The sequence below is a fragment of the Microbulbifer sp. YPW16 genome (assembly GCF_021290385.1).
Taxonomy (GTDB): Bacteria; Pseudomonadota; Gammaproteobacteria; order Pseudomonadales; family Cellvibrionaceae; genus Microbulbifer; species Microbulbifer zhoushanensis.
Genome location: NZ_CP089928.1, coordinates 806486 through 847500 on the forward strand (window position 1 = coordinate 806486; position 41015 = coordinate 847500).

The 41015-nt window shown below is 59.9% G+C and carries 35 protein-coding genes, 1 tRNA gene, 2 rRNA genes and 1 pseudogene (2 of these 39 running past the window's edge); 19 read left to right on the forward strand and 20 right to left on the reverse strand.

Annotated elements, in window-relative coordinates; genetic code table 11:
- On the forward strand, positions 1-641 hold the 3' portion of the coding sequence (locus LVE68_RS03575; RefSeq protein WP_233005666.1) for a hypothetical protein. It extends 46 nt beyond the left edge of the window; only the last 641 of its 687 coding nucleotides appear in the window; its start codon lies off the left edge, out of view; its stop codon occupies positions 639-641.
- Between the two features lie 32 nt (positions 642-673).
- Here the strand turns inward: LVE68_RS03575 and tusA are convergent, their stop codons facing one another.
- A complete protein-coding gene (gene tusA / locus LVE68_RS03580; RefSeq protein WP_233005667.1) occupies positions 674-907 on the reverse strand; it encodes a sulfurtransferase TusA in 234 nt (77 codons plus the stop codon).
- Between the two features lie 147 nt (positions 908-1054).
- Between tusA and LVE68_RS03585 the strand changes: the two genes are divergently transcribed.
- Positions 1055-1342: an antibiotic biosynthesis monooxygenase family protein gene (locus tag LVE68_RS03585; RefSeq protein WP_233005668.1), complete on the forward strand. Its 288-nt coding sequence runs from the start codon at positions 1055-1057 to the stop codon at positions 1340-1342.
- 72 nt (positions 1343-1414) lie between these two features.
- On the opposite strand, the gene LVE68_RS03590 is transcribed toward LVE68_RS03585, so the two are convergent.
- The 4 genes from LVE68_RS03590 to LVE68_RS03605 all read right to left on the reverse strand — a co-directional run bounded on the left by LVE68_RS03590 (position 1415) and on the right by LVE68_RS03605 (position 3712).
- Positions 1415-2068 carry an alpha/beta fold hydrolase gene (locus LVE68_RS03590; RefSeq protein ID WP_233005669.1) on the reverse strand — a complete coding sequence of 218 codons (654 nt, stop codon included), beginning with the start codon at positions 2066-2068 and terminating at the stop codon, positions 1415-1417.
- Positions 2061-2285 (reverse strand): YheU family protein, encoded by a 225-nt coding sequence (locus tag LVE68_RS03595; protein ID WP_233005670.1) that lies wholly within the window; start codon positions 2283-2285, stop codon positions 2061-2063. The genes LVE68_RS03590 and LVE68_RS03595 overlap by 8 nt, the downstream gene beginning before the upstream one ends.
- Positions 2286-2370: 85 nt before the next feature.
- Positions 2371-3312, reverse strand: coding sequence for a class I SAM-dependent methyltransferase (locus LVE68_RS03600; RefSeq protein WP_233005671.1), 942 nt, complete (start codon positions 3310-3312; stop codon positions 2371-2373).
- A gap of 88 nt (positions 3313-3400) precedes the next feature.
- The gene (locus tag LVE68_RS03605) at positions 3401-3712 is read right to left on the reverse strand and encodes an MTH1187 family thiamine-binding protein (protein ID WP_233005672.1); all 312 of its coding nucleotides are present in this window, start codon (positions 3710-3712) and stop codon (positions 3401-3403) included.
- A gap of 203 nt (positions 3713-3915) precedes the next feature.
- Here LVE68_RS03605 and LVE68_RS03610 point away from each other — a divergent pair, with 203 nt between their 5' ends.
- From LVE68_RS03610 to mnmC, 4 genes are all read left to right on the forward strand, one after another.
- Positions 3916-4446, forward strand: coding sequence for a glycine cleavage system protein R (locus tag LVE68_RS03610; RefSeq protein WP_233005673.1), 531 nt, complete (start codon positions 3916-3918; stop codon positions 4444-4446).
- Between the two features lie 91 nt (positions 4447-4537).
- Entirely contained in the window at positions 4538-5002 is a 465-nt protein-coding gene (trmL, locus tag LVE68_RS03615) for a tRNA (uridine(34)/cytosine(34)/5-carboxymethylaminomethyluridine(34)-2'-O)-methyltransferase TrmL (RefSeq protein ID WP_233005674.1), read from the forward strand.
- 19 nt (positions 5003-5021) lie between these two features.
- Complete coding sequence (gene fldB / locus LVE68_RS03620; RefSeq protein ID WP_233005675.1) at positions 5022-5546, forward strand: flavodoxin FldB; 525 nt, start codon at positions 5022-5024, stop codon at positions 5544-5546.
- Positions 5543-7552 carry a bifunctional tRNA (5-methylaminomethyl-2-thiouridine)(34)-methyltransferase MnmD/FAD-dependent 5-carboxymethylaminomethyl-2-thiouridine(34) oxidoreductase MnmC gene (gene mnmC / locus LVE68_RS03625; protein WP_233005676.1) on the forward strand — a complete coding sequence of 670 codons (2010 nt, stop codon included), beginning with the start codon at positions 5543-5545 and terminating at the stop codon, positions 7550-7552. The genes fldB and mnmC overlap by 4 nt, the downstream gene beginning before the upstream one ends.
- Positions 7553-7561: 9 nt before the next feature.
- Here the strand turns inward: mnmC and LVE68_RS03630 are convergent, their stop codons facing one another.
- Positions 7562-8218 (reverse strand): DUF502 domain-containing protein, encoded by a 657-nt coding sequence (locus LVE68_RS03630; protein WP_233005677.1) that lies wholly within the window; start codon positions 8216-8218, stop codon positions 7562-7564.
- Between the two features lie 33 nt (positions 8219-8251).
- Between LVE68_RS03630 and LVE68_RS03635 the strand changes: the two genes are divergently transcribed.
- Positions 8252-9067 carry a glutaminyl-peptide cyclotransferase gene (locus LVE68_RS03635; protein ID WP_233005678.1) on the forward strand — a complete coding sequence of 272 codons (816 nt, stop codon included), beginning with the start codon at positions 8252-8254 and terminating at the stop codon, positions 9065-9067.
- Here LVE68_RS03635 and LVE68_RS03640 read toward each other — a convergent pair.
- Positions 9055-9477, reverse strand: coding sequence for a hypothetical protein (locus LVE68_RS03640; RefSeq protein ID WP_233005679.1), 423 nt, complete (start codon positions 9475-9477; stop codon positions 9055-9057). The genes LVE68_RS03635 and LVE68_RS03640 overlap by 13 nt on opposite strands.
- Before the next feature lie 185 nt (positions 9478-9662).
- Between LVE68_RS03640 and recQ the strand changes: the two genes are divergently transcribed.
- Positions 9663-11495 carry a DNA helicase RecQ gene (gene recQ, locus LVE68_RS03645; protein ID WP_233005680.1) on the forward strand — a complete coding sequence of 611 codons (1833 nt, stop codon included), beginning with the start codon at positions 9663-9665 and terminating at the stop codon, positions 11493-11495.
- Between the two features lie 226 nt (positions 11496-11721).
- Positions 11722-13218 carry a CoA-acylating methylmalonate-semialdehyde dehydrogenase gene (locus tag LVE68_RS03650; RefSeq protein ID WP_233005681.1) on the forward strand — a complete coding sequence of 499 codons (1497 nt, stop codon included), beginning with the start codon at positions 11722-11724 and terminating at the stop codon, positions 13216-13218.
- Positions 13219-13298: 80 nt separating this feature from the next.
- On the opposite strand, the gene LVE68_RS03655 is transcribed toward LVE68_RS03650, so the two are convergent.
- The 3 genes from LVE68_RS03655 to djlA form a co-directional block, all read right to left on the reverse strand.
- Positions 13299-14117 carry an OmpW/AlkL family protein gene (locus LVE68_RS03655; RefSeq protein ID WP_233005682.1) on the reverse strand — a complete coding sequence of 273 codons (819 nt, stop codon included), beginning with the start codon at positions 14115-14117 and terminating at the stop codon, positions 13299-13301.
- Between the two features lie 359 nt (positions 14118-14476).
- Positions 14477-14782, reverse strand: a complete 306-nt coding sequence (locus LVE68_RS03660; RefSeq protein WP_233005683.1) for a BolA family protein — start codon at positions 14780-14782, stop codon at positions 14477-14479.
- Positions 14783-14805: 23 nt separating this feature from the next.
- Positions 14806-15579 carry a co-chaperone DjlA gene (gene djlA, locus LVE68_RS03665; RefSeq protein ID WP_233005684.1) on the reverse strand — a complete coding sequence of 258 codons (774 nt, stop codon included), beginning with the start codon at positions 15577-15579 and terminating at the stop codon, positions 14806-14808.
- 235 nt (positions 15580-15814) lie between these two features.
- Between djlA and LVE68_RS03670 the strand changes: the two genes are divergently transcribed.
- From LVE68_RS03670 to LVE68_RS03685, 4 genes are all read left to right on the forward strand, one after another.
- The gene (locus LVE68_RS03670) at positions 15815-16462 is read left to right on the forward strand and encodes a hypothetical protein (RefSeq protein WP_233005685.1); all 648 of its coding nucleotides are present in this window, start codon (positions 15815-15817) and stop codon (positions 16460-16462) included.
- Positions 16459-16923, forward strand: a complete 465-nt coding sequence (locus LVE68_RS03675; RefSeq protein ID WP_233005686.1) for a (2Fe-2S)-binding protein — start codon at positions 16459-16461, stop codon at positions 16921-16923. The genes LVE68_RS03670 and LVE68_RS03675 overlap by 4 nt, the downstream gene beginning before the upstream one ends.
- Positions 16920-19094: a xanthine dehydrogenase family protein molybdopterin-binding subunit gene (locus tag LVE68_RS03680; RefSeq protein WP_233005687.1), complete on the forward strand. Its 2175-nt coding sequence runs from the start codon at positions 16920-16922 to the stop codon at positions 19092-19094. Before LVE68_RS03675 ends, LVE68_RS03680 begins: the two co-directional genes overlap by 4 nt.
- 138 nt (positions 19095-19232) lie before the next feature.
- Positions 19233-21401, forward strand: a complete 2169-nt coding sequence (locus LVE68_RS03685) for a hypothetical protein (RefSeq protein ID WP_233005688.1) — start codon at positions 19233-19235, stop codon at positions 21399-21401.
- Positions 21402-21469: 68 nt separating this feature from the next.
- Here LVE68_RS03685 and LVE68_RS18160 read toward each other — a convergent pair.
- From LVE68_RS18160 to LVE68_RS03715, 7 genes and pseudogenes are all read right to left on the reverse strand, one after another.
- Positions 21470-21568, reverse strand: a pseudogene (locus tag LVE68_RS18160) (sodium ion-translocating decarboxylase subunit beta); the annotation flags it as partial.
- A gap of 110 nt (positions 21569-21678) precedes the next feature.
- Positions 21679-23475: a hypothetical protein gene (locus LVE68_RS03690; RefSeq protein ID WP_233005689.1), complete on the reverse strand. Its 1797-nt coding sequence runs from the start codon at positions 23473-23475 to the stop codon at positions 21679-21681.
- Between the two features lie 67 nt (positions 23476-23542).
- Positions 23543-23947 carry a GtrA family protein gene (locus LVE68_RS03695; RefSeq protein ID WP_233005690.1) on the reverse strand — a complete coding sequence of 135 codons (405 nt, stop codon included), beginning with the start codon at positions 23945-23947 and terminating at the stop codon, positions 23543-23545.
- Between the two features lie 4 nt (positions 23948-23951).
- Positions 23952-24902 carry a glycosyltransferase family 2 protein gene (locus LVE68_RS03700; RefSeq protein WP_233005691.1) on the reverse strand — a complete coding sequence of 317 codons (951 nt, stop codon included), beginning with the start codon at positions 24900-24902 and terminating at the stop codon, positions 23952-23954.
- Positions 24903-25155: 253 nt separating this feature from the next.
- A complete protein-coding gene (locus tag LVE68_RS03705; RefSeq protein ID WP_233005692.1) occupies positions 25156-26469 on the reverse strand; it encodes a sodium ion-translocating decarboxylase subunit beta in 1314 nt (437 codons plus the stop codon).
- A gap of 12 nt (positions 26470-26481) precedes the next feature.
- Positions 26482-28272, reverse strand: a complete 1791-nt coding sequence (oadA, locus tag LVE68_RS03710; protein WP_233005693.1) for a sodium-extruding oxaloacetate decarboxylase subunit alpha — start codon at positions 28270-28272, stop codon at positions 26482-26484.
- A 57-nt stretch (positions 28273-28329) separates the two neighbouring features.
- Positions 28330-28653, reverse strand: a complete 324-nt coding sequence (locus LVE68_RS03715) for an OadG family protein (protein WP_233005694.1) — start codon at positions 28651-28653, stop codon at positions 28330-28332.
- Positions 28654-28817: 164 nt separating this feature from the next.
- Here LVE68_RS03715 and LVE68_RS03720 point away from each other — a divergent pair, with 164 nt between their 5' ends.
- From LVE68_RS03720 to LVE68_RS03735, 4 genes are all read left to right on the forward strand, one after another.
- Positions 28818-29822 (forward strand): tRNA dihydrouridine synthase, encoded by a 1005-nt coding sequence (locus tag LVE68_RS03720; RefSeq protein ID WP_233005695.1) that lies wholly within the window; start codon positions 28818-28820, stop codon positions 29820-29822.
- A gap of 218 nt (positions 29823-30040) precedes the next feature.
- Complete coding sequence (gene ligA, locus LVE68_RS03725) at positions 30041-32092, forward strand: NAD-dependent DNA ligase LigA (RefSeq protein WP_233005696.1); 2052 nt, start codon at positions 30041-30043, stop codon at positions 32090-32092.
- Positions 32093-32230: 138 nt separating this feature from the next.
- Positions 32231-33949 (forward strand): DNA polymerase/3'-5' exonuclease PolX, encoded by a 1719-nt coding sequence (gene polX, locus LVE68_RS03730; protein WP_233005697.1) that lies wholly within the window; start codon positions 32231-32233, stop codon positions 33947-33949.
- 51 nt (positions 33950-34000) lie between these two features.
- Positions 34001-34786 (forward strand): Fpg/Nei family DNA glycosylase, encoded by a 786-nt coding sequence (locus LVE68_RS03735; protein WP_233005698.1) that lies wholly within the window; start codon positions 34001-34003, stop codon positions 34784-34786.
- A 24-nt stretch (positions 34787-34810) separates the two neighbouring features.
- Here LVE68_RS03735 and ftsH read toward each other — a convergent pair whose 3' ends face one another.
- Positions 34811-36712, reverse strand: a complete 1902-nt coding sequence (gene ftsH, locus LVE68_RS03740) for an ATP-dependent zinc metalloprotease FtsH (RefSeq protein ID WP_233005699.1) — start codon at positions 36710-36712, stop codon at positions 34811-34813.
- Positions 36713-37039: 327 nt separating this feature from the next.
- Here ftsH and LVE68_RS03745 point away from each other — a divergent pair.
- Both LVE68_RS03745 and LVE68_RS03750 read left to right on the forward strand, forming a co-directional pair.
- Positions 37040-37116 (forward strand) — tRNA-Arg (locus LVE68_RS03745).
- A gap of 786 nt (positions 37117-37902) precedes the next feature.
- The gene (locus LVE68_RS03750; RefSeq protein ID WP_233005700.1) at positions 37903-38619 is read left to right on the forward strand and encodes a hypothetical protein; all 717 of its coding nucleotides are present in this window, start codon (positions 37903-37905) and stop codon (positions 38617-38619) included.
- A gap of 400 nt (positions 38620-39019) precedes the next feature.
- On the opposite strand, the gene rrf is transcribed toward LVE68_RS03750, so the two are convergent.
- Positions 39020-39135, reverse strand: a 5S ribosomal RNA gene (rrf, locus tag LVE68_RS03755).
- Between the two features lie 200 nt (positions 39136-39335).
- Positions 39336-41015, reverse strand: a 23S ribosomal RNA gene (locus tag LVE68_RS03760) (it continues 1201 nt past the right edge of the window).

Consider the following 41015-nt stretch of genomic DNA (forward strand, 5'->3'; position numbering starts at 1 on the left):
AGCCGATCGAAACTTCAGCGAGCAGGCGCTTTATCCGCCTTTCGCCGGAGCTCGATGGCTTGGAAATGCTCTACTCCAACAGCTCCAGCGGCTCTGACCTCTACAGCCTGAAAATCCTGTGCTGGGGCCTCAAGGCGAATGGCGAGATTGTAGGTCTCGTCCCCTGGTTAAACTCCATTGTCCCGTGCCCCGAGATCAAGGACCCTCTGGACGGACGCTTTGAAGGCTATTACGACCCGGGAATCGAGGAGATATTCCACGAGCCCCCCATTCACAAGATCGTCGAGCTGGAGACTGCGGCGGAGTATTTCGAGTACGAGAGCAACAAGGCCGACGAGGTGATGCAGGAAATACCCGATACCATCGGCACCCACGCGGTATTCATGGATGAGCCGCGCGAGAACCTGACCCTTACCGAAGTGGTCAGCTGGCGCCTCCACGCCAGTGGTGAGATCCACGGCATGCTGATCGACCACGACAGCGTGGTGACCACACCGGTACTGCCCGGGGACCTGTGCCTGTACCCGGCACAGGAAGCGACGGATTTCCGTTACTTCTTCCAGCACCACATCGCCAACAAGATCAAGTCCGAGGACCCCGAAGCCCTCGCGGCCATCGCGGCATTGGTCACCAACCCTTAACACGGCAGGCGGGCGGTCCCGGACCGCCCGCCTCAGTCCCCCGCCTTCCTTATCCAGTAATAGAACTCATCGTTCTCTTCCCGGTGCTCCACCAGCTCATACCCCAGGAACTGGCAGAACTTGGGTATATCCCGCTGAGTGGAGGGATCGGTGGCGATAACCTGCAGCACCTCGCCGGGCGCGACCTTGCGTACCGCGGAGTGCAACATCATGACAGGCTCGGGGCACAGCAGGCCGCGGGCATCGAGGGTATGATCTGAATTCATGGTGCTATTGTCGGAAATTTCCGCCGGGTCGTCACCTGCAAATTTGCCCGCTTCCGCGGCCAATATGCCCGGCCGACTGGTCCGTGACCGCGATAGAATCCACACTACCCTGCCCCTGCCGGCTAACCGGGCAACCTGAGAGAGAAGATGATCTACGTATTGATCGAGCGACACATCGCCGAGGATATGCGCAGCACTTATGAAGAGGCGGCGCGCAAACTGCTGACCCACGCATATCGCACCGTGGGCTTTATCGAAGGCCACACCTACCAGTCGAAGGAGGATCCGCTGCGGCGTTTCACCCTGTCCAAGTGGCAGTCAGAGATTCACTGGCAGCACTGGTACACCAGCGAGGACCGCCGCGCGCAGATGTCACTGCTCGGCCCGCTGCTGTCCGAGCCCGAGCGCATCACCATTCTCGAGGGCGCCGAGTAAATCGAGGGGTAAGCCGCGGAGTAAGACACGGCACCGAGCCCGGGGTAACGCACGGGGCAATGCAGCCCCGTATCAATCCCGGGAAACCCAACCCAGGATGAAATCGGCAGCCGCATCCGCCGCCGCCTGCCAGTGTCCCTCCCGGGTAAAACCGCTGGCGCGGCGCGGCCGGAAATCATGGTCACCATCCTCAAGCCAGCCCACCTGGATCTGCCGCGCCAGCCCATACCCTTCCACCTCCTGCCGGCTTCCCAGCGGATCGCGACTCCCCTGCACCACCAGTGCCGGGCAGGCCATCTCCAGCAGGTGCCCGGTGCGCAGCTTTTCCGGCTTGCCGCGGGGGTGGAACGGATAGCCGAAGCACACCAGCCCGGCAATGTTACCCGCCGCGTATGATTCATCGGCAAGCAGGCTCGCGACGCGCCCCCCCATTGACTTGCCGCCGATAAACAGCGGCAGCCGCGGGTCGCGTGCGCTCACTTCCGAGAGCACCTCGCGAAAATCCTCCTGCAACTGCGCGACCGGGTTGGGCGGCCGGCGCGTGCCCCCATGGCGCCGCTGGGCCATATAGGGGAACTCGAAGCGCAGCACTTCAATACCCCGCCCCGCCAGCGCCGCACTGATCGCCACCATGAAATCACTGTCCATGGGCGCGCCGGCACCGTGGGCAAACAGGTAGCGGGCCACTGGTGTGCCGGTCGGGGAGTCAACCAGGTATTCACTCATCGGCCGGCAGGTCCTGTGCCAGTACCAGGTTGACCGACTCATCGCCGGGCTCGAACCAGATCACCACATCGCCCGACACCAGCTGCCGGCGCAGGCTCGCCACCTTGTCTTCGAGGCTCACTTCACGCTCACCATAATCGGTGCCGTCGCGGGTCGCGTATTCCTCGAGCAGGTTCTGCAGGGTGCCGGGATCCAGTTGCTGGTGGGGAATAATCATGGGGAGTGGTAAATACTGCTGGTAAAAACTACTTGAAGAACAATACCGGCACCGGGGATTCCCGGTGCCGGCTGCGGGGCCGGGTTTACTCGGCCGGCTTGCGGAAGCGCAGGGTCATGCGGTCGCTTTCGCCGATCGCCAGGTACTTGTCCCGGTCCTCGTCACCGAGGCGCAGGGACGGTGGCAGGGTCCAGACACCTTTCGGGTGGTCCGCAGTGTCTTTCGGGTTGGCGTTGACTTCACTCGCCTCTTCCAGCACAAAGCCGGCCCCTTCCGCCAGTTCCACGACGTAGTCCTGGGTGACATAGCCGCTTTTCTTCATATCTTCCTTGCTGGTTCCTGGCTTCGCGCGATGCTCCACCACTCCCAGTACGCCGCCGGGCTTCAGCACGGCGAAAAAGTTATTGAAGGCTTGCTGCTCTTTGCCGCCGCCCATCCAGTTATGCACGTTGCGGAAGGTCACCACGGCATCGGCACTGCCCTCGGGCACATTTTCCAGCGAACCATCGGCCGGGTCGAATTCGGCCATCTTGATGGCACCATAGGCGTCGCTGTTGCCCTTCACCTTTTCCTCGAAACCCTTGAGGGATTTCTTGAAGTAGCCGACCTCGCTGTCCGCCGGGAAATGTGCCGCGTAAAGGGTCCCGGAATCTTTCAGGTATGGAGCCAGGATTTCGGTGTACCAGCCGCCGCCCGGGCTGATTTCCACCACGGTCATGGTGGGCTCGATACCCATGAATTTCAGGGTCTCGGCCGGATGGCGGAACTGGTCGCGCTCGGCATTCTTGGGTGTGCGCTGGTCGCCGGCGATCACCGCGTCGAGATTCCCGCCACCCATCGCATCGCTGCCGGAGTCCGCCGGCTGCTCCATCGAACCATTTTCGGTGGCGCTCTCCATGCCACCATTATCGGTGGCCTGCATGCTCTCCATCTCCTGGCCATCCACACTCTCTTTCTCAGTGCAGCCAACGGCGCCCAGTAGCAGCGCAGCACATGCCAACCCGGCTGACAAATCTTTTATCTTCATATAACCCCCTCCTGTGAGTTGTTTTCCAAGAATTCTCCAGGCAACCCCGTTGCCACAAGTACGGTCACGGGATTGATGCAGAATCTAGTTAGTGGCCCGAGCTGTCCAGCCTCGATTCCACACTGTCGAGTTTATCCTGTAAAGACTGTGCACGATCGGTACGGGTTCCCAACTTGAGACTGGTACTGATACGCGGCGCTCCCATCCTGTGGATGCGTTCATGGCAAAGTTTTACCGCCGCCATCACCCGGTCCCAGTCTCCCTCGATATTGGTGCCGTAGGCATGCATGCGATGCTCAAGCCCCGCCTCTTCCAGTACCCGCTGGCACTCCGCAATATACTCACCGACAGACACGCCGACGCCAATGGGTATTACACACAGGTCCGCATGGACTTTCATCTTCCGGTCCTCCTGGTCAATCCCGGTTGCGGTCACGGACCGGCGCGGCGCCTGCCAGGCACGGGCAGTTATCAGGCGCGCCGCCAGTCGCTACAATAGGTTGAGTGTAACCCGGCCGGCTGGCCCATACTAATGGCCGCTGGCATGCCGATGGCCTGACAGATCGGGCGCCAGCTTACGGAATTAACCTGAAGGACCCTGCCATGCAACAGCATCTCGTGATATCCCTCATCAGTGACGACAAGCCCGGTGTCGTGGAGAAACTCTCTGCGGTTATCGCGGATAAGGGCGGTAACTGGGAGGACAGCCGCATGGCGCACTTCGCCGGCAAGTTTGCCGGCATATTGCGGGTCAGCGTGCCCAGCGACTCCTGCCAGCCACTGAAGGATGCCCTGGTAGCGCTGTCCGTCGAGGGCTACAAGCTCCAGATCGAGGAAGCGTCAGCGGTGGCTGCCGGCGACCGGCAGACACTGACCCTCAAGCTGGTGGGCAACGATCGCCCGGGCATCGTGCGGGAGATCTCCCGCGCCCTTGCGGCCCGGCATATCAACATGGAACAGCTCGATACCGGCTATGACAGCACGCCCTGGAGCGGTGAGCCACTGTTTACCGCCGAGTGCGTGATCCAGGTAGCGGGCGATATGGACCTGGACGGCCTGCAGGACGAGCTGGACAGCATAGCGGACGAACTCGGGGTCGAAATCGACTGCGAGGAGATCGCCTCCCCCCAGTAACTGTGAAATAATCCGCGCCTCGAAGGGGCCGGCCCTTCCCGGGGCCGGAGTCCCGTGCCGGTCGCAATGACGCCGCCGACAAGCAGACGCAATGTTCAAGATCGTCCTGTACCAGCCAGAAATAGCCCCCAATACCGGCAACATCATCCGCCTTTGCGCCAATACCGGCGCAGAGCTGCACCTGATCGAGCCGCTGGGCTTTACCATGGACGACAAACGCCTGCGGCGCGCGGGCCTCGACTACGGCGAATACAGCCGCGTCGTCAGACACCGCGACTGGCAGGCTTTTCTGGACACTGAGCGGCCGCCCAGGGTTCTGGCGCTCTCCACCCGGGGCCAGCGCCCCCACACTGAAATCCAGTACCGCGAAGGCGATGCCATCGTGTTCGGCCCGGAGACACGGGGCCTGCCGGCGGATTTTCTCACCGCCGCCGGCCCGGAAAACACTTTGCGAATCCCCATGCGCCCACAAAACCGCAGTATCAACCTGTCGAACGCCGCGGCCATCGTAATTTACGAGGCCTGGCGCCAGCTGGGTTTTACCGGCGCCCAATGACACAGAATTGAATCGGAACATGCTTGCACCTATCGGACTGTTTTACGGCTCCAGCACCTGTTACACCGAAATGGCCGCGGAGAAAATCCGTGACCGCATCGGCGCCGAGTGGATCGACCTCCACAATGTGGCCGAAGACGATATCCGCCTCGCCGAACAGTACGACTTCCTGATCTTCGGCATTCCCACCTGGGATTACGGCGAGCTCCAGGAAGACTGGGAGGCAGCCTGGGAGGACCTGGCCGGGCTGGACCTGCAGGGCAAGACCGTCGCGCTGTTCGGCCTGGGGGACCAGGAGGGCTACCCGCAATGGTTTCAGGATGCCCTGGGCTACCTGCACGCCCAGCTGGTGGCACAGGGCGCGCGGGCAGTGGGCTACTGGCCCGCCGAAGGCTATGAATTCGAGGAGTCCAAGGGACTGACAGCCGATGGGACCCACTTTGTCGGCCTGGCCCTGGACGAGGAAAACGAATTCGACCTGTCGGAAGACCGCATTGCCCGCTGGTGCGAACAGGTCATGCGCGAGTTCGGGCTGCAGCAGTGACGGACCGGCGCGGCAGCGGGCACGCGGAGATCGCCTGGCGCGAAGACGGCCAGCCACTCTCGCGCGCGTTTGACGACGTCTACTTTTCCAGTGCCTCGGGCCTGGAAGAGAGCCGCTATGTATTCCTGCAGCAGAACGGGCTCGGGGAACGCTGGCGGGAAATGCCGCCATCCGCGACCTTCACCATCGGCGAGACCGGCTTCGGTACCGGGCTCAATTTCCTCGCCGCCCGCGCACTGTGGGAAGAAACAGCCCCGGCGGATGCGCACCTGCATTTCATTTCCGTGGAGAAATACCCGCTCCATCCCCGCGACCTGTCCCGGGCCCTGGCGCTATGGCCACAACTGGCGACCTATGCCGACCAGTTGGTGGAGGCCTATCCGCCCCTGCTGGCTACCGGTGTACACCGCCTGCTGTTCGACCGGGTGAGCCTCACCCTGGTAATCGGCGAGGCCAGCGAAGCCTTTCGCACCCTGCGACTGGAGGACCCGGCACGGGACCGGCAGGTAGACGCCTGGTTCCTGGACGGCTTTGCCCCGTCCAAGAATCCCGCCATGTGGAGCGAATCCCTGTTTCGCGAGATCAGCGCCCTCAGCCATCCGGAGGCCACCTTCGCCACCTTTACCTGCGCCGGGCTGGTCAAGCGCGGCCTGAAGGATGTCGGCTTCGGGATCGAGAAGGTACCCGGCTTCGGCCGCAAGCGCGAAATGCTGCGCGGCCGCCTCACCAGTGCTGCAGGGGCCGCACCAGGGTTTTCGGCAACCCCGTGGCATCTGCCACCAGTGGGGAAATCCCCCCGCGATAGGGCCGCTGCCGTGGCAGTGATCGGTGGCGGTATCTCCGGCGCCGCGGTGGCCCGGAACCTGGCGGAACAGGGTCGGCGGGTGCTGGTGTTCGAGCAGGGCGACCACGCCGGGGCGGGTGCGTCCGGCAATGACCAGGGCATCCTGTACGCCAAGCTTTCACCCAAACCGGGACCCAACGGTGACTTCAACCTGCATGCGCTGATGTTCGCACTGCGTTACTACCGGCGTTACTGCCCAGGTGTGTTCCACCCCTGCGGTATGCTGCAACTGGCGCAGACAGAAAAAGAAGCCGCACTGCAGGCGCAGGTGGCAGTCTGGCTGCGCCATCACGATGCGACGGGCCTGGCCCGGCCGGTGGACGACCGCGAGGCCGGTGAACTGGCGGGACTGCCGCTGGACTTCGGCGGGCTGTATTTCCCCGGGGGCGGCTGGCTGGAGCCGCGCCGGGTCTGCGAGACCCTGCTCGCTCACGAAAATATCCAGCTGCAATGCAATACCCGGATCGACACTCTGGAAGGAGACGACCGCGGTGGCTGGACCCTGCGTGCCGGGAAGGACGACCACCATGCCGGTGCCGTCGTAGTCTGCAGCGCAACCGGCCTGGCGGGCTTTGCACAGACCGCTCCCCTGCCCCTGAATCCGATTCGCGGCCAGGTTTCCCGGGCCGCCGAGGGCGAATCTTCGCGCAGGTTGCAGCGGGTGCTTTGCGGAGAGGGTTATGTTGCGCCGGCCGCCGGGGGCTGGCACAGCTTCGGCGCCACCTTCAAACTCCGCGAGACCGCAACGGAGACCCGGCAAAGCGAACACCGGGAAAACCTGGAGACCCTGGCGGGCATGCTGCCGCGGGTGGCCCGGGAATTTGCGCCACAGCACCTGGAGGGACGCGCCGCGGTACGTGCCGCCACGCCGGATTACCTGCCGATGGCGGGCCCGGTGCCGCGCTGGGATGCACTGGGGGAGAGCTATGCTGCCCTGCGTAAAAACCGCAAGCAGCTGATTCCCCACACCACGCCCTATTACCCGGGCCTGTTTGTACTGGGGGGACTGGGCTCCCGTGGCTTTACCTATGCGCCACTGGCAGCGGAGACGGTATCGGCCTGGCTGCTGGGACACCCCCTGCCGGTGACCGCAGGGCTGGCCAGGGCCCTGCATCCGGCGCGGTTTGCGATTCGCGCCCTGGGCAGGAACCGCGACGGCTGACCCCGAAGATCACTCCCGCACAGCGGTACCGGCAGCGGCCTCGTTTCCGGAAGTACTGGCCTCCGCCAACAACACACCGCTGCCGGAACCACAGGCAACAATCGATTTCATTGCGGCCTCGACGCTCACGTGCGGCAGGAACTCCACGCATGCCGGCGGCACATGGAATACAAACCCGGAGGTGGGCACCGGTGCGGTGGGGACATAGACGGTGTAATCGCCGTTGTCGTGCCGGGAGGTGACGATCGCGGTGACCGAGAGCGGATTATCGATCCCGTGGATCCGCACCCGCGCCACCTGCCCCGACAATACCCCCTCCCCGCCACCGCCGCCGATAAACTGCAGCACCAGGTCCTTGATGGTGTTATAGCCGGGCGCCAGCCGTCCCAGCCACAGGTCGAGGTGGCGGTGCAGCCAGCGACCCACGCTGGTCTTGACCGCCAGCCCGATCAGGAAACAGGCACCCAGTATCACGGCTATTACCACCAGCCTGGCGAGGGTATCCTTTAACCGGGTATGCGCTTCCAGCCACTGTACCGCTGGCGCCACCAGGTCACTGACCTGGCCAAACAGCCACTGGAACAGGAGCGCAAAAATCACGATGGGAAGTACCACCGCCAGGCCACCGAGGAGAGTCAGGGTGATAAACGCTTTTATTCGGGTCATATGCCAGTTCTGATGCGAAGATTGATTACACTTATGGCCGCCCTGCTCGCTGGCGGCGTGATGGCCGAATCGCCAGTACCGCAGCGCGACTATGTACTGCTGGAGCAGCGCGATCGCGGTACCGACCACTTTACCCAGGGGCTCTACTACGATGGTGAGCGCTGGTGGGAGAGCAGTGGCCGCTACGGGCAGTCATGGCTGGCCCAGTATACCGATCCGGGCAAGTCGCCGGTACGGCGCCAGTGGCTGTCGGCCAACCGCTTTGCCGAGGGACTGGCAGTGCTGGGCGGCAAGCTCTACCTGCTGACCTGGCGCGCGGGGGAATTACAGGTTTACCGCAGCGACGACCTGTCGCGGCTGGGCACCCGCCATTACGCCGGTGAAGGCTGGGGCCTGACCACCGATGGCGAGCTGTTGATCATGAGCAACGGCAGTGACGAGCTGACATTCCGCGACCCGGACACGTTCGCCATCAAGCGCCGCCTCCAGGTACACGGCGGGGATGGCGACTGGTCGCACCTGAATGAACTGGAGTATGCCCACGGACTCGTGTGGGCCAATATCTGGCAGGACAGCCGGATTATCGCCATCGATCCGGAAACCGGCGAGGTGCGGGGACAGGTGGACCTGACGGCCCTGCAACCCGACGTGCGTCAGCCGGGCACCGTCGCCAACGGGATTGCCTGGGATCGCCAGCGCAATGCGCTGTGGGTGACCGGCAAGTACTGGCCGCGACTCTACCTGATACGGCCGCAGGGCCTGGGGTTTGCCACTGGTGCCAGCACAGGCTCCGCTGGGGAAGACCGGAAAGCGACCGGGGGACCCAACACCGGCAGTCAGCCCCGGTAGTAATCGATCACGGTCAGCACACCGCCGCCGCGAATCAGCTCCAGGGCCTCCCCGGCGATTACCAGCCGGAATCCCCGGGGCTTGCGTTCCAGGGTAACACCCGTCGCCTCCGGGACACCGCTGAAGAGCATGGCGTGACCGCCATCGCTGCCCAGCCACTGGACTCCCTCCACCTTTTCCATGCCCGGCATGTCCAGGGTCAGGACCTCGAGTTCACCCGGCAGGGGCCGAAGCTCGATCCGGGCAATACCCGAAGCGGTGGCAAGGGAAAAAGCCAGCTGGTTTTCCGGTGCCGGCTGCCAGCCCAGGTGAGTATCAGCAAGGCCCGACTGGACCAGGTTGCGGGGGGAGGTGGCAACGCATCCTGCGAGTACCCCCACCAGCAGGGAAATCGTGATTACAGCGCGCATAGGCTTATCCTTGTCTATGTCTGCGGCGGTCAATTATAGACCGTCCAAAGGCCTCGGGAGACTCAATTCACGACATTATTGTGAACTATTTCACCCGCTCACTGAACACTCATGCCGACACAACTGTCATTCATTAGTTTCAAGCGCCGGCGACGGCAGTGCCGCCGCGCGTTATACTGCCGCCCATGAGTACCCAGGCACCCCCATCCCCCCGATACGTCCTCGAACATACCTTTGGTTTTGCCGATTTCCGCGGCCCCCAGGAGGCAGTCATTTCCACCCTGATGGAGGGCGGGGACGCGCTGGTGCTGATGCCCACCGGCGGTGGCAAGTCGCTTTGCTACCAGATCCCGGCACTGGCGCGCCCGGGTTGCGGAGTGGTGATTTCGCCCCTGATCGCCCTGATGCAGGACCAGGTGGAAACCCTGCAGGCGGCCGGGGTTCGTGCCGCATTCCTGAACTCCTCCCTGCCCTTTGACCAGGCCCAGGATATCGAGACCCAGCTGCTGCACGGCGAACTGGACATGCTCTACCTGGCTCCGGAACGACTGTTGCAGCCACGCACGCTGGGGCTGCTTGAGCGGGTCCAGCTATCCCTGTTTGCCATTGACGAGGCCCACTGCGTCTCCCAGTGGGGACATGATTTCCGTGCCGACTACCTGCAACTCGACTGCCTGCACCGGCAGTTCCCGAACGTGCCGCGTATCGCGCTTACCGCCACAGCGGACCAGCGCACTCGCGGGGAAATTGCCCGTCGCCTGGACCTGGAGTCCGCCCGGCACTTCGTCAGCAGCTTTGACCGCCCCAATATCCAGTACCGGATTGCGCAGAAAAACAACCCGCGGCGGCAACTGCTGCAGTTCCTGCGCGACGAGCAGCAGGGCAATGCCGGTATCGTCTATTGCCTGTCGCGCAGCAAGGTGGAAAACACCGCGGACTGGCTGTGCCAGCAGGGCTTCACCGCCGTGCCCTACCACGCCGGGCTGCCCGCGGACACCCGCGCCACGCACCAGCGGCAGTTCCTGCGCGAGGAAGGTGTGATCGTGGTAGCCACCATCGCTTTCGGCATGGGCATCGATAAACCGGACGTGCGCTTCGTCGCCCACCTCGACCTGCCCAAGAGTGTCGAGGCCTACTACCAGGAAACCGGCCGCGCCGGACGCGACGGTGAACCGGCAACAGCGCTGCTGCTCTACGGGCTCGAGGATGTGGTAAAGCTCGGGCAGATGATGGCGGGCTCCGAGGGCAGCGAGGAGCACAAGCGCGGCGAGCGGGGGCGCCTCAATGCCATGCTGGGGCTGTGTGAGATCACCAGCTGTCGCCGGCAGGCCCTGCTGCGCTATTTTGCCGAGGAGCTGCCCCGGCCCTGCGGCAACTGCGACACCTGCCTCGAGCCGCCAGAGACCTGGGACGGTACACAGGCTGCCGCCAAGCTGCTCTCCTGTGTATACCGCACCGGCCAGCGCTTCGGTGCCGCCCATGTGATTGATGTGCTGCGCGGCAGCAACAGCGAAAAAATTCACCGCTTTGATCACCACCAGCTCTCCACCTGGGGCATTGGCACGGAACTCAGCACTGCCGAGTGGCGCGGTGTTGTCCGCCAGTTGGTTGTACGCGGCTACCTGGAGGTGGACGGCGAGGCTTTTGGCGCCCTCAAGCTGACCCAGGCCTGTCGCCCGCTCCTGCGAGGTGAGGAAGAAATCCAGCTACGCAAACTGCCAGCCGCCGCCCGCCAGGGGCCCGGCGAACGCCGTACAACTTCTGCAACGGAAATCGACACCGCCGACCAACCGCTCTGGGAGGCCCTGCGTGCCTGCCGCAAACGCCTCGCCGACGAGCGGGGCGTTCCTCCTTACGTGGTATTCCACGACGCCACTCTGCGCGAAATGGTCGCAGCGAAACCTCAGAGCGAGGTCGAGTTGCTGGCAATCTCCGGCGTCGGCGACAGCAAGCTGGCCCGCTTTGGCGCCGACTTCCTCGAGGTGCTGCAGGGGTTTGCCCCCCAGCCCGCGCAATAACCACAGGTTCCCGCCACCGGGCCATGGGCACCGCAAACCCGTGCCGTTGCCGATCCGCAGCGGCACTCCTAAACTCGCTGCAGCACAAGCATAAATTGCTTCGGCGACCGATATAACACGACTCTGGTCCCCCTTTATCGCCCGCATTACCCCGGGCTCCAGTCGCGCTAGCCGGCCGCCCCTGCAAGCAGTATTCGAACACGGATATTTTGGAGGGAGCAGCACCATGGATAACATCACCCAGCTGATCAATGGCAATCGCACCCGCGGCACCGGGCGAGAGCAGGAACTTGTCGACCCATCCACCGGCGAGATAACGGCAACCGTCACCCTGGCAGACCGGCAAACTGTCGAACAGGCCATCAGCGCAGCACAGGCCGCATTTCCGCAGTGGCGCGATACCCCGCCGATCAAGCGGGCCCGGATCCTGTTTCGCCTCAAGGACCTGCTGGAGCAAAATGCCGACGAGATCTGCGCCTTGATTACCCGTGAACACGGCAAGGTACTGAACGATGCCATGGGCGAGCTGCAGCGCGGCATCGAAGTTGTGGAGTACGCGTGCGGCGCCCCCGGGCTGCTGAAAGGCGAACACAGCAGGAATGTCGGACCGGCCATCGATTCATGGAGTGAATTCCAGCCCCTGGGTGTGTGTGCGGGGATTACACCATTCAACTTTCCCGCGATGCTGCCCCTGTGGATGTGGCCCATGGCAATTGCCTGTGGCAATACCTTTGTACTGAAACCCTCGGAGCGCGATCCCAGCGCCGCACTCCTGATCGCTGAACTCGGCCACCAGGCCGGCGTCCCGGCCGGTGTCCTGAATGTCGTCAACGGCGACCGTGAAGCCGTGGACACACTCCTGGCTGACCCGCGAGTGGACGCGGTAAGCTTTGTCGGGTCAACGCCGGTGGCCGAGTATGTCTACACCACTGGCACCGCCCACCACAAGCGTGTACAGGCACTCGGCGGTGCCAAGAACCACGCCGTCGTCATGCCCGACGCGGATCTCGACAATGCCGCCAGTGCGCTCATGGGGGCTGCTTACGGTTCCAGCGGCGAACGCTGCATGGCGATTTCCGTGGTGGTGGCGGTGGGCGATGCCACCGCCGATGCCCTGGTAAGCAAGCTGCGCGACCAGATTGCCGGCCTGCGGCTCGGCGATGGCAGGGATAACGACAATGATATGGGCCCACTGGTAACCCGAGCCCACCTGGAGCGGGTACTGGGCTATATCGATCGCGGCATCGGGGAGGGAGCGGAACTGGTAGTGGATGGCCGCGACCGCAAAGTGAACGGTCTGGAGGGAGGTAACTACCTGGGCGCCTGCCTGTTCGACCGGGTACGCGAGGACATGGTGATACACCGGGAGGAGATCTTTGGCCCGGTACTTTGCGTGATGCGGGTGGCAACGCTACAAGAGGCCATGGATATCATCGATGCACACGAATATGGCAATGGCACCTGCCTGTTCACCCGGGACGGCGAGGCGGCCAGGTATTTCTCCGATCATATTCGTATCGGCATGGTGGGCATCAATGTGCCGCTGCCTGTCCCTGCTGCCTATCACAGCTTCGGCGGCTGGAAGCGGTCACTTTTCGGGGACCTGGGTACCTACGGTCCCGACTCGGTGCGCTTTTACACCCGGCGCAAGACAGTCACCCAGCGCTGGCCCGCTTCGGGACTGCGTGAGGGCGCACAATTCAGTTTTCCCAGTAACGGGTGAGTCACCAGGCTGTACCTGCGGTTTTTGGCCGCACAACGAAAAAAGGCGCCGAAGCGCCTTTTTCCGGATTGGGAGGCTACTCAGAACTTGTAGCCGATACCCAGGTTGAATACCCAGGGATCCACATCCAGGTCCGTTCTCACGGTGTTATAGAAAGTCCGCTCATCGCCAGAGTTGTCCAGGCCGCGGACTGCGTAACGCAGGCTCGAAGTGGTTTCCACATCGTGGTACTGCACTGCGGCATTGGCCAGCCAGTTGCTCTCGCGACCGAACATGATGTCGATGCCGATCTGGCCTGCCCAGCCCCAGGTATCATCCACGCTGACCCGGCCCGGGCCGATTGCGTCACCGACTTGCACCAGCAGTTCATTGACCGGCTCGCGTACGGTAACACTGTCAAAATCCGTGTAGACAGCACCGAAGCCGATGTAGGGCTGAACCCAGGACTCCTGGCATACGGGGAACCAGTTAACCATCAGGGTGCTGGAAGTCCGCTCCAGGCTGCCCAGGTTACGACGGTTGCCCTGCAGGTCCTCACGCTCCAGCAGTCCCAGCCGGCGGATTTCCAGGTCATGATCGGACTCGCCGACGTAGCCGTATTCCACTGAGAAGTGGTCAATCGGCATGAACATGGCACTCCACTGCCAGGTGGTGTTGTCATCCAGGTCGTATTTCAGGCCTGAATACTCCGGGAAAATGTCCGGGTTCCTCAGGTTGCTGGAAGTGGAATCCGGATCGACATAACCGGCACCCAGGCGAACCACTGCGGTACCGGCATGATAAATCGGTGCCGGTCCGGCGGGCGGTGCATAGCCGGACGGGCCGGCCACGGCCTGCTGCGCTCCAACGATGGCAGATACAGCAATAGCCAGAGGTGTCAGAATGCGCGTCATTTTCATAGGTCTTACTCCATTGATATTCGGCAAATTGAACAGCAATTAACCCAATCACTTTTCAGTCTAGACAGGCAAAGACACCCCTGTAGAAAAAACATCCAACTTCTCACCGCAAAAGTGGAACTTTTGCGTAATTCTGTCAGCAGAATATTTCTTTTGGCGCGATAAATACTTTTAAGAAAATTCGTGCGCCAGAATAGAAAAATAAAATTGCGGCAACTTAATGAGTTTCGCGTCAAATTTGGCGGGGCAAGTCCCGGAATGACTTCAGCATCAACGTCATCCGGAAACAAAAGCGCGCCATGAGGTGGCGCGCCAGGAGGGACAGTAAATAATGGTGGCAAACCGCTGCGGGCAATCGATCAGTGCTTCCCGCCGCCCAGGCACTGGGGGCTATCCGGTGCCCGTCCCTGCCATTCTTCGGGGCTGAAGATATGCAGGGCCAGGGCGTGCACCGGCCCCGCCATCTCGTCGGCCAGTACACCGTATACTCGCTGGTGCCGCTGCACCTTGCGCAGGCCCGCAAAAGCCTCGCTCACCAGCACCACGCGAAAATGCATTTCGGAGCCTGCTGGCACATTGTGCAGGTGGCTCTCACACTCCACCTCTATATGCTCGGGATCAAAAGCGGACAACAATTTGGTCTCAATTTGCCTGGCCAGGCTCATGCGTTACCTCCTCAATGCTGTACTCAGGAAACCGCGCGGCTCTTGCGCGCTTCCATGATGGTGTCGTAAGCCACGGTGACGCTCTTCATCTGGTCCTCGGCGTAGCGCATGAACTCCTCCGGCAGCCCCTTGGAGGCAATCTTGTCCGGGTGGAATTCCGCCGCCTTGCGCCGGTAGGCCAGCTTAAGGTCGCGGTCACTGGTATCTGGCGAGCAGCCCAGCACCGCATAGTGCTGCTCCAGGGTACCGGTGGCTGCGGGGCCGCGGCGACCGAACTCGCCCTCCATGGCGGCAAAGATGGAAGCGTGCAGGCCCAGGTACTCCGGTATGCGCCGCAGGATATCCTCTTCTGCTGCATGCAGTTCCCCGTCTGCATGGGCAACGGCAAAGAGCAGGCGATAAACCATTTCGCGCATGGCCTGGTTGCGGACCAGTTGCTGGTATTGCTCGGCATAGTCGTAAATGCTGTAGCCATCGGACTTGGCGTTCTGGAAAATCTGGATCGCCTGTTTGCGATCCTCGGCGCCCAGGCGCAGGTTATTGGCAATGAACTCCTCGATCAGGTTGATCTCGGCCCGGCTCACCTGCCCATCGGCCTTGGCCATCTTGGCCAGCATGGAGAATACGGTAACGATAAACACCGCCTGGGCCCCGTCGCGCCCGAGTGCCGCATTGTGGCCAACCCGCTTGAGCCCGGACCCGAACGAACTGCCGACCCAGGCGCCCAGTGCGGCGCCAATGGGACCGCCAAACATTAACCCGATACCGGCCCCGATGCCGGCCCCAAGCCAGGACATATATGCTCCTCTCGGCGCCCCTTGGCACCCAGTAATGTAAAAACAGGCGCCCATCATATCACGCGCCCCCCATATCCCGCTGCAGCCGGACTCCCCGGTCATTGCCCGTTCGGCACGGGTATCCACCCCCGGGCTCAAACGGCGTTAGTTGCCACCTGAGTTCGCCCGCGAACCTGTCACGGTCGCCACCGCTTGGTTACTGTTTCCCAACCCTACAACAACCGGGATTCGCAACATGGACTTGCGACATGAATACGGGTGGCCTTCGCCCCTGCCCCCCTCCCAACGGGTCGGCCCCGCTGCCACCCTCGCCCTAGCAGCCCTGCTACTCGTTGCAGGCTGTGGAGAGCGCAAGGCCGAAAGGCCGGACAACGCCCCCCCTGCCCGGGCAAGCCAGGACGGTGATCACTGGCAACAGATCGCCAGCGTACTGACGCATCCACGCTGCCTCAATTGCCACCAGGTCGAAATGCCTTTGCAGGGCGACGGTCGCCCGCATATCCCGCGGGTAGAACGCGGGCCGGACAATATGGGCGTTGCGGCCATGCGGTGCAGTAACTGTCACAAGTCTGGCAACAACCAGGCCTCGGGAGTTCCCGGCGCCCCCCACTGGTCCCTGGCGCCGGAGTCGATGAACTGGTCGGGCCTCTCGACGGCCGAGCTCTGCCAGCAGCTGCTTGATCCCAAGCGCAATGGTGGGCGGACCCCGGACGACCTGGCCAAGCATATGGGAGAGGACCCGCTGGTGCTGTGGGGCTGGCAGCCCGGTGCCGACCGCGAGCCGGTTCCAATCCAGCACGACAAGTTCATGGAGGTGTTCAGGGCCTGGGTGGCGGCCGGCACACCCTGCCCACAGCAAGAGCAAAGTGAGGACTCAGCATGATCAGTGTGGAGATCAACGGAGAGCAGCGGGAACTGGATGTGGATCCGCAGATGCCGCTGTTGTGGGCGCTACGGGATCACCTCGACCTGACAGGTACCAAGTTCGGTTGCGGGCGGGCCCTGTGCGGCGCCTGCACTGTGCACATCGACGGAGAGGCGGCGCGTTCCTGCTCGATCACGGTGGGTGATGTCGACGGCAAGAAAGTCACCACCATCGAGGGCGTGTCCGGTCCGGTGGCCGAGGCCGTGGTGGGTGCCTGGCGCGACCTGGACGTGGTCCAGTGCGGCTACTGCCAGTCCGGGCAAATTATGTCCGCCATAACCCTGCTGACCAAGAACCCCTCACCCACGGACGCGGATATCGACAGCAGTATGGTCGGCAATATCTGCCGCTGCGGAACCTATCAGCGCATCCGCGCAGCCATCCACCAGGGAGCCAAAAAAGCCGGGGGTGAGGCATGAACGATACCGACGCAGAAGCCGGACTCAGTTCCCCGTCGCGCCGCCGCTTCCTGCGGGGTTCGGCTGCGGCCACAGTATTCCTGCTCGCCTGCCATGTGCCCTTTTCACGCCGCGCACTGGCACAGCAGCCCACCAACAATGCGCCCCCGATCCATAAGCCCAACCTGTTTGTAAAAATCGATAGTGACAACTGGGTCACCGTGATCAGCAAGCACCTGGAAATGGGCCAGGGCGTCACCACCGGCCTGGCCACGCTGCTGGCAGAAGAGATGGAAGCCGACTGGTCGAAAATGCGCTTTGCTTTCGCACCAAACGACACCAGTGTCTACAACAATCTGGATTTCGGCCCGATGATGGGCACCGGCGGTTCCAGCTCCATGCACAACTCCTGGGAGCAGATGCGCATGGCCGGCGCTGCAGCTCGGGCCATGCTATTGGCCGCCGCTGCTGAAAAGTGGCGGGTGCCGGAGGCGGAGCTTAAAGCCGAGAACAGCACCATCACCCACAAATCTGGCAAAAGTGCCACCTTTGCCGAGCTGGGCCAGGAGGCAATGCAACAACCGGTCCCCGAAAAACCGGCACTCAAGGCGCCGGGGGACTGGAAGTTGATCGGCAAGCAACTGCCACGCATCGACTCCCGCGGCAAGACCGATGGCAGCGGCCAGTTCGGACTGGATGTACGCCGCCCGGGTATGCGCCGGGCGGTTATCGCGCGCCCGCCACTATTCGGCGCCACCCTGAAGAACTTCGATGCCAGTGCCAGCAAGAAAGTCCCCGGCGTCCGCGAGGTGGTAAAAGTCCCGGGCGGTGTTGCAGTGGTGGCTGAGGACACCTGGAGCGCTTTGCGTGGTCGCGATGCCCTGAAGGTCGAGTGGGACTCGGCAAATGCCGAGACCCGTTCCACCGACGAAATCCAGGCGGAATACGGCAAGCTCGCCGATGGCAAGGGGCTGGTGGCGGCCAACCGGGGCAATGCCACCGGCACACTTGCCAGCGCGGAGAAGAAAGTAAAGTCGGAGTATTTTTTTCCCTACCTTGCGCACGCGCCAATGGAGCCACTGAATGGGGTGCTGGAATTCGATGGCAACAAGGCCAAGCTCTGGGGCGGCAGCCAGCTGCAGACGATCGATACCAACGTGCTGGCCAAAACCCTGGGGATCGAGCCGGGAGCAGTAACAATACACACCACCCTGGGCGGTGGCAGTTTCGGTCGCCGCGGCACCGCAGTCGGTGACTGGGTCGCAGAGTTGGCTTCGATCAGTAAGGCGATAAAGGAAAAGACGCCGATTCAGCTTGTCTGGACCCGCGAGGACGATATCCAGGGCGGCTACTATCGGCCGATGGTACTCCACCGGGTGGAGGCCGGGATCGATAAAGATGGTAATATCGCCGGTTGGCAACACAAGATTGTCACCCAGTCGATCTTTGCCAGCACCGAGACTCCGTTCACGTCCTTCATGGTCAAGGATGGCGTGGACCACAGCAGTGTCGAGGGCGTGGCCGATACGCCCTACCAGATCGACAATTTTTCCGTCCTGTCATACAACGCGAAATCACCGGTCAGCGTCAACTGGTGGCGCTCGGTGGGTAATACCCATACTGCCCATGTTATGGAAACCACCCTGGATGAGCTGGCGAAGCTCGCCGGCAAGGATCCGCTGGAATTTCGCCTGCAGTTACTCGAGGATGAGCGCGACAAGTCCGTGCTGCAACTGGTCGCCGAGAAGACAAGCTGGCGGGGTGCCGGTGATAAGCGCGGCCTGGCATTCCACAAATCGTTCGGCACCCCGGTTGCCCTGGTCGCGGAGGTGGACGCCGGTGAGGGCGACTTCCAGGTCCGGAAAATCACGGCGGCGGTTAACTGCGGTACTGCCATCAATCCGGATATTGTCGCTGCGCAGGTGGAGGGCGCCGTCGGCTTCGCCCTCTCCACCCTACTGCGTAATCAAATAACTTTGGATAAAGGCCGGGTCGTGCAGAGTAATTTCCACAACTTTATTCCCACCCACATCGCGGATATGCCGGAGGTCGAAGTCCATATTGTCCCTTCCACCGGCACCCCCACCGGACTCGGCGAACCGGGCCTGCCTCCCCTGGCGCCCTCAGTCGGTAACGCGATTACCGCAGCGACTGGCAAACGCATGTACTCCATGCCCTTCTTGATGACCTGACGATACAGTGCCTTCCGCCGGGAATCGTCTCCCGGTGGCAGGCCTGTGCCATACTGATTTCAGGTGCCCGGTGGGAGTTAAATTGCAGCTCTGGTACCGGGCAGTGACTGGAGAGGAAAGCATTAGGAAGTACGACTCATGGATGATGTCCGCAGTTTCCCGTCGAGCAGTTCCTGCAGCCAGATCCTGCCCCAGCTTTTTTCCCTGCTCCTGTTACTGGGCCTGCTTACGGCAGCGCTACAGGTTGTTGCCAGTGAAAAACAGCCTGCGGCAGATCCACAGCAAAATTTCCCCCAGGGACTCGGGCCAATCCTGGGCCGGGAACAGCGTATTGCCGGACGCCTGAGCGGCAATGGCAACCCGCTCGCAGGTTACCGGGTTAGCCTCCATGTTACGTACCCCGGGGTCGGTTACGACCTGGTGCTCGATACCACTACTTCCCGGCTGGATGGGAAATTCGACTTGCACCTTCGCTTGCCACTGATCCTCTCACACAGGCTTGATCCCATTTACTATGTCATCGCAAAAAAACACACAGCGATGCTGGCCAGCGCAATCGGGTCTGGTCGCCGGCTCCCGCGGCAGATAGAAATCAACGAACGCACCACTGTCGCCACCGGCACCGCCTTTGCCCAGTTCATTGGCGAAAAGAGTATCTCGGGAAACCGCTACGGTATGCTCAATGCCGTGCGCATGGCCGCGAATATGGCCAACCCCCGCACCGGTGCCCTGGCTTCGGTGCTGGCGAACTCCCCCAATGGCACAGACACCTCAACCCTGAGGACCTTCAACTCCCTGGCCAACGTGGTGGCCGCCTGTATCGCAGATGCGGGTTACTGCCAGCTGCTCTTTGCCGCTACCACGCCAGCAGGTGGCGAGCGCCCGAAGACCGTGTTGCAGGCGCTCGCAAACCTAACAAGGTACCCGTCTTATCCCAATTACCCGAAGGACGCAGATGACCCGATCTTCCTGCTGTCCCTCGCTTCACCGATCTACCGACCGCTGCGCCTTGAACGCCCGACAAACTGGCTGCTGTTCCTGAAGTTTACCGGGGGCCAGTACAGCGAGCAGGATAATGACAACCTGATTAACGGCCCGGGTAATATCGCCCTCGACCACCGCGGCTTTGCCTGGATCAATGACAACTATGTCCCGGCCGCCCCCACGGATTTTGCCTGTGCTGGCCAGCGCCTGCTCAAGTTCTTTCCCTGGGGTGAGACCTTTCCCGGCTCCCCGTACTTCGGCGGCGGCTTGAGTGGCGCCGGGTACGGTATCACCCTGGACACCAGGGGCAATATCTGGGTAGGAAATTTTGGGTTTGAGGCAGAGGCCTGTGCCGACGGCACCATCCCACCTGCCCCCGGTAACAAGATACCAGCGACCCATAACAGTGTGTCCCTATTCCTTCCGAATGGCGTCCCGATATCACCATTCAGGGGGTTCACGCAGGGGAAGATATTCTGGCCCCAGGCGACAGTATCAGACCGCAAAGGCAATATCTGGGTCGCGAACTGTGGCAGTGACAGCATCACTGTCATTCCGGAGGGGAACCCCTGGCTGGCCCGCAACATTGCACTGCCCGGCGGAGGTACCGAACCCGACTCGCAATCCCCGCTGCTGAAACCCTTCGCCATTGCCATCGACCCACAGGGCCGCGCCTGGGTAACCGGCAACAAAGCACAGGAAATCTATATCGTGTCCCTCGACGGTTCAGTCGAGACCGTCGATTCCTCACAGGTCTCGGTTTCCTGGCCGATGGGGATCTCCAGTGACAGCCGGGGAAACATGTGGGTATCCAGCTCTGATACCGTCAATATCGTCTGTATCGACCCGCTGGATTCGCAGGGTGGAGAGAATCCCTCGGTAATCTTTTACCCCGCGGACGGAGGCAAACCAAAGCAATTCAACCAGCGCGGCGGGCTGACGATACCCTGGGGCAGCGCAGTGGACGGCGAAGATACCCTGTGGGTGTTCAATTTCGGCCGCGTGCCACTAGAGGACGCCGACGACGACCAGGAGTGGCCGGATACCGGCATCACCCGCCTCTGTGGCATTGGCAGCTGCCCCCATGGGCTGGGCCTCGGGGACGCGATCTCCCCCGACACCGGGTACACCAGCGACGCCCTGGAACGAATTACCGGAGGGGCTATCGACCCCTCCGGCAATATCTGGTTGCTCAACAACTGGCGCAAGGACGGGCCACTGTTCTACAGCACCAATCCAGGGGCTAATTCATTTGTGATCGTACCGGGTGCCGCCAAGCCAGTGAAGACCCCATTAATCGGGCCGCCAAGAACTTTTCACTGAGTCAGGCAGATAACAAAAAGGGCGAACCACCTGGTTCGCCCTTTCACTTCGAGGCAGGAAAAGGCCAATCAGCCAGTCATTGCCCGCACCATGGTAATCATCACACCGGCAGCCACTGCCGAACCTATCACACCAGCCACGTTCGGGCCCATGGCATGCATCAGTAGGGGGATATAGCTTGAACTCCCGGCCAGCTTTGCTTGAAAACCTGCGCCGCCGTCGAATCGCTCAGCGACCTGACATTTTTTAACACAAACGGCGACCAGCGGGGCGTCCCTCACTGACGCTTACGGGTAAGGACCAGGCCGTACCCGTCCTCGATCGATATGTCAAAGTATTGTAAATACCCAGACCTGTCGGACCGGGAAAATACCTTACGGGGTACCGCAATCATTGATGTGTCAAAATGCCGCATGACATCAATCATTCTCTCTGGGGGCAGCAATGCCTGACCATACTTTTCCCCAACAAAAAATTGCCGGTAACGACCGGGACCATACCAGTCACCCACAACTACTCCATCGAAGTAGTAAATAGAGTTCTCGAAGCCCACCTGGACTATTCGATTCCCGAATTGCTCTGTGAGTAGATTTGATTGCGAAAGCAGATTGTATCCTGGCTGGGAGTTTAGCTGCTTATCCCACTCCCTGGCTGTCAAACCCAGGTCTTTCAAGGGTTTGGACAATACACTGCCAAGCACAACGATCCCGAGAAAGCCCGTTGCCACTTGCCCAGGCAAAGGGCTTCTTCCAGAGAAAAAGTCCTTGACACGTCCACGCCATACCAGCCAATAAATCGCATACGCCGACAGAAACACCCCGACTCCATAGACAGGCGACAGATAGCGATCAACCTGGGTAACAAAAAACCAGAAGGCCAGGTAGGAGGCGAACAGAAAACGCATTGGGCGAAGACCTTGCGGCGCCTTCAGAATCACCAGGCACAGCAAACCCAGCAAAAGCACTGTAGCTTTAACTTCACCCAACGCGCCGAATATATCCAGTGAGGCAGGCGCGACACCGTGTGTCGCCTGCTCTGATGCCTGGCTCTTGAGGTCAAGGGCATCCCACAAGTAGTGCCCAAAGACATTCCCCCCCGCAGGATGCAGGGGGTCTCCTGAAACAACGATACTACGAATATACCATCCTGCGCCCGCAAGCATTCCCGTCAATGAAAAAAACAACAGGACCTTGATATTTCTCTTGGCGAAAAGTAGGTAGATTCCCGCCAGGCCGGCATACACCAACCCAAAGTATTTGGTGCCCGCTGCGGCCCCTGCCAGGAAGCCCGCGATCAGAATCCAACCGATTTCCTTCGCGGACCTGGACAAAGCCAGTGCAAGGACCGAGCCCCAACTAAATAAGGCCAGGGTATTATCTATATACGCGTACCCCAGGGTCGACCTCACCGGCCCCAACCGATACAGGAAATAGATTGATAGCAGGCCAATGACCATCGAGCCGGTTTGCCAAAGCGACGCACCCAGCAATCCAACACAAATAAGAAACAATGGAAGCGTCGCAAAGACCTGGGCACCCAGGTCATCACCCAGCATAAGGCCAAGCGTCACCAGTAGGTTGCCATTCTGCGGAAACAGTGGGAAACGAATATACTCATTTAGCACAATCGCTTGCTGTTCAAGATAGTAGCGAGCAAGCGGCAAGTGATACATGGTGTCGTCCCAGTGCCCCGGTGCATGTACTGAGGCAATCACGACCGCAGCCAGCAGTGCGGCCAGCAGGAGCCAGTCAGAACACCTCCAGCCGGAAAGAACAGGCGCGATACTGGCTGACCTGTGATTAGCTGACCAGCCGGCTACTCCGGCCAGAAACACAGCGGCAATCGTGATCGGGACAGGTGAAAGCAAGCCAGCGATGCCTATGGCGAAAAGGGCCATAATGTTGACGACCAGACCGATGGTGGCACAAAAAAACAGGGCGAGGTAACGATTGACGGGGAACGGGCTCAATTCACTGACACGTGAAAACCCTGTGATAACGGCCAAGCCCACTAAAAAGCTATGCGCCATCAGAAGCATCGCTGCAGCCGTTGCCTGAATGATTTCAATGTACATAATTCGCCAATCCCGGCCTTAACGCGTCCGACAATTTATATGAATTATATGCCTTTGCAGGAATGTTCTATTCCGCATGACGCTGGCCATTAAAAACCAGCAGCCGTGCAGCAAGGAAATTCACGCTCACTCCGCTAAGGCTACCGGCAGCCACCCCCAGTATCGGTTCCAGCCGAACGTGACTGCTGGACGCTACTAGCCAAGCATAAACAGAGTAATTCACCAAGCCCCCAGTGATCATAACTGCGACGTAGACCAGCATTTCACTGCGCACGGAATAAGGAGAGACACGATCCCCAAATGTCCATAGTCGATTGAGTATCCAGGTAACCATCGCGGCGCATAAAAAGGAGACTACCCGCCCCAGGTACAATCCCGCCTCTGGCTTTAATGCATACAGGACTGCGGTATCGACCACGAAACCGAGGGCACCGACGACGGTGAACAGGAAGATTCGCTTGAGTATCGGCATTTGATCAGTTGCCGCCACTGGCCGGATGAGGTATTGCCAGGTAGGCCATTCGCTTTGCCTCCTGTCGTCCACGGACAACATTGTCCAGGATCAGCCCGCAGGCAAGGGAAAGCAACGCACAAATCATCATCGAGGCTGACAGGATAGCAGTCGGGAACCTCTCTACCAGACCGGTTTCCATGTAGTCAAAAATCACTGGAACGAAGATTCCAATGGAAGTCCCGGCAATCAGCAGCGCACAAAGGGAGTAAAATGACAGCGGCCGCTCCGCTATATACAAGTGCACGATAGTCCGGAGAATACGCCAACCATCCCGGTATGTGGAGAGCTTGCTTTCAGTTCCGACAGGGCGAGCCCCATACTCTACAGGGACCTCCCCGGATGGCATACGCAGCTCTAGCGCATGTATGGTGAGTTCCGTTTCAATTTCGAACCCCTGCGATGTGGCGGGGAACGATTTTATATAACGCCGGGTGAATACCCGGTAACCGGACAACATATCACTGAATGCACCACCGAAAATCCTTTTGACGCTGGATGTTAGCAACTGATTACCAAACTGGTGTCCCCGGCGATATGCCTCAGGCATATTATCTTTCGGCGTGCTCCGGGAACCGACCACCATGTCTAACCGCTCATCGATCAGCTTATCGACCATTTGGGTCACGGCACGTGCAAGGTAAGTCGCGTCGCCGTCTACCATGACCAGGATATCAGGGTCCACATCGGCGAACATTCGCCTGACGACACTTCCCTTTCCCGGGGTATCAACTGAAATTACCGTTGCCCCCTCAGCGCGTGCGACTGCAGCGGTTTGATCTTGTGAGCGGTTATCAAAAACATAGATCTCCAGCTCCGGCATTGCATTACGGAAATCCCTAATTACCTGCCTTATAGCTCCTTCTTCATTGAAACAGGGGACCGCCAACGCAACCCTTAAATCTCTGTATCGCATACTCTTCAGCTTTTATTATTACAGCACCCCAGCCTGCCCTATCCTGTATAAGGCAGGCTCCTCTCCCATCCGTCTACGCGGCACTCGTCGATATCGAGCCTGTCGAGCGGGACCTACAGTCAGGGGCAATTAAACTCGAGGGAGGGCATTATACTCTGTAAAGAGGATGCGTTTCAGCAAACGGGCCACCCACCCCCACACGCGGAAACAGCGCTGGGGCGGGGGACCGGGTAGAGTCCTTAAAAGGCCCGGATCAGCCAGTCATTGCCCGCACCATGGTAATCATCACACCGGCAGCCACTGCCGAACCGATCACACCAGCCACGTTCGGGCCCATGGCATGCATCAGCAGGAAGTTGTGCGGATTGGCCTCCAGCCCGATCTTGTTGGATACGCGCGCCGCCATGGGCACCGCCGATACACCAGCGGAACCAATCAGGGGGTTGACCTTGTTCTGGCTGAAGACATTCAACAGCTTGGCCATCAATACGCCCGCCGCAGTGCCGATGGAAAAGGCCACGATACCCAGCGCCAGGATCCCGAGTGTTTTCGGGTCCAGGAATTTGTCTGCTGCCAGCTTGGAGCCTACGGAGAGGCCGAGGAAGATGGTGGTAATATTGATCAGCGCATTCTGGGCGGTATCGGACAGGCGCGCTACCACGCCGCACTCGCGCATCAGGTTACCGAAGCAGAACATCCCCAGCAGCGGCGCCGCGTCCGGCAGGAACAGGGCTACCAGGATCAACAGCAGCAGGGGAAAGGTGATTTTCTCCCGCTTGGTCACATGGCGCAGCTGCACCATCTCGATACGACGCTCTTCCGGGGTGGTGAGCGCGCGCATGATGGGCGGCTGGATCAGGGGTACCAGGGCCATATACGAGTATGCGGCTACTGCAATGGCACCCAGGAGGTCCGGAGCCAGCAAGCTGGATACGTAAATTGCCGTGGGACCATCCGCGCCGCCGATAATACCGATGGCCGCCGCATCAGCAATGGAGAAATCCATTATCCCGGCCACTGATAACCCCACCGCGCCCAGTACCGTGGCAAAGATACCGAACTGGGCCGCCGCGCCCAGGAACAGGGTACGGGGATTGGCCAGCAGCGGGCCAAAGTCCGTCATCGCGCCCACGCCCATGAAAATCACCAGCGGCGCCACACCGGAGGCAATTGCCACGTTGTAGAAGTTGTACAGCATGCCGTTATTGAAACCGGCATCCGTCGCCAGCTCCGCCGCCCGCGACTGTAAGGCTGCCGGGGCATTAGCCAGCGCCTCCTTGAGTGCATACAGGGAGTCAGTGGCACCAACCCCCAGCAACTGGGCCATCTGCCGCAGCATTTCCGGGTCGCCCGATACCAGTGCGGTTTCTGCCGCGGACAGGGCCAGGTTAGCACCAGGGATATTGGCGAGTATGCCGCCGAAACCGATGGGAACCAGCAGCAGTGGCTCGAAGTTCTTGCGGATGGCCAGGAACAGCAGCGCCAGTCCCACAAGGATCATGATGAACTGGCCACTCGACATCTTGTAAGCGCCGGAGGCCAGCCAGAGATTAAGTAGGTTATCCACACATGCCCCCGTTTAAGCGATCTTCAGCAGGGCATCGCCCACGGCGACAGAATCGCCTTCTTTTACTGACACTTCCGTCACCGCACCGGACCGCGGCGCACTGACCGCAGTTTCCATCTTCATCGCCTCGAGGACAACGATGGTCTGTCCCTCGGTCACCTGGTCACCGGGTTTTACCAGTACCTTGAAGATATTGCCGGCCAGCGGTGCGGACACCGGCTCGCCGCCGGAGGTGGGGGCCGCCCCAGAACCTGATGGCGCCGTGCTGCCGCCGCTGCCCACCGGTGCAATACCGGTCAGGTCACCGCCGTCGGCTACAGTCACGGTATAGCTCTGGCCCTCGACGGAGACCGTATAGACCTCTTCGCCCTTGTCATTGGTAACCGCGCTACCCTCATTGCCGGTGGGCACCGGCTCAAAAGCGTCCGGGTTGTCCCGGTTCTTGAGGAACTTCAGGCCGATCTGCGGGAAGAGCGCATAGGTCAGCACGTCGTCGATCTCGCGCTCGCCCTGTTCCAGCCAGATCTCTTCATCGCTGGCTTTTTGCTTCAGCTCACCGGTGAGCCTGTCGAGCTCCGGCTCCAGAAGGTCGGCAGGGCGACAGGTTACCGGCTCGCCGCCCTCCAGTACACGTTCCTGCAGCTCGCTGTTCACGGGCGCCGCTGTAGCGCCATACTCGCCCTTGAGCACCGCGGCAGTTTCCTTGGAGATGGTTTTGTAACGCTCTCCGGTCAGTACGTTCAGCACCGCCTGGGTACCGACGATCTGCGAGGTGGGGGTCACCAGGGGGATAAAGCCCAGGTCCTCACGCACGCGGGGAATTTCCTCCAGTACTTCATCCAGTCGGTCGCCGGCGCCCTGCTCTTTCAGCTGGCTCTCCATATTGGTGAGCATGCCACCCGGTACCTGGGCGACCAGGATGCGTGAATCCACCCCGCGCAGGGAACCTTCAAACCTGGCGTACTTCTTCCGCACTTCGCGGAAGTATGCGGCAATCTCTTCCAGCAGGTTGATATCCAGCCCGGTATCCCGCTCGGTCCCCTCGAGAATGGCAACCACGGATTCTGTGGGGCTATGGCCGTAGGTCATGGACATGGAAGAGATAGCGGTGTCGATATTGTCGATTCCCGCCTCGATACACTTCAGCGCGGTAGCAGTCGACAGGCCGGTGGTGGCATGGCACTGCATGTGGATGGGAATATCCACCGCGTCTTTCAGCCGCCTGACCAGTTCGTAACCCTCGTACGGGCGCAGCAGGCCCGCCATATCCTTGATGGCAATGGAATCTGCGCCCATATCTTCGATCTGGCGCCCCAGGTCTACCCACAGGTCCATGGTATGAACGGGACTCACGGTATAAGAGATGGTGCCCTGGGCGTGCCGCTCCTGCTTCTTCACAGCCTTCAGGGCCGTCTGCAGGTTGCGCATATCGTTCATGGCGTCGAATACGCGGAATACATCCACACCATTTTCCGCAGCGCGTTCGACAAACTTCTCCACCACGTCATCGGCGTAATGGCGATAGCCAAGGATATTCTGGCCGCGGAACAGCATCTGCTGTGGAGTATTCGGCATGGCCTTTTTCAGTTCACGGATCCGCTCCCAGGGATCCTCACCCAGGTAACGGATACACGCATCGAAGGTGGCCCCGCCCCAGGACTCCAGAGACCAGAAGCCAACCTTGTCCAGTTTCTCCGCAATGGGCAGCATATCGTCGAGCCGCATGCGGGTGGCGAACAGTGACTGGTGAGCATCGCGCAGGACTACATCGGTAATCCCCAGTGGCTTTTTAACCTCAGTCATGGGTTATTTCTCTCGCTATCTATTCGGGTTTATCTGGCAGTCGCTTGAAAAATAAGATCAGCGGCGTTTGCGATGCTGATCAATGGCGGCCTTGATAATTGCGCGAAGGCGCGCATCGTCGGTGGCGGGACTGCCGGCAGCGGGAGCGACGGGCTCCGCTTCGGGAAAGTTACGGATAATAATGCGGGACATGATACTGGTGCCGATCACCAGCAGAAGCAGGAATGTAAAAACAATTCCCATACCGAACAGTGTGATGTCCAGTCCCTGTTGCAATAGCGTTTCTTCCACGCTTGCCCCCTGATTTCCACTTTGGCGGGCGCTATTATCAATACAACAACCTTTTAAAATCAAATACTTATTAGTTACAGCCGCAACCATGAATTACATCCCGGAAGACACGCAAACCGCACCCACAAACTGCCTTAAATGACATTACGCACTTTTAATTAGTAGACGCGTCATAGCACTGGTAAAATAGCCGGAAACCACCCCACGGCCTGCCATGGGGATGAATTGCATCACCAAGCTGGCACCGCAGAATCATGACCGATAAGTCCCACAAACACACCCCGCTGATATACCAGGCTCCCATGGAAGGCGTTATCGACCATCACGTCCGGGCCCTGCTGTCCGGGATTGGTGGCGTGGATATCTGCGTGACCGAATTCGTCCGTGTGACCCATACGCGCCTGCCACGCAAGGTCTTTACCCGGCTTTGCCCTGAACTGGCAGCCGGTGCCCGGACCCGCCACGGTGTACCGGTGCGGCTGCAGCTGCTCGGCGGCAACCCGGAATCGATGGCCCTGAATGCCTCCCGCGCTGTGGCTTCCGGTGCCCGGGCCATCGACCTGAACTTCGGCTGCCCGGCCAAGTCGGTCAACAACAGTGACGGTGGCGCCTGCCTGTTACAGAGTCCGCACCGGGTCGAGAGTATCGTGGCGGCCGTACGAGACGCCGTCCCCGCTGAGATACCGGTCACTGCAAAGATCCGCCTGGGATACCAGGACCGCTCCAGCTACATGGACAATGCCCGCGCCGCGGAAAACGGAGGCGCCTCCGAACTGGCCGTTCATGCCCGCTCCAAGGTAGACGGCTACCGTCCCCCGGCATACTGGGAATATATTGGTGAAATTCGTGAACAGCTGGCGATACCGGTCATTGCCAATGGCGATATCTGGACCGTGGCGGACTTCCAGCGCTGCCGGGAGGTCACAGGGTGTGACGCCTTTATGCTGGGTCGCAGCCTGCTGGCCCGGCCCGACCTGGCATTGCAGGTCAAGGCGCACTGCGCCGGACATGAATACACCCCCCTGCCCTGGGGCGAGGTCGTCCAGCTCCTGTGGAACTACTACCAGGCCACCCGCGACGAATACCCGGCCAAATACCTCGGCAACCGGGTCAAGCAGTGGCTGGCCTACCTGAAACTGGCCTACCCTGAGGCACAGGTCTTCTTTGATGGCTTCAAGCGCCTTCGCGACCAGGGGCCCATCGAACAGGCCTTTGCCGAAGAGCTCGCTGCCAGCATGGGAGAGACCGCGGCAGCCTAGTGGGCCGTAAGTATAGTTCGATCAAAGTTTGCTTCGCCAAATCGTCCGGCCCTGCGTTGAGAAACGCTTGAAGCAACGCTACTTTCCCAGCGCTTTCTCGCCTTGATCTGATCGCTTTGGCGGTGTGCCTTTATTACCGAACTTGACGAGCGTCCCACCAGCCAATCCACACCCAATAGCGGCCTGGCCGGTCCCCCGGCCCGGTATGCGAAAGTGACATGGATTTCACCAGCAAACCGGATACTGATTTCAGGCCAGTAGAGGGCCTCGATAAGGACGAGGCCTCCGAAGAGGCCCGCGCGTTACGCGAGGGCATCAACTACCACGACCACCTCTACTACGTTAAGGGCTCGCCGAAAATTTCGGACGCCGAGTACGACAAGCTGTTCGCACGACTGGAAGACCTCGAACAGGAATTCCCGGACCTGCGGACTGACGACTCCCCCACCCGGCGCGTGGGTGTCTCACCGGTCAGCAAACTGGAAAAGATCTCACACCGGAAGCCCCTGCTGAGCCTGCAGGCAAAACTGGATGCCGATGATGTCCGCACTTTCCTGGAATCGATCTGCAAGGCAGCAGACAGGAAATTCCCCCGCCTCATCCTGGAACCCAAGTTCGATGGCCTGTCGATCGAAGTCGTCTATCGCGAGGGCCAATTCGAACACGGCAGCACACGCGGCAACGGCGAAACCGGCGAAGATATATCCCACAACCTCAAGACGATTCGTACCCTGCCGCTGTCATTGCAGGATGTTGCACATGCCCCGGGCCTGCTGGCTGTTCGCGGTGAGGTCTATATGCGTAAAAAGGGCTTTACTGCATTGAACCGCCAGCGGGTGGAAAGTGGTGAAGAGCCCTTTGCCAATCCGCGCAATGCTGCAGCGGGGCTGATGCGCCAGTATGAATCCCGGCAGGCAGCCGGCAAGCCTGTCAGCGTGTTCTTTTACGAAATCCTCGAGATGGACGACGAGCGGCCGCAATCCCACCAGAAAGCGCTACAGAAACTCTCCGACTGGGGTCTCAGGACCAGCCCACTGAACAGGGCTGCCAGTTCGTTTGAGGAGGTCAGGGACTATCATGCGCAGTTGCAGGGAAAGCGGGACGAACTGGATTTCGAAATCGACGGCATTGTCATCAAGGTGGACCAGGTCGAGTTGCAGGAAAAACTGGGAAACCGCGACCGTAGCCCCCGCTGGGCGCTTGCGTGGAAATTCAAGCCCCGGGAGGAAACCACCACGGTCGAGGATATCGTCGTCCAGGTGGGTCGAACTGGCATGCTGACACCGGTAGCCCTGCTAACCCCGGTGGATGTGGGGGGCGTCACTGTCAGTCGCGCTACGCTCCACAATGAAGCCGAGGTCCGGCGTAAGGATATCCGGGTCGGTGACACCGTTCGTGTTATTCGCGCCGGCGATGTGATTCCGGAAATCGAAGAGCGAATAAAGCGTCCCGGAAAGAAACGCGCTGAGCCATTCAGCATGCCCGGGCACTGCCCATCCTGCGAAGCGCCAGTCTCCCGCGATGGCGCCTACTATCTCTGCACAGCGGGGCTCGCCTGCCCCGCCCAGCTACGGGGGAGAATTCAGCATTATGCCGGGCGGGACGCGATGGATATCGATCACCTGGGCGCAAAGGCGGCCAGACAGCTGGTTGAGCGCGGCCTGGTGCACAACCTTGCCGACCTCTATGGGCTTGCTGTGGAAGACCTGGAATCCCTGGAGGGGTTTGCCCGGCGCTCTGCGAAGCAATTGCATGACGCAATCCAGGCGGCCCACAAGGCCCGCCTGGACCGTTTCCTGTACGCATTGGGAATCCCCCTTGTCGGACAGCGGGTCGCGCGGCAACTGGCGCGGGAGTTCGGGAAACTGGACAAGGTCGCCTCCGCCAAAGAGGACGACATTTCAGTGATCGACGGTATCGGCAGCGAGATCGCAATGGCCACCACCGCCTTTTTCCACGACAGCCAAAACCGGCAAATCCTGCGGCGCCTGCAGCAGCAGGGAGTTGAGGTTACACCCATGCCACGGCGGGACAGGCAGCCCCTGGAAGGTAAGACTTTCGTCTTCAGCGGCGCCCTGGACAGGCTGACCCGGGACGAGGCCCGGGAGAGAGTCGAGGCACTGGGAGGCCGCGCCACGTCCAGCGTCAGTGGCGAGACCGACTACCTGGTAGTGGGTGAAAACCCGGGTAGCAAGCTGGACGAAGCCAAAGAACAGGGCGTGCCTTGCATCGACGAAGAGGAGTTTTTCAAGCTCATGGATGAAAGCTGAGCAGGCAGCAAGACACAGGCAATCACTCTTCTATAATCCCGTCTTAGCACCAGTATATCCGGGGAGTAGCAGCAACTGAGGGCCCTCCCTGAATCCGGCAGTGGCAGTATACCATTTGAAATCAACTGACCTCCCCAAATGACGGTTCATAACAGTGAGATCGCGGATTGCTTCGAGAAACTGGCAGACCTGCTGGAGATTGAGGGTGCCAACCAGTTCCGGGTGCGTGCCTACCGCAACGCCGCGGGCACCATCCGCGGCTACCCGAGAAGCATGTCGGACCTGCTCGATGACGGCGAGGACCTGAGCGAGCTACCGGATATCGGCGACGACCTCGCAGGGAAAATCAAGACGATTGTTGAAACCGGTGAACTTCCCCTTCTCAAGGAGGTGGAGGAGCGGACTCCGGAGGCCCTCAGTGAGCTGATGATGATCGAGGGCCTCGGGGCCAAAAAGGTCAAGGCGCTTCATGATGCACTCGCTATCAACAGCCTCAAGGACCTTGAGAGAGCTGCCGAGGCCGGCGAGATCCGGGAAGTGTCCGGATTTGGCGAAAAAAGTGAAGAAAAAATTCGTAGCCGCCTGGAAAAATATTCCGGTGAAGAGAAACGCACTCGCCTGATTGATGCGGAGGAAGTTGCCAGGCCACTGGTCCAATACCTGAAAGAGGCCGAGGGACTCAAGGATATCATTATTGCCGGGAGTTACCGGCGGCGAAAAGAGACGGTGGGCGACCTGGATATCCTGGTGACCGCAAAGCAGGACTCGTCGGTGATGGATCACTTTACCAGCTATGACGAAGTCAATGAGATCGACTCCAAGGGTAAAAAGCGCTCAACCGTGTTTCTTCGTTCCGGCATGCAGGTGGACCTGCGGGTCGTTCCCCAGGTCAGTTTCGGCGCGGCGCAGGTCTATTTCACCGGGTCCAAGTCCCACAACATTGCCCTGCGCAAGCTGGGAATCCGAAAAGGGTTCAAAGTCAATGAATACGGTGTATTCAAGGACGACGAGCGTATCTCGGGTAAAACGGAAAAAGCCGTCTATGAGAAGCTGGGACTGGAGTGGATTCCCCCGGAACTTAGGGAGGATCATGGGGAGCTTGAAGCCGCGCGAAAAGGAAAGTTGCCACAGCTCATTACCCTGGAAGACATCCGCGGCAACCTGCATGCCCATACCAGGGCCAGTGACGGCCATAACAGTTTGAAAGAAATGGCCGAGGCCGCCCGTGAACTCGGCTATGAGTATCTTGCGATTACCGATCACTCACAGCGATTGACTGTCGCCAATGGCCTCGACAAGAAACGGCTGCTGGCGCAGGTGCGGGAGATAGACAAGCTCAACGAAAAGCTCGACGGTATCGTGGTGCTGAAATCCAGTGAAGTGGACATTCTCGAAGATGGCTCCCTCGACCTGGAAGACACCGTTCTCAAAGAACTGGACTTTACCGTTTGCGCTATCCACCACAAATTTGACCTTTCCCGCAAAAAACAGACCGAGCGCATTCTTCGGGCCATGGATAACGACTACTTCAATATTCTCGCCCACCCGAGCGGCCGCCTGATCAATGAGCGATCCCCCTATGAGACGGACCTGGAGAAAATACTGGAGCGGGCGAAGGAACGGAATTGCATCCTGGAACTGAATGCACAACCCCAGCGCCTCGACCTTACCGACGAGGGCTGCCGGATGGCCAGGGAGCTGGGAGTGAAAATTTCAATTGCCACCGACGCCCACAGTACCTCTGACCTGCAGCATATGCGCTGCGGTGTCGACCAGGCGAGGCGGGGCTGGCTGGAAAAAGCCGATGTGGTCAATTGCCTGCCACTGGACAAGTTGATGAAGCTCTTCAGGCGCTGAGCGCCGGTACCTTGCCTCCGCCCGTCGTCATGCTACTGGACACGACCCCAGATGCCCGAACTTCCCGACGTTGAAACCTATAGACGCTACTTCGATGCCACTGCGCTACACCAGGTAATCCGACAAGTGCGCGTGCCCGGACCCGAGCTGCTGGTGGAAACAAGCCCCCAGGGACTGGGCCGCGCTCTGCACGGGGCCAGGTTCACGCAAACCGAACGCCACGGCAAGTATCTCTTCGCGCTGCTGGACTCGGGTAGCTGCCTGGTATTGCATTTCGGCATGAGTGGAAATCTGTCTTATTCAAAGTCGGTCAAGAGCCCGCCGCAATATACACAACTCGAGATCGACTTTGATAGTAATTACCGGCTGGCCTACCGCTGTCCGCGTAAACTGGGGCGTATTGCTCTCACCGGCTCGCCTGACGACTGGATCCGCGACCGGGACCTGGGGCCGGATGCCCTGCGGATCAGTGAGGAGGAATTTCTCGGGCGATCCCAAAAGCGCCACGGACAGGTGAAGCCCTGGCTGATGGACCAGCACCAGGTAGCCGGTATCGGCAATTATTACTCCGACGAAATCCTGTTCCAGTCCCGTATTCACCCCGCCAGGTCACTCGACGACCTTGACGAGAGCAATCGCAAGCGGGTATTCAGGGCGATGCGAACCGTACTGAAACAGGCAATCGACTGCGACGCAGAGCCAGCGGCCCTGCCACAATCATACCTGCTGCCTCACAGGCACCAGGATGGGCAATGCCCCCGATGTGGGCGGGACCTTGAAACGCAGGCGGTTGGCGGGCGCACCGCCTGGTACTGCCCGGGTTGCCAGCCGGGATGATGTTTTCCGGGATGTCCTGGAAATTCAGGTATCGTGTTGCCGGGCAGAGTGAATGATCGCCTGGATCTCCGCCGCTTCCAGGGTCTCCTTTTCCAGCAGCGCGCTGGCCAGGGCGTCGAGTTGGTTGCGGTGCTTTTCCAGCAGGTCCCGTACCTTTTTCTCAATCCCGGAGATCAACTCACCGACTTCCTCATCAATCACCTGCGCCGTGTGTTCACTGAAGTCCTTTTGCTGGGCAATCTCGCGTCCCAGGAAAACATGCTCTTCACCGCGGCGAAACGCTACCGGCCCCAACCGCTTGCTCATCCCCCACTGGCCCACCATATGCTGGGCGAGACTGGTGGCCTGCTTCAGGTCCGACTCCGCCCCGGAGCTTACCTCACCGAACACCACCTGCTCGGCCACGCGGCCTCCCAGCATCACACCGATCCGGTCATACAGGTAGCTGGCCCGCAGGCTGTGCCGTTCCTCCTCGGGAATCTGCTCGGTGGCCCCAAGGCTGCGCCCCCGGGGCACAATCGTAGCCTTGTCGAGCGGATCGGCATGGGGCAATAGGCTCGCCGCCAGGGCGTGGCCAGACTCATGATAGGCAATGAGTTCTTTCTCTTCCTCACTGATTACCATCTCCCGCTCACTGCCCAGAACGACCCGGTCGCGGGCCTTGAGCATGCGCTCCATATCGACTTCCGCGCGGTCATCCCGCCCCGCCAGCAGCGCGGCCTCATTGATCATGTTCTCCAGATCGGCGCCGGAAAACCCCACCGTCAGCGCTGCCAGGCGCTCCAGGTCTACATCCTCACCCAGCGGTGTATGGCGGGAATGGGTCTTGAGGATAGCGAGGCGCGCCTTCTTGTCCGGCAGGTCCACGGTGATCTTGCGATCGAAACGGCCCGGCCGCATCAGCGCCGCATCGAGCACATCCGGGCGGTTGGTGGCTGCGATGACCACCACTGCCTCGTGGGGATCAAAACCATCCATTTCACCGAGGATCTGGTTAAGTGTCTGTTCGCGCTCATCGTGGCCACCACCCAGCCCGGTCCCGCGGGCCCGCCCCACCGAATCGATCTCATCGATGAATATGATCGCCGGCGCCTCTTTCTTGGCACTGGCAAACATATCCCTGACCCGCGAGGCCCCGACGCCCACGAACATTTCAATAAACTCGGAACCGCTGATACTGAAGAAAGGTACGTCACTCTCCCCTGCCAGCGCCTTTGCCATCAGCGTCTTGCCAGTACCGGGAGGACCCATCAGCAGGATACCCTTGGGGATTTTTGCGCCAAGCTCCCGATAGTGCCCGGGATCCTTCAGGTAGTCTGCTATTTCGCGCAGGTCACGCTTGGCATTCTCCAGGCCCGCGACATCCTCGAAGGTCACATTTGATTCGCCACGTTCAAATCGCCGTGCCCGGGACTTTCCAAACCCGAAAGGACCCGTGGTGCCGCCCCCGCCGATTCTTGCCTGCATGGCCCGTCCGGCGAACCACAGCAGGCCGATAATCAGTAACAGTGGCATCAGGCTGATCAGGAGCGGCGTCCAGTTGTCACGCGGGACCGGCTCGGCATTGATCTCGACATTCCGGTCTTCGAGCAGTGGAATCAGGTCGGGGTCTTCCACAGGTGGCTTGGTGGTCCGGAACTCCACCGCGGCCCGATCCTCACCACGGGGCACCGGATAGGTATCAGCACCCACAAACCGGCCGGTGATCTGTTCACCACTGAGGGTGACACTTTCCACCTCCCCGGCCCTGACCTTCTCCTTGAACTCGGTATAGGAGAGCTTCTGGCCAGTCTCTTCCTGGCGGGAGGTCGTCCAGTAGGAAAAGGCCAGGAAGAGCAGGAGCATCCAGATCAGGTAGCCAGCAAGCGGAGACTGGGGCTGGCCTGTCGGCACGCGCTGTTTGTCTTGCTTTTGCTCGTCTGCCATACGAAATCCGCACTGCCTGCACAGCCGCCACAGGCGACAATTGAAGGGAGTACGGCGCCCCCCGGAACAGCGGGGCCCCGGCACTCTCCCCAGTATAGGTCCCGGCGCTATGCCCCACAGGCGGCCCATCACAACTATCTTGTAATAAGGGCTTGCAAACTCCCGCCCAGCAGGGCAGAATGCGCGCCCTATCGAGCTGAACCGGCAACCCCCGGGGAAGCGGCCGGCTCGGTAACTTGCGGATTTTTAAGGATTTTTTCTTAAAAATACTTAAAAAAAGAGTTGACGAAACAAACCCAACTCTCTAATATTCGCAACCACAACGACGCGCTCGTAGCTCAGCTGGATAGAGTACCTGGCTACGAACCAGGCGGTCGGAGGTTCGAATCCTCCCGAGCGCGCCATACAAAGAAAGCCCCTTCCGCAAGGATGGGGCTTTTTTTGTATGGCCCGTTTGTGGAGGTAAGAACCTCCGCAGGTTCGATCAACTCCGCCAGCGAGTTGAGACCGAGCAAAGCGAGCCCGGAGGGGCGAAACACGCCAAAACGTGTTTCGAGTCCATCCTCCCCCCTCTTCCCTGCACCGTCCTTCCCAAGCTCCCCGAACGGACGCGCAATTTGTATGGCAAGTTCGGGCGGTTGACGACAAATTTGTCTGGAACAAATTTGGACGCCGAAGGCGCCCACGGGGTGAGCGCCAGGGATGGCGCGAATCAACCTCCGCACGTTCGATCACCTCGCTCCAGCGAGTTGAGACCGAGCAAAGCGAGCCCGCAGGGGCGAACCACGCCAAAGCGTGTTTCGAGTCTATCCTCCCCCTCTTCCCTGCACCGTCCTTCCCAAGCTCCAGGAAAGGATGCGCCATTTATATGGCAAGTTCGGGCGGTTGACGACAAATTTGTCTGGAACAAATTTGGACGCCGAAGGCGCCCATGGGGTGAGCGCCAGGGATGGCGCGAATCAACCTCCGCAGGTTCGATCACCTCGCTCCAGCGAGTTAAGACCGCGCAACGCGCCCACGGGGCGAAACACGCCAGAGCGCGTTTCGAGTCCGCCCTCCCCTCTAACTATCACTACCATGCCCCCAGAGATCCACCACACAACTATCCAGAAGCGGAACCCACCACAAATGTCGCCCTCAAACTTAATTGAGGCAAGTACGCCCCCCTAGCACTCATGACAGGGAACGTTGTGGTAAGCAATCCATATCAGCACTTCTACAATCCCGGGTTCCTGCACGACCGGCGTCTCCTCGTCTCACTGGCGCTCGCCCTCAGCCTTCATAGCCTATTCATTGCCATACCCCTGCAACAGCAACAGCTGCTAAATAACAAGAGCATCCATGTAACCTTGACCCAACCTCCGGCCACAGGCTCAACAGGCACCGCTCAGCAGGATTCAGGAGCAAGGAAAGACAGGACGACAAAACACCCACCAGTAACCGCACCGAACGAGAACACCGAAAAGCCCGCTACCCCGGAAGCCCCCACAGACAGCCTCGAGCCCCGACAAGAAACACCAGCTCCTCCAGCCAGCAAAGACGCGGCAACCCAAAAGGCAACACAAAAGGTGGTGAGCGAGCCTGTGACGGCGGCGCCGGCTGAACAACCCACAACCGCCGACAGCCACCAGGGCGCCAAGACCAGGTCGACAGTTTTTGACCCACGCCTGGCCCGTCAGCTGGAACAGGAACGGAACAAGGTACAGAAATTCAAAAAGCCGGAAGCCGAGTTAATGACGGCAACTGGTACATTTATCCAGAATGGCAACTACTGTGCAGAGATCAGGAAGGTATTGGTCGGCGATGCTGATAGCTATATCTATCAGGACTTCAAAATAAAATGTACGAAACGGAGACGGCCCCAGGAGGATATAGACCGGCTGGCTGAAAAGTATGGGATTCCCTGAACAGAGCAACACAGCGAAGCTGTCCGGAGGGGTGGCGACAGGACGTGCCAAATAAAAAAGCCCTGACCGTGTTAGCGATCAGGGCTTTTGGGATAGAAGCCTGTATGCAGGGGCGATGGGCTGTTGAGTCGCCATCCCTGGCGCAGCTGCAGATTGTTCGATCTGGCCCCGGCCCGGCCATCCATGGCCGGTCGCTCAACCGTGCACGAAGCTGTGCTTCGTCTGCGCACGGTTTAGCCCTACTCTGATCGCGGCACATCCATGTGCCGCGCCCCTGCGGGCAGCCTGGGGCTGTCCAAATCGGCTGTCCTGCCGATTTGTCACAATGCTAGGCACCAGGTTATCGACAGGCATAAAAAAAGCCCTGACCGCGTTAGCGATCAGGGCTTTTGCAATTGAAGCCTGACGATGACCTACTCTCACATGGCGAATCACCACACTACCATCGGCGATGTTGCGTTTCACTTCTGAGTTCGGCAAGGGATCAGGTGGTTCCACAACTCTATGGTCGTCAGGCAAACTGGCTTGGGTTGGTGTCGGTCTTACGGGCTGTTTCTGTGCCCTGCGCTACCTGTTACCGCCGTTTGCATGATCTTCCGATCAACGGTAACCCCAAATAAGTCGGTGAAACATTCTGTAGTAATACACCGCAAGTCGTATGTCTCTTGCTCACAGTCCATCGGCTTGCGCCAATCGTCAGTAACCATCTCTGTTGTATGGTCAAGCCTCACGGGCAATTAGTACTGGTTAGCTCAACGCCTCACAACGCTTCCACACCCAGCCTATCAACCTGGTAGTCTTCCAGGGCCCTTTAGGGGACTCGAAGTCCCAGGGAGATCTCATCTTGAAGGAGGCTTCCCGCTTAGATGCTTTCAGCGGTTATCCCGTCCGAACATAGCTACCGGGCAATGCCACTGGCGTGACAACCCGAACACCAGAGGTTCGTTCACTCCGGTCCTCTCGTACTAGGAGCAACTCTTCTCAAATCTCCAACGCCCACGGCAGATAGGGACCGAACTGTCTCACGACGTTCTAAACCCAGCTCGCGTACCACTTTAAATGGCGAACAGCCATACCCTTGGGACCGGCTTCAGCCCCAGGATGTGATGAGCCGACATCGAGGTGCCAAACACCGCCGTCGATGTGAACTCTTGGGCGGTATCAGCCTGTTATCCCCGGAGTACCTTTTATCCGTTGAGCGACGACCCTTCCATACAGAATCGCCGGATCACTATGACCTACTTTCGTACCTGCTCGACATGTCTGTCTCGCAGTCAAGCGCACTTATACCATTATGCTCATTGCATGATTTCCGACCATGCTGAGTGCACCTTCGTACTCCTCCGTTACTCTTTGGGAGGAGACCGCCCCAGTCAAACTACCCACCATACACTGTCCCCGATCCAGATAATGGACCTGGGTTAGAACCTCAAACATACCAGGGTGGTATTTCAAGGACGGCTCCACTGCAACTAGCGTCACAGTTTCAAAGCCTCCCACCTATCCTACACAAGTAGGCTCAAAGTTCAGTGCAAAGCTGTAGTAAAGGTTCACGGGGTCTTTCCGTCTAGCCGCGGGTACACTGCATCTTAACAGCGATTTCAATTTCACTGAGTCTCTGGTGGAGACAGCGTGGCCATCGTTACGCCATTCGTGCAGGTCGGAACTTACCCGACAAGGAATTTCGCTACCTTAGGACCGTTATAGTTACGGCCGCCGTTTACCGGGGCTTCGATCAAGGGCTTCGCCGAAGCTAACCCCATCAATTAACCTTCCGGCACCGGGCAGGCGTCACACCCTATACGTCCACTTACGTGTTTGCAGAGTGCTATGTTTTTAATAAACAGTCGCAGCCACCTGGTCACTTCGACCGACCTCAGCTTAGGGAGCAAGTCCCATCACCAAAGCCGGCGTACCTTCTCCCGAAGTTACGGTACCATTTTGCCTAGTTCCTTCACCAGAGTTCTCTCAAGCGCCTTGGTATTCTCTACCTGACCACCTGTGTCGGTTTAGAGTACGGTTCGCAATTGCCTGAAGCTTAGAAGTTTTTCCTGGAAGCAGGGCATCAACCACTTCACCTACCTAAGTAGGCTTCGTCGTCAGCTCTCAGCCTTAGGGGTCCGGATTTGCCTAAACCCCCAGCCTACAGCCTTAAACATGGACAACCAATCGCCATGCTGGCCTAGCCTTCTCCGTCACTCCATCGCAGCAATTGCAAGTACAGGAATGTTAACCTGTTTCCCATCGACTACGGCTTTCGCCCTCGCCTTAGGGGCCGACTAACCCTGTCCCGATTAGCGTTGGACAGGAACCCTTGGTCTTCCGGCGGGGAGGTTTTTCACCTCCCTTATCGTTACTCATGTCAGCATTCGCACTTGTGATACCTCCAGCAAACC

Excerpts from the sequence above, each read along its gene's own strand:
- tusA (WP_233005667.1), bottom strand. The coding sequence starts at position 907 with ATGAATTCAGATCATACCCTCGATGCCCGCGGCCTGCTGTGCCCCGAG.
- LVE68_RS03585 (WP_233005668.1), top strand. The coding sequence starts at position 1,055 with ATGATCTACGTATTGATCGAGCGACACATCGCCGAGGATATGCGCAGC.
- LVE68_RS03590 (WP_233005669.1), bottom strand. The coding sequence starts at position 2,068 with ATGAGTGAATACCTGGTTGACTCCCCGACCGGCACACCAGTGGCCCGC.
- LVE68_RS03595 (WP_233005670.1), bottom strand. The coding sequence starts at position 2,285 with ATGATTATTCCCCACCAGCAACTGGATCCCGGCACCCTGCAGAACCTG.
- LVE68_RS03600 (WP_233005671.1), bottom strand. The coding sequence starts at position 3,312 with ATGAAGATAAAAGATTTGTCAGCCGGGTTGGCATGTGCTGCGCTGCTA.
- LVE68_RS03605 (WP_233005672.1), bottom strand. The coding sequence starts at position 3,712 with ATGAAAGTCCATGCGGACCTGTGTGTAATACCCATTGGCGTCGGCGTG.
- LVE68_RS03610 (WP_233005673.1), top strand. The coding sequence starts at position 3,916 with ATGCAACAGCATCTCGTGATATCCCTCATCAGTGACGACAAGCCCGGT.
- trmL (WP_233005674.1), top strand. The coding sequence starts at position 4,538 with ATGTTCAAGATCGTCCTGTACCAGCCAGAAATAGCCCCCAATACCGGC.
- fldB (WP_233005675.1), top strand. The coding sequence starts at position 5,022 with ATGCTTGCACCTATCGGACTGTTTTACGGCTCCAGCACCTGTTACACC.
- LVE68_RS03630 (WP_233005677.1), bottom strand. The coding sequence starts at position 8,218 with ATGACCCGAATAAAAGCGTTTATCACCCTGACTCTCCTCGGTGGCCTG.
- LVE68_RS03635 (WP_233005678.1), top strand. The coding sequence starts at position 8,252 with ATGGCCGCCCTGCTCGCTGGCGGCGTGATGGCCGAATCGCCAGTACCG.
- LVE68_RS03640 (WP_233005679.1), bottom strand. The coding sequence starts at position 9,477 with ATGCGCGCTGTAATCACGATTTCCCTGCTGGTGGGGGTACTCGCAGGA.
- recQ (WP_233005680.1), top strand. The coding sequence starts at position 9,663 with ATGAGTACCCAGGCACCCCCATCCCCCCGATACGTCCTCGAACATACC.
- LVE68_RS03650 (WP_233005681.1), top strand. The coding sequence starts at position 11,722 with ATGGATAACATCACCCAGCTGATCAATGGCAATCGCACCCGCGGCACC.
- LVE68_RS03655 (WP_233005682.1), bottom strand. The coding sequence starts at position 14,117 with ATGAAAATGACGCGCATTCTGACACCTCTGGCTATTGCTGTATCTGCC.
- LVE68_RS03660 (WP_233005683.1), bottom strand. The coding sequence starts at position 14,782 with ATGAGCCTGGCCAGGCAAATTGAGACCAAATTGTTGTCCGCTTTTGAT.
- djlA (WP_233005684.1), bottom strand. The coding sequence starts at position 15,579 with ATGTCCTGGCTTGGGGCCGGCATCGGGGCCGGTATCGGGTTAATGTTT.
- LVE68_RS03670 (WP_233005685.1), top strand. The coding sequence starts at position 15,815 with ATGGACTTGCGACATGAATACGGGTGGCCTTCGCCCCTGCCCCCCTCC.
- LVE68_RS03675 (WP_233005686.1), top strand. The coding sequence starts at position 16,459 with ATGATCAGTGTGGAGATCAACGGAGAGCAGCGGGAACTGGATGTGGAT.
- LVE68_RS03680 (WP_233005687.1), top strand. The coding sequence starts at position 16,920 with ATGAACGATACCGACGCAGAAGCCGGACTCAGTTCCCCGTCGCGCCGC.
- LVE68_RS03685 (WP_233005688.1), top strand. The coding sequence starts at position 19,233 with ATGGATGATGTCCGCAGTTTCCCGTCGAGCAGTTCCTGCAGCCAGATC.
- LVE68_RS03690 (WP_233005689.1), bottom strand. The coding sequence starts at position 23,475 with ATGTACATTGAAATCATTCAGGCAACGGCTGCAGCGATGCTTCTGATG.
- LVE68_RS03695 (WP_233005690.1), bottom strand. The coding sequence starts at position 23,947 with ATGCCGATACTCAAGCGAATCTTCCTGTTCACCGTCGTCGGTGCCCTC.
- LVE68_RS03700 (WP_233005691.1), bottom strand. The coding sequence starts at position 24,902 with ATGCGATACAGAGATTTAAGGGTTGCGTTGGCGGTCCCCTGTTTCAAT.
- oadA (WP_233005693.1), bottom strand. The coding sequence starts at position 28,272 with ATGACTGAGGTTAAAAAGCCACTGGGGATTACCGATGTAGTCCTGCGC.
- LVE68_RS03715 (WP_233005694.1), bottom strand. The coding sequence starts at position 28,653 with ATGGTTGCGGCTGTAACTAATAAGTATTTGATTTTAAAAGGTTGTTGT.
- LVE68_RS03720 (WP_233005695.1), top strand. The coding sequence starts at position 28,818 with ATGACCGATAAGTCCCACAAACACACCCCGCTGATATACCAGGCTCCC.
- ligA (WP_233005696.1), top strand. The coding sequence starts at position 30,041 with ATGGATTTCACCAGCAAACCGGATACTGATTTCAGGCCAGTAGAGGGC.
- polX (WP_233005697.1), top strand. The coding sequence starts at position 32,231 with ATGACGGTTCATAACAGTGAGATCGCGGATTGCTTCGAGAAACTGGCA.
- LVE68_RS03735 (WP_233005698.1), top strand. The coding sequence starts at position 34,001 with ATGCCCGAACTTCCCGACGTTGAAACCTATAGACGCTACTTCGATGCC.
- ftsH (WP_233005699.1), bottom strand. The coding sequence starts at position 36,712 with ATGGCAGACGAGCAAAAGCAAGACAAACAGCGCGTGCCGACAGGCCAG.